The sequence below is a fragment of the Citricoccus parietis genome (assembly GCF_042433045.1).
In the GTDB taxonomy this organism is placed as follows: Bacteria; Actinomycetota; Actinomycetes; order Actinomycetales; family Micrococcaceae; genus Citricoccus; species Citricoccus parietis.
Genome location: NZ_JBHLWH010000009.1, coordinates 57,672 through 112,773, shown reverse-complemented (window position 1 = coordinate 112,773; position 55,102 = coordinate 57,672). Strand labels below are relative to the sequence as shown.

Annotated in this window: 63 protein-coding genes (2 of these 63 only partly in view); 50 read left to right on the top strand and 13 right to left on the bottom strand. The window is 67.2% G+C overall.

Annotated elements, in window-relative coordinates; translation table 11 throughout:
• The 32 genes from ACFFIO_RS02950 to rplQ form a co-directional block, all read left to right on the top strand.
• On the top strand, positions 1–1,024 hold the 3' portion of the coding sequence (locus tag ACFFIO_RS02950; RefSeq protein ID WP_378040111.1) for a hypothetical protein. The gene continues 968 nt to the left of window position 1, outside the view; only the last 1,024 of its 1,992 coding nucleotides appear in the window; the start codon falls outside the window, past its left edge; it ends in the stop codon at positions 1,022–1,024.
• A 104-nt stretch (positions 1,025–1,128) separates the two neighbouring features.
• Positions 1,129–1,251, top strand: a complete 123-nt coding sequence (locus ACFFIO_RS02945) for a hypothetical protein (protein ID WP_378040110.1) — start codon at positions 1,129–1,131, stop codon at positions 1,249–1,251.
• Between the two features lie 146 nt (positions 1,252–1,397).
• Positions 1,398–1,871 carry a DUF3817 domain-containing protein gene (locus ACFFIO_RS02940; RefSeq protein ID WP_378040164.1) on the top strand — a complete coding sequence of 158 codons (474 nt, stop codon included), beginning with the start codon at positions 1,398–1,400 and terminating at the stop codon, positions 1,869–1,871.
• A 467-nt stretch (positions 1,872–2,338) separates the two neighbouring features.
• Positions 2,339–2,647 carry a 30S ribosomal protein S10 gene (gene rpsJ, locus ACFFIO_RS02935; RefSeq protein WP_010145320.1) on the top strand — a complete coding sequence of 103 codons (309 nt, stop codon included), beginning with the start codon at positions 2,339–2,341 and terminating at the stop codon, positions 2,645–2,647.
• A 20-nt stretch (positions 2,648–2,667) separates the two neighbouring features.
• The gene (gene rplC, locus ACFFIO_RS02930; protein ID WP_366216865.1) at positions 2,668–3,318 is read left to right on the top strand and encodes a 50S ribosomal protein L3; all 651 of its coding nucleotides are present in this window, start codon (positions 2,668–2,670) and stop codon (positions 3,316–3,318) included.
• 4 nt (positions 3,319–3,322) lie between these two features.
• Entirely contained in the window at positions 3,323–3,967 is a 645-nt protein-coding gene (gene rplD / locus ACFFIO_RS02925; RefSeq protein ID WP_378040109.1) for a 50S ribosomal protein L4, read from the top strand.
• The gene (gene rplW, locus ACFFIO_RS02920) at positions 3,964–4,269 is read left to right on the top strand and encodes a 50S ribosomal protein L23 (protein WP_115931893.1); all 306 of its coding nucleotides are present in this window, start codon (positions 3,964–3,966) and stop codon (positions 4,267–4,269) included. The genes rplD and rplW overlap by 4 nt, the downstream gene beginning before the upstream one ends.
• Positions 4,270–4,305: 36 nt before the next feature.
• Complete coding sequence (rplB, locus tag ACFFIO_RS02915; RefSeq protein WP_115931892.1) at positions 4,306–5,145, top strand: 50S ribosomal protein L2; 840 nt, start codon at positions 4,306–4,308, stop codon at positions 5,143–5,145.
• Positions 5,146–5,157: 12 nt separating this feature from the next.
• Entirely contained in the window at positions 5,158–5,439 is a 282-nt protein-coding gene (gene rpsS / locus ACFFIO_RS02910; RefSeq protein WP_115931891.1) for a 30S ribosomal protein S19, read from the top strand.
• 42 nt (positions 5,440–5,481) lie between these two features.
• The gene (gene rplV, locus ACFFIO_RS02905) at positions 5,482–5,844 is read left to right on the top strand and encodes a 50S ribosomal protein L22 (RefSeq protein WP_159552332.1); all 363 of its coding nucleotides are present in this window, start codon (positions 5,482–5,484) and stop codon (positions 5,842–5,844) included.
• Between the two features lie 3 nt (positions 5,845–5,847).
• Positions 5,848–6,663 (top strand): 30S ribosomal protein S3, encoded by an 816-nt coding sequence (rpsC, locus tag ACFFIO_RS02900; RefSeq protein WP_378040108.1) that lies wholly within the window; start codon positions 5,848–5,850, stop codon positions 6,661–6,663.
• A complete protein-coding gene (gene rplP, locus ACFFIO_RS02895; RefSeq protein ID WP_115931888.1) occupies positions 6,663–7,079 on the top strand; it encodes a 50S ribosomal protein L16 in 417 nt (138 codons plus the stop codon). The genes rpsC and rplP overlap by 1 nt, the downstream gene beginning before the upstream one ends.
• Before the next feature lie 2 nt (positions 7,080–7,081).
• A complete protein-coding gene (rpmC, locus tag ACFFIO_RS02890) occupies positions 7,082–7,438 on the top strand; it encodes a 50S ribosomal protein L29 (protein WP_378040107.1) in 357 nt (118 codons plus the stop codon).
• On the top strand, positions 7,435–7,728 hold the full coding sequence (gene rpsQ, locus ACFFIO_RS02885) for a 30S ribosomal protein S17 (protein ID WP_378040106.1): 294 nt from the start codon (positions 7,435–7,437) through the stop codon (positions 7,726–7,728). The genes rpmC and rpsQ overlap by 4 nt, the downstream gene beginning before the upstream one ends.
• A 419-nt stretch (positions 7,729–8,147) precedes the next feature.
• Complete coding sequence (rplN, locus tag ACFFIO_RS02880) at positions 8,148–8,516, top strand: 50S ribosomal protein L14 (protein WP_115931886.1); 369 nt, start codon at positions 8,148–8,150, stop codon at positions 8,514–8,516.
• Between the two features lie 3 nt (positions 8,517–8,519).
• Positions 8,520–8,861: a 50S ribosomal protein L24 gene (gene rplX / locus ACFFIO_RS02875; protein ID WP_115931885.1), complete on the top strand. Its 342-nt coding sequence runs from the start codon at positions 8,520–8,522 to the stop codon at positions 8,859–8,861.
• Complete coding sequence (gene rplE / locus ACFFIO_RS02870) at positions 8,861–9,472, top strand: 50S ribosomal protein L5 (RefSeq protein ID WP_378040105.1); 612 nt, start codon at positions 8,861–8,863, stop codon at positions 9,470–9,472. The genes rplX and rplE overlap by 1 nt, the downstream gene beginning before the upstream one ends.
• A gap of 71 nt (positions 9,473–9,543) precedes the next feature.
• Positions 9,544–9,942, top strand: a complete 399-nt coding sequence (gene rpsH, locus ACFFIO_RS02865; protein ID WP_378040104.1) for a 30S ribosomal protein S8 — start codon at positions 9,544–9,546, stop codon at positions 9,940–9,942.
• A gap of 30 nt (positions 9,943–9,972) precedes the next feature.
• Positions 9,973–10,506 (top strand): 50S ribosomal protein L6, encoded by a 534-nt coding sequence (rplF, locus tag ACFFIO_RS02860; RefSeq protein WP_378040103.1) that lies wholly within the window; start codon positions 9,973–9,975, stop codon positions 10,504–10,506.
• A complete protein-coding gene (rplR, locus tag ACFFIO_RS02855; RefSeq protein ID WP_378040102.1) occupies positions 10,506–10,880 on the top strand; it encodes a 50S ribosomal protein L18 in 375 nt (124 codons plus the stop codon). Before rplF ends, rplR begins: the two co-directional genes overlap by 1 nt.
• A 38-nt stretch (positions 10,881–10,918) precedes the next feature.
• Positions 10,919–11,671, top strand: coding sequence for a 30S ribosomal protein S5 (gene rpsE, locus ACFFIO_RS02850; RefSeq protein ID WP_378040101.1), 753 nt, complete (start codon positions 10,919–10,921; stop codon positions 11,669–11,671).
• On the top strand, positions 11,664–11,891 hold the full coding sequence (gene rpmD, locus ACFFIO_RS02845; RefSeq protein WP_115931879.1) for a 50S ribosomal protein L30: 228 nt from the start codon (positions 11,664–11,666) through the stop codon (positions 11,889–11,891). Before rpsE ends, rpmD begins: the two co-directional genes overlap by 8 nt.
• On the top strand, positions 11,884–12,366 hold the full coding sequence (rplO, locus tag ACFFIO_RS02840) for a 50S ribosomal protein L15 (protein ID WP_378040100.1): 483 nt from the start codon (positions 11,884–11,886) through the stop codon (positions 12,364–12,366). The genes rpmD and rplO overlap by 8 nt, the downstream gene beginning before the upstream one ends.
• A gap of 251 nt (positions 12,367–12,617) precedes the next feature.
• Positions 12,618–13,925, top strand: coding sequence for a preprotein translocase subunit SecY (gene secY / locus ACFFIO_RS02835; RefSeq protein ID WP_378040099.1), 1,308 nt, complete (start codon positions 12,618–12,620; stop codon positions 13,923–13,925).
• A 64-nt stretch (positions 13,926–13,989) separates the two neighbouring features.
• A complete protein-coding gene (locus ACFFIO_RS02830) occupies positions 13,990–14,625 on the top strand; it encodes an adenylate kinase (protein ID WP_159552312.1) in 636 nt (211 codons plus the stop codon).
• Positions 14,626–14,665: 40 nt separating this feature from the next.
• Positions 14,666–15,505 carry a type I methionyl aminopeptidase gene (gene map, locus ACFFIO_RS02825; RefSeq protein ID WP_378040098.1) on the top strand — a complete coding sequence of 280 codons (840 nt, stop codon included), beginning with the start codon at positions 14,666–14,668 and terminating at the stop codon, positions 15,503–15,505.
• A gap of 391 nt (positions 15,506–15,896) precedes the next feature.
• Positions 15,897–16,118 carry a translation initiation factor IF-1 gene (gene infA, locus ACFFIO_RS02820; RefSeq protein ID WP_010080397.1) on the top strand — a complete coding sequence of 74 codons (222 nt, stop codon included), beginning with the start codon at positions 15,897–15,899 and terminating at the stop codon, positions 16,116–16,118.
• A 40-nt stretch (positions 16,119–16,158) separates the two neighbouring features.
• Positions 16,159–16,272, top strand: coding sequence for a 50S ribosomal protein L36 (gene rpmJ / locus ACFFIO_RS02815; RefSeq protein WP_010145295.1), 114 nt, complete (start codon positions 16,159–16,161; stop codon positions 16,270–16,272).
• Positions 16,273–16,602: 330 nt separating this feature from the next.
• A complete protein-coding gene (rpsM, locus tag ACFFIO_RS02810; RefSeq protein ID WP_115931873.1) occupies positions 16,603–16,971 on the top strand; it encodes a 30S ribosomal protein S13 in 369 nt (122 codons plus the stop codon).
• A gap of 112 nt (positions 16,972–17,083) precedes the next feature.
• Positions 17,084–17,488: a 30S ribosomal protein S11 gene (rpsK, locus tag ACFFIO_RS02805; protein ID WP_115931872.1), complete on the top strand. Its 405-nt coding sequence runs from the start codon at positions 17,084–17,086 to the stop codon at positions 17,486–17,488.
• A gap of 144 nt (positions 17,489–17,632) precedes the next feature.
• Complete coding sequence (locus tag ACFFIO_RS02800) at positions 17,633–18,628, top strand: DNA-directed RNA polymerase subunit alpha (RefSeq protein ID WP_378040097.1); 996 nt, start codon at positions 17,633–17,635, stop codon at positions 18,626–18,628.
• Between the two features lie 119 nt (positions 18,629–18,747).
• A complete protein-coding gene (gene rplQ / locus ACFFIO_RS02795; protein ID WP_378040096.1) occupies positions 18,748–19,314 on the top strand; it encodes a 50S ribosomal protein L17 in 567 nt (188 codons plus the stop codon).
• Between the two features lie 203 nt (positions 19,315–19,517).
• Here rplQ and ACFFIO_RS02790 read toward each other — a convergent pair whose 3' ends face one another.
• Positions 19,518–20,366, bottom strand: coding sequence for a CPBP family glutamic-type intramembrane protease (locus tag ACFFIO_RS02790; protein WP_378040095.1), 849 nt, complete (start codon positions 20,364–20,366; stop codon positions 19,518–19,520).
• Between the two features lie 27 nt (positions 20,367–20,393).
• Between ACFFIO_RS02790 and truA the strand changes: the two genes are divergently transcribed.
• Positions 20,394–21,284, top strand: a complete 891-nt coding sequence (gene truA / locus ACFFIO_RS02785; RefSeq protein ID WP_378040094.1) for a tRNA pseudouridine(38-40) synthase TruA — start codon at positions 20,394–20,396, stop codon at positions 21,282–21,284.
• 22 nt (positions 21,285–21,306) lie between these two features.
• Here the strand turns inward: truA and ACFFIO_RS02780 are convergent, their stop codons facing one another.
• On the bottom strand, positions 21,307–23,106 hold the full coding sequence (locus ACFFIO_RS02780) for an HNH endonuclease signature motif containing protein (RefSeq protein ID WP_378040093.1): 1,800 nt from the start codon (positions 23,104–23,106) through the stop codon (positions 21,307–21,309).
• A gap of 546 nt (positions 23,107–23,652) precedes the next feature.
• On the opposite strand from ACFFIO_RS02780, the gene rplM reads away from it, so the two are divergent.
• Positions 23,653–24,096 (top strand): 50S ribosomal protein L13, encoded by a 444-nt coding sequence (rplM, locus tag ACFFIO_RS02775; protein ID WP_115931866.1) that lies wholly within the window; start codon positions 23,653–23,655, stop codon positions 24,094–24,096.
• A 35-nt stretch (positions 24,097–24,131) separates the two neighbouring features.
• Positions 24,132–24,629, top strand: a complete 498-nt coding sequence (gene rpsI, locus ACFFIO_RS02770) for a 30S ribosomal protein S9 (protein ID WP_188806067.1) — start codon at positions 24,132–24,134, stop codon at positions 24,627–24,629.
• Positions 24,630–24,897: 268 nt separating this feature from the next.
• Here the strand turns inward: rpsI and ACFFIO_RS02765 are convergent, their stop codons facing one another.
• Entirely contained in the window at positions 24,898–26,130 is a 1,233-nt protein-coding gene (locus tag ACFFIO_RS02765) for a peptidoglycan recognition protein family protein (RefSeq protein WP_378040092.1), read from the bottom strand.
• A gap of 574 nt (positions 26,131–26,704) precedes the next feature.
• On the opposite strand from ACFFIO_RS02765, the gene ACFFIO_RS02760 reads away from it, so the two are divergent.
• Both ACFFIO_RS02760 and ACFFIO_RS02755 read left to right on the top strand, forming a co-directional pair.
• Positions 26,705–28,552 carry an ABC transporter transmembrane domain-containing protein gene (locus ACFFIO_RS02760; RefSeq protein ID WP_378040091.1) on the top strand — a complete coding sequence of 616 codons (1,848 nt, stop codon included), beginning with the start codon at positions 26,705–26,707 and terminating at the stop codon, positions 28,550–28,552.
• Positions 28,549–30,387 carry an ABC transporter ATP-binding protein gene (locus tag ACFFIO_RS02755; protein ID WP_378040090.1) on the top strand — a complete coding sequence of 613 codons (1,839 nt, stop codon included), beginning with the start codon at positions 28,549–28,551 and terminating at the stop codon, positions 30,385–30,387. Before ACFFIO_RS02760 ends, ACFFIO_RS02755 begins: the two co-directional genes overlap by 4 nt.
• Here the strand turns inward: ACFFIO_RS02755 and ACFFIO_RS02750 are convergent.
• Complete coding sequence (locus tag ACFFIO_RS02750) at positions 30,384–31,340, bottom strand: LysR family transcriptional regulator (RefSeq protein ID WP_378040089.1); 957 nt, start codon at positions 31,338–31,340, stop codon at positions 30,384–30,386. The genes ACFFIO_RS02755 and ACFFIO_RS02750 overlap by 4 nt on opposite strands.
• Positions 31,341–31,573: 233 nt before the next feature.
• Between ACFFIO_RS02750 and ACFFIO_RS02745 the strand changes: the two genes are divergently transcribed.
• The 13 genes from ACFFIO_RS02745 to ACFFIO_RS02685 all read left to right on the top strand — a co-directional run bounded on the left by ACFFIO_RS02745 (position 31,574) and on the right by ACFFIO_RS02685 (position 44,859).
• The gene (locus ACFFIO_RS02745; RefSeq protein ID WP_378040088.1) at positions 31,574–32,605 is read left to right on the top strand and encodes an ABC transporter substrate-binding protein; all 1,032 of its coding nucleotides are present in this window, start codon (positions 31,574–31,576) and stop codon (positions 32,603–32,605) included.
• A gap of 90 nt (positions 32,606–32,695) precedes the next feature.
• On the top strand, positions 32,696–33,991 hold the full coding sequence (locus ACFFIO_RS02740) for a glycine cleavage T C-terminal barrel domain-containing protein (protein ID WP_378040087.1): 1,296 nt from the start codon (positions 32,696–32,698) through the stop codon (positions 33,989–33,991).
• A gap of 241 nt (positions 33,992–34,232) precedes the next feature.
• The gene (locus ACFFIO_RS02735; RefSeq protein WP_378040086.1) at positions 34,233–35,216 is read left to right on the top strand and encodes an ABC transporter substrate-binding protein; all 984 of its coding nucleotides are present in this window, start codon (positions 34,233–34,235) and stop codon (positions 35,214–35,216) included.
• A gap of 87 nt (positions 35,217–35,303) precedes the next feature.
• A complete protein-coding gene (locus tag ACFFIO_RS02730) occupies positions 35,304–36,929 on the top strand; it encodes a dihydroxy-acid dehydratase domain-containing protein (RefSeq protein WP_378040085.1) in 1,626 nt (541 codons plus the stop codon).
• Positions 36,919–37,776 (top strand): ABC transporter permease, encoded by an 858-nt coding sequence (locus tag ACFFIO_RS02725; protein ID WP_378040084.1) that lies wholly within the window; start codon positions 36,919–36,921, stop codon positions 37,774–37,776. The genes ACFFIO_RS02730 and ACFFIO_RS02725 overlap by 11 nt, the downstream gene beginning before the upstream one ends.
• Before the next feature lie 3 nt (positions 37,777–37,779).
• Positions 37,780–38,550 carry an ABC transporter permease gene (locus ACFFIO_RS02720; RefSeq protein ID WP_378040083.1) on the top strand — a complete coding sequence of 257 codons (771 nt, stop codon included), beginning with the start codon at positions 37,780–37,782 and terminating at the stop codon, positions 38,548–38,550.
• Positions 38,551–38,556: 6 nt separating this feature from the next.
• Complete coding sequence (locus ACFFIO_RS02715; RefSeq protein WP_378040082.1) at positions 38,557–39,369, top strand: ABC transporter ATP-binding protein; 813 nt, start codon at positions 38,557–38,559, stop codon at positions 39,367–39,369.
• Positions 39,369–40,148: an alpha/beta fold hydrolase gene (locus ACFFIO_RS02710; RefSeq protein ID WP_378040081.1), complete on the top strand. Its 780-nt coding sequence runs from the start codon at positions 39,369–39,371 to the stop codon at positions 40,146–40,148. The genes ACFFIO_RS02715 and ACFFIO_RS02710 overlap by 1 nt, the downstream gene beginning before the upstream one ends.
• The gene (locus ACFFIO_RS02705; protein WP_378040080.1) at positions 40,145–41,512 is read left to right on the top strand and encodes an FAD-dependent oxidoreductase; all 1,368 of its coding nucleotides are present in this window, start codon (positions 40,145–40,147) and stop codon (positions 41,510–41,512) included. Before ACFFIO_RS02710 ends, ACFFIO_RS02705 begins: the two co-directional genes overlap by 4 nt.
• The gene (locus ACFFIO_RS02700; protein WP_378040079.1) at positions 41,509–42,783 is read left to right on the top strand and encodes an aconitase X; all 1,275 of its coding nucleotides are present in this window, start codon (positions 41,509–41,511) and stop codon (positions 42,781–42,783) included. The genes ACFFIO_RS02705 and ACFFIO_RS02700 overlap by 4 nt, the downstream gene beginning before the upstream one ends.
• Positions 42,780–43,202: an aconitase X swivel domain-containing protein gene (locus tag ACFFIO_RS02695; RefSeq protein WP_378040078.1), complete on the top strand. Its 423-nt coding sequence runs from the start codon at positions 42,780–42,782 to the stop codon at positions 43,200–43,202. The genes ACFFIO_RS02700 and ACFFIO_RS02695 overlap by 4 nt, the downstream gene beginning before the upstream one ends.
• Positions 43,199–43,999: an SDR family NAD(P)-dependent oxidoreductase gene (locus tag ACFFIO_RS02690; protein ID WP_378040077.1), complete on the top strand. Its 801-nt coding sequence runs from the start codon at positions 43,199–43,201 to the stop codon at positions 43,997–43,999. Before ACFFIO_RS02695 ends, ACFFIO_RS02690 begins: the two co-directional genes overlap by 4 nt.
• Positions 44,000–44,043: 44 nt before the next feature.
• Positions 44,044–44,859 (top strand): IclR family transcriptional regulator domain-containing protein, encoded by an 816-nt coding sequence (locus ACFFIO_RS02685; RefSeq protein ID WP_378040076.1) that lies wholly within the window; start codon positions 44,044–44,046, stop codon positions 44,857–44,859.
• 161 nt (positions 44,860–45,020) lie between these two features.
• Here ACFFIO_RS02685 and ACFFIO_RS02680 read toward each other — a convergent pair whose 3' ends face one another.
• From ACFFIO_RS02680 to ACFFIO_RS02640, 9 genes are all read right to left on the bottom strand, one after another.
• Positions 45,021–45,998, bottom strand: a complete 978-nt coding sequence (locus tag ACFFIO_RS02680; RefSeq protein WP_378040075.1) for a siderophore-interacting protein — start codon at positions 45,996–45,998, stop codon at positions 45,021–45,023.
• A 194-nt stretch (positions 45,999–46,192) separates the two neighbouring features.
• The gene (locus ACFFIO_RS02675; RefSeq protein ID WP_378040074.1) at positions 46,193–48,004 is read right to left on the bottom strand and encodes a glycoside hydrolase family 15 protein; all 1,812 of its coding nucleotides are present in this window, start codon (positions 48,002–48,004) and stop codon (positions 46,193–46,195) included.
• Positions 48,005–48,072: 68 nt separating this feature from the next.
• Positions 48,073–48,951 (bottom strand): SDR family oxidoreductase, encoded by an 879-nt coding sequence (locus tag ACFFIO_RS02670; RefSeq protein ID WP_378040073.1) that lies wholly within the window; start codon positions 48,949–48,951, stop codon positions 48,073–48,075.
• Positions 48,952–49,050: 99 nt separating this feature from the next.
• Positions 49,051–50,238: an acyltransferase family protein gene (locus ACFFIO_RS02665; RefSeq protein WP_378040072.1), complete on the bottom strand. Its 1,188-nt coding sequence runs from the start codon at positions 50,236–50,238 to the stop codon at positions 49,051–49,053.
• Between the two features lie 139 nt (positions 50,239–50,377).
• Positions 50,378–51,232, bottom strand: coding sequence for an ABC transporter ATP-binding protein (locus ACFFIO_RS02660; RefSeq protein WP_378040071.1), 855 nt, complete (start codon positions 51,230–51,232; stop codon positions 50,378–50,380).
• Positions 51,229–52,311, bottom strand: a complete 1,083-nt coding sequence (locus ACFFIO_RS02655) for a FecCD family ABC transporter permease (protein ID WP_378040070.1) — start codon at positions 52,309–52,311, stop codon at positions 51,229–51,231. Before ACFFIO_RS02655 ends, ACFFIO_RS02660 begins: the two co-directional genes overlap by 4 nt.
• Complete coding sequence (locus ACFFIO_RS02650; protein ID WP_378040069.1) at positions 52,308–53,363, bottom strand: FecCD family ABC transporter permease; 1,056 nt, start codon at positions 53,361–53,363, stop codon at positions 52,308–52,310. Before ACFFIO_RS02650 ends, ACFFIO_RS02655 begins: the two co-directional genes overlap by 4 nt.
• A 10-nt stretch (positions 53,364–53,373) precedes the next feature.
• Positions 53,374–54,465, bottom strand: a complete 1,092-nt coding sequence (locus ACFFIO_RS02645; protein WP_378040068.1) for an iron-siderophore ABC transporter substrate-binding protein — start codon at positions 54,463–54,465, stop codon at positions 53,374–53,376.
• Between the two features lie 200 nt (positions 54,466–54,665).
• On the bottom strand, positions 54,666–55,102 hold the 3' portion of the coding sequence (locus ACFFIO_RS02640) for an AraC family transcriptional regulator (protein WP_378040067.1). The gene runs 373 nt beyond the window's last position; the window shows 437 of its 810 coding nt (coding positions 374–810); the start codon falls outside the window, past its right edge; it ends in the stop codon at positions 54,666–54,668.

Here is a 55,102-nt window from a genome sequence, read left to right as displayed (position 1 = left end):
ATCGGTTGCATCGGTTGCATCGGCTGCAGCGGTGGCGGCCGCGGGGCCGGCGGAGTTCTCGGTGGCACTGGAGCCAAGTAGCCGTCAGCGGCCGGCGATCCTGTGGCAGGGCGGACTGGCTGTGATGCTCGTGCTGGCGCTGGGCACCGTGGTGGCCCTCGAACCGCGCGCCGGCCTGCCCGAGAACGCCGTCGTGTGGACCGCCTTGGCCGCGGCAGTGGCGGGGATCTGGCTCACCGTCGATGCCTGGGGGAGGACGCTGCTGTGGGCCGAAACCCTGGGCGGGAAGACTCAGTGGGTCCTCTGGGGAAGGGACGCGGCGGTCCTGCTGACGTTTGCGGCCGCGTCGCGCGCGTGGTGGCAGACCTCCGTCCCCGACGACCCGGGCCGCGCCGGCTGGTGGAACGTCCAGCTGTTGGTGCTCGTGCTGGTGGGGCTCGGATTCCGGCACGTGCTGCGGAACAGGACCCTACTGGGGCAAGAGCCGGGGATGGAATCGAAGCAGGAGCCGGGGCAGGAGTCGGGACAAGAGCCGGGGCAGCAACCGCGACAGGACCCGACGCAGGAGAGGGGCGGCTTGGAGGCGGGCGGCCTCGAGGTAGGCGGCTCGCAGGCGGGTGGCGCGGAGACAGGTGGCGCGGAGACAGGTGGCACGGAGGCAGGTCTCCGCCGTCCCGTGATCTACTTCGGCGCGGCGGCAGGCGTCTTCACGCTCGCGGCCCTCTATGTCCTGGCGAACGGCACCGCCCTCATGCAGCTGACCGTGCTGGGCGGCTTCGGCCTGCTCGTGGTGCTCGGCCTGATGCGGCGCGAACAACTCCTCACATGGTGGGGCGCCGCGGGGGTCGCGATGTCGGTGCTGTGGTACCTGCGCGGATACACCTACATCTACCTCGCGTTGCTGGGGCTGGTCCTGATCGTGCTGGCCGTGCGGCAATTGCGGCGTCACCAGGCCCGGCAGTCTGCCGGAGGCCCGGACCCGGCCCGGATCAGGCCTGGCAGTCCGCCAGAGACCCGGGCGTGACTCCGGACAGGGGCGTGGCCCCGGGACGGCACCTGGACTTTGGCCGGGGCGTGGACTCGGACGGAGACCAAGCTGACGGCACCAGAGGCCGGTAGGCTGGACCCATGGAATTCCTCATTGCCCTGGTGGTCATCGCCGCGGTGGTCTTCGCGATCGTTCGACTGCGCAAGACCTTCGGCCGCGAGATCGACCGCGCAAAGCGCATCAAGCGTGCGAACGACCAGTGAACCCGAACGCAGACTCCAGCACCGGCGGTGCACGCTCCCGGTCACTCTCCACCCCACCCTCCAGCGCATCCTCCGCCCCAACCTCCAGCGCACCCTCCGGCTCACCCTCCAGCTCAACCCGGGGCACGCCAACGGGGAAGGGCACTATCCTGCCGGGTCCCCGGGCCCTCTACCGGGTCTTCGCGACGGCGGAGATGTTCACCTGGGCCCTCCTGATCCTGGCCATGGTGCTGAAGTACTCCGGCGCCACCGAGGTCCTGATGCCAGCTGCCGGGGGAGCGCACGGTTTCGTGTTCCTCTGCTACTGCGTCGTGACCGTCGGCGTGTGGATCAACCAGCGGTGGAGCGCCGGTCGCGGAGCTACGGCCGTCCTGCTGGCGGTGGTGCCATTCGCCACCCTGCCGTTCGAACGGTCGCTGGCCCGGCGCGGGGAACCGGATGCCACCTGGCGACTGGTGGACGGGCGCACCGGGGACCGCGGCCCACGGGGCTTCTGGGAATCGCTCGAGGCCTGGGTCCTGCGGAACGTGATCCTGGCCGCGGTCGTGACGGCCGGCGTCGTGGTGGTGGTGTTCTCGCTGTTGCTGGTGGCGGGCCCGCCGGGCGAGTGGTTCGACTGACTGCTGGTTCGACTGACCGCTGATTCGAAAGACGGCTGGTTCGGCTGACGGTGCCTAGTCGACTGATGGCGTCTCTGCGGCTACCAGTGTTGACGTTCGGCTGAATTAGCGCCTGGGGCAGGGATCTGTCATACTGGATCAGTTGCTCAAGTGCTTGGGCGTGTGTGGAGTCGTGTCCGTGAGGTCCGGATTCCGCCGCCTGAGACCAAATCAACACACAATCCCCATCAGGATCTGGCGGTCCTGTGGTCAGCTGTGTCTCTGGCATGTTCACGCATGTCTGCGGAGCAGATCACGACACGCCCGACCGCGTGGGTCGAAGCCCCGGCAGGGCGAGGAACCCGGTTCTCCGGATTCGGTCTGCGCGGGTGGATATAGAAGCGCGGGGCCGGTTCGCCGGGCCCGTTGCACACAGGGACAGGTACGTGTCACGCGTACGAAGCACAGGACGAAAGAGGCATGACGCCATGGCGGGACAGAAAATCCGCATCCGGCTGAAGTCGTATGACCACGAGGTCATCGATACTTCGGCTCGGAAGATCGTCGACACGGTCACGCGCGCAGGCGCAACGGTGGTGGGCCCCGTGCCCCTGCCGACTGAAAAGAACGTGTACGTCGTGATCCGCTCTCCCCACAAGTACAAGGACAGTCGCGAGCATTTCGAGATGCGCACGCACAAGCGGCTGATCGACATCATCGACCCGACGCCGAAGGCTGTCGACTCGCTCATGCGCCTCGACCTTCCGGCCGACGTCAACATCGAAATCAAGCTCTGAGAGGGAGGTGCTGAGAAACTATGACCATCACGCGAAACGTTAAGGGCCTGCTGGGCACGAAGCTCGGCATGACCCAGGTCTGGGATGCAGACAACAAGCTCATCCCCGTCACTGTCGTCCAAGCTGAACCCAACGTTGTGACCCAGCTGCGCAATGCGGAGGCCGACGGCTACGCCGCCGTCCAGATCGCCTACGGGCAGATCGACCCGCGCAAGGTCACCAAGCCGCTTGCCGGCCACTTCGAGAAGGCCGGGGTCACCCCGCGCCGTCACGTGGTCGAGCTGCGCACCGGCGACACCGCCGACTACACCCTCGGCCAGGACGTCACCGTCGAGGTCTTCGAGGCCGGCCAGAAGGTCGACGTCGTCGGAACCACCAAGGGCAAGGGCTTCGCCGGTGTCATGAAGCGTCACGGCTTCTCCGGCGTCGGTGCCTCCCACGGTGCCCACAAGAACCACCGCAAGCCGGGTTCCGTCGGTGGCGCGTCCACCCCGGGCCGCGTCTTCAAGGGCCAGCGCCTTCCGGGCCGCATGGGCGCCGTTCGCCAGACCACCCAGAACCTCACCCTCCACGGCATCGACGTGGAGAAGAACCTGCTGCTGATCAAGGGCGCCGTCCCGGGTCCCCGCGGCCGGGTCGTCCTGGTTCGCACTGCAGTGAAGGGAGCATGAGCAGATGGCTACCAATGCAACTAACGCAGAAGCCAAGACCGTCAACGTCGACCTGCCCGCCGAGATCTTCGATGTCCAGGCCAACGTGCCGCTGATGCACCAGGTCGTGGTGGCCCAGCTGGCCGCCGCTCGCCAGGGCACACACAAGGTCAAGCGTCGGGGCGAGGTCTCCGGTGCCGGCCGCAAGCCGTTCAAGCAGAAGGGCACCGGCCGCGCCCGTCAGGGTTCGATCCGCGCCCCTCAGATGGTGGGTGGCGGTGTGGTCCACGGCCCCGAGCCGCGTGACTACTCGCAGCGCACCCCCAAGAAGATGAAGGCCGCCGCCCTGCGTGGCGCCCTCTCTGACCGCGCTCGTAACGGCCGCATCCACGTGATCGAGGAACTGGTCTCCACCGGTGCCCCGACCACCAAGGGTGCCAAGGCTGCCCTGTCCTCGCTGACCACGGGACGCAAGAACGTCCTGCTGGTCATCGAGCGTGCTGACGACACTGCGGCACTGAGTGCCCGCAACCTGCAGTCGGTGCACACCCTGTACTTCGATCAGCTGAACACGTACGACGTGCTGGTCAGCGATGACGTGGTCTTCACCCAGGCTGCCTACGAGGCGTTTGTGGCCAAGGCCGGCGCACAGAAGGAGGATGCCAAGTGAGCGGCTCCATCAACAAGAATCCCCGCGACGTGGTCATTGCCCCGGTCGTGTCGGAAAAGAGCTACGGCCTGATCGACGAGGGTAAGTACACCTTCCTGGTCGACCCGCGCTCCAACAAGACCGAGATCAAGCAGGCGGTTGAGGCTATCTTCTCCGTCAAGGTTGACTCGATCAACACCCTGAATCGTGCCGGCAAGCGTAAGCGCACCAAGTTCGGTTGGGGCTCCCGCAAGAGCACCAAGCGCGCGGTCGTGACGCTCAAAGAGGGCACGATTGACATCTTCGGAGGTCCGCTCGCCTGAGGCGTAGCGGAGACCACTTAATCGAGGAACTGACACATGGCTATCCGTAAATACAAGCCGACCACCCCGGGCCTTCGCGGCTCGTCCGTGGCCGACTTCGCAGAAATCACCCGGACCACCCCGGAGAAGTCGCTGCTTCGCCCGCTCACCAAGAGCGGCGGACGCAACAACTCCGGCAAGATCACCACCCGCCACAAGGGCGGCGGCCACAAGCGCCAGTACCGCGTCATCGACTTCCGTCGTCATGACAAGGACGGCGTGCCGGCGAAGGTCGCTCACATCGAGTACGACCCGAACCGCACCGCCCGCATCGCCCTGCTCCACTACGTGGACGGCACCAAGCGCTACATCCTGGCCCCGGCCAAGCTGAACCAGGGTGACACCATCGAGGCTGGCGCCACCGCGGATATCAAGCCCGGCAACAACCTGCCGCTGCGCAACATCCCGCTCGGCACCGTCATCCACGCGGTGGAACTGCGTCCGGGCGGCGGCGCCAAGCTGGCCCGCTCGGCCGGTTCGTCCATCCAGCTGGTCGCCCGTGAAGGCAAGTACGCCCAGTTGCGTCTGCCCTCCGGCGAGATCCGCAACGTGGACGTGCGCTGCCGCGCCAGCATCGGCGAGGTCGGCAACGCCGAGCAGTCGAACATCAACTGGGGCAAGGCCGGCCGCATGCGGTGGAAGGGTGTTCGCCCGACCGTCCGCGGTGTGGTCATGAACCCCGTCGACCACCCGCACGGCGGTGGCGAGGGCAAGACCTCCGGTGGTCGTCACCCGGTCAACCCCAATGGCAAGCCAGAGGGCCGCACCCGCCGCCCGAACAAGGAAAGCGACAAGCTCATCGTGCGCCGTCGCCGTACCGGCAAGAACAAGCGATAGGAGCCTGGAGACATGCCACGTAGCCTGAAGAAGGGCCCCTTCGTTGATCAGCACCTCTACCTCAAGGTGGACGCTGAGAACGAAAAGGGCACCAAGAACGTCATCAAGACCTGGTCCCGCCGGTCCATGATCATCCCCGACATGCTCGGGCACACGATCGCGGTGCACGACGGACGCAAGCACATCCCGGTGTTCATCACCGAGTCGATGGTCGGGCACAAGCTCGGCGAGTTTGCACTCACGCGGACTTTCCGCGGTCACGTGAAAGACGACCGGAAGGGCAAGCGCCGCTGACGCGGGGCTTGACCGTCCGAGACACTCGAAAGAAGGAAAGCAATGGAAGCCAAGGCAATTGCGCGCCACCTGCGTGTAACGCCGATGAAGGCCCGGCGCGTCGTCAACCTTGTCCGTGGCAAGCAGGCGAACGAAGCATTGGCCATTCTGAAGTTTGCCCAGCAGGGCGCTTCGGAGCCGGTGTACAAGCTGGTCGCCTCCGCGGTGGCCAACGCCCGGGTCAAGGCCGACCGCGAGGGCACGGCGTTCAACGAGGACGCCCTGTTCATCACCGAGGCCTTCGTCGACGAAGGACCGACCATGAAGCGTTTCCAGCCGCGTGCCCAGGGCCGCGCCGGACGCATCAACAAGCGCACCAGCCACGTCACCGTGGTCGTTGCGACCGAGGAAGAGGAGGGGAAGTAACCCATGGGTCAGAAGATCAACCCGAACGGTTTCCGCCTCGGCATCACCACCGACCACGTCTCGCACTGGTTCGCTGACTCCAGCAAGGAAGGCCAGCGGTACAAGGACTTCCTGAAGGAAGACATCAAGATCCGCGAGCTGATGACCATCGGCATGGAGCGCGCCGGCATCTCGAAGGTGGAGATCGAGCGGACCCGTGACCGTGTGCGTGTGGACATCCACACCGCTCGTCCCGGCATCGTCATCGGCCGCCGCGGCGCCGAGGCCGATCGCATCCGCACCGAGCTCGAGAAGCTCACCGGCAAGCAGATCCAGCTGAACATCCTCGAGGTCAAGAACCCCGAGATCGATGCCCAGCTGGTCGCCCAGGGTGTGGCCGAGCAGCTCGCTTCGCGCGTGGCGTTCCGCCGTGCGATGAAGAAGGCCATCCAGTCCGCCACTCGTGCAGGTGCCAAGGGCATCCGCATCCAGTGCGCCGGTCGCCTGGGTGGCGCCGAGATGTCGCGCTCAGAGTTCTACCGCGAAGGCCGTGTGCCGCTGCACACCCTGCGCGCGAACATCGATTTCGGCAAGTTCGAAGCCAAGACCACCTTCGGCCGCATCGGCGTGAAGGTCTGGATCTACAAGGGCGACCTGACGGCCAAGGAATTGGCCGCCAAGGAAGCTGCTGCACCGTCCGGCCGTGGGGCCCGCGGCGGCGACCGTCGCGGACCCGGTGGTCCCGGTGGTGGCGATCGCCGCCGTCGCAACGACCGCGCCCCGCGTCAGGACTCGGCTGCTGCAGGCTCCCCTGCGCCCGCTGAAGGAGGAAATGCCTGATGTTGATTCCGCGTCGAGTCAAGCACCGCAAGCAGCACCACCCGAAGCGCTCGGGCATGGCCAAGGGCGGCACCGCCGTCACGTTCGGCGAGTGGGGCATCCAGGCCCTGACCCCGGCCTACGTGACCAACCGTCAGATCGAGTCCGCTCGTATCGCCATGACGCGCTACATCAAGCGCGGCGGCACCGTGTGGATCAACATCTACCCGGACCGTCCGCTCACCAAGAAGCCGGCCGAAACCCGCATGGGTTCCGGTAAGGGTTCGCCCGAGTGGTGGGTCGCCAACATCAAGCCGGGTCGCGTGCTCTTCGAGCTCTCCGGCGTCAGCGAGGACGTGGCCCGCGAGGCGCTGCGACTGGCTATGCACAAGCTGCCTTTGAAGGCACGTATCGTCCGCCGAGAGGGTGGTGAGTGATCATGGCTACCGGTTCGAAGGAACTGAACGTCGAGGCCATGGACGGCCTGGACAACGCCCGTTTGGCCGAGGAGCTCAAGCGCTCCAAGGAGGAACTGTTCAACCTGCGTTTCCAGTCGGCCACCGGCCAGCTGGACAACCACGGCCGTCTGAAGACCGTCAAGCGCGACATCGCCCGGATCTACACGATCCTGCGTGAGCGCGAGCTGGGCATCCGTGAGGACGTCGAGGCTCCGGCCGAGGACGTCGCGGAGGCGAAGGCTGACAAGGCTTCCAAGAAGGCCGCCAAGAAGAGCACCCAGGCAACCAAGGCCACTCCGGCCGAGGAGACCGAGAAGACCGAGGAGGAGGCCAAGTGACCGAGAACGCGAACGCATCTGCAGCCAACGAGGCCTCGGAGCGTGGCCGCCGCAGGTCGCTCCGCGGCATCGTCGTGTCCGACAAGATGGACAAGACGATCGTCGTGCAGGTCCAGGACCTGAAGAAGCACGCCCTGTACGGCAAGGTGCTGCGCACCTCCAAGAAGCTGAAGGTCCACGACGAGGAGAACACCGCCGGCGTCGGCGACCGTGTCATCCTCACCGAGACCCGTCCGTACTCCGCCACCAAGCGGTGGCGCCTGGTCGAGGTCACCGAGCGCGCCAAGTAAGCGCGAGGTCACCACAACCTCAGGACAAGCCCAGCCCGACGCCGGCCGGCACCGCATACGTGCGGTGACGGCCGGCGTCGTGCGTTGGGGTGGTGGTGATGGTCCGCTACCACAGAGGGCAATTAGCCCGCCGGGCCCCCGGTGGGCTAAGATGGACCATCTGTGCGCCCTTGTTGGCGGGACTATCCACCCCGCGCGCCAAGGGTTTCGCAAAACTTCTCGATCAGCCGCCTCGGCCTTGCCCTGCGGATGGACGGTTGTTGCAGCGCTGGTGCCCGTCTGACAGGGGGACCGGAAGGCTCTGCAACCGGCCCATACGCCACTGGGGCAAGGGTAAGTGGCCCGAGAACATCAAAATATCCGTTCCGCAAGGCTCGCCCGGCTTCGGGGGAGAACCAGCGCGACGACAGGAGTAATGAGTGATTCAGCAGGAATCGCGGCTTAAGATCGCCGACAACACTGGTGCCAAGGAAATCTTGACCATCCGTGTTCTCGGTGGATCCGGACGCCGCTATGCAGGTATCGGCGACACCATCGTCGCCACCGTGAAGGACGCCATCCCGGGCGGCAACGTCAAGAAGGGCGACGTCGTCAAGGCAGTCATCGTTCGGACCAAGAAGGAACGCCGTCGTCCCGATGGCTCCTACATCAAGTTCGACGAGAACGCCGCCGTCATCCTCAAGACCGATGGCGAGCCCCGAGGCACGCGCATCTTCGGCCCCGTGGGCCGCGAGCTGCGTGACAAGAAGTTCATGAAGATCGTGTCGCTGGCACCGGAGGTGATCTGACACATGTCGAAGATCAAGAAGGACGACCTCGTCCAGATCATCGCCGGCAAGGACAAGGGCAAGCAGGGCAAGGTCCTGCGCGTCTTCCCGTCCCGTGACCGGGTGCTGGTGGAAGGCGTCAACCGCGTCACCAAGCACCTGCGTGCCGGCCAGAACAACAACGGTTCCACCGAAGGCGGCCTGCAGGTCGTCGAGGCCCCCGTTCACGTCTCGAACGTGGCCGTCGTGGATCCCGAGACCCAGAAGCCGACCCGCGTGGGTTACCGCTTCGAGACCGTGGAGAAGAACGGCGAGTCCAAGACCGTCAAGGTCCGCTTCGCCAAGGCCTCCGGAAAGGAGCTGTGATGACTGAGGTGCAGACTGCAGACACCACCGCCCCGAAGGTGGCCCCGCGCCTGAAGACCAAGTACCGCGAAGAGATCCGCGGGACCCTTCAGGAGGAGTTCGCCTACGCCAACCTCATGCAGATCCCCGGCCTCGTGAAGGTCGTCGTGAACATGGGTGTCGGCGAGGCCGCCAAGGACTCGAAGATCATCGACGGCGCCATCCGCGACCTGACCCAGATCACGGGCCAGAAGCCGCAGGTGACCAAGGCCCGCAAGTCCATCGCGCAGTTCAAGCTGCGTGAGGGCATGCCGATCGGCACCCACGCGACCCTGCGTGGCGACCGCATGTGGGAGTTCCTGGACCGCCTGGTCACCTTTGCGCTGCCGCGCATCCGTGACTTCCGCGGCCTGTCGCCGAAGCAGTTCGACGGCAACGGCAACTACACCTTCGGTCTGGCCGAGCAGTCGGTCTTCCACGAGATCGACCAGGACAAGATCGACCGCGTGCGCGGCATGGACATCACTGTGGTGACCACCGCCAAGACGGACGATGAGGGACGCGCGCTGCTCAAGGCGCTCGGCTTCCCGTTCCAGCCGTTCGACAAGCCCACGAAGTCCACTCAGAAGTAATTATCTACGTTGCAGGTCCCCACCGGTGTACCGGGAAGGGAAACCGCAACGAGGAAGGGCACGAAGCCCACATGACCATGACAGATCCTGTCGCAGACATGCTGACGCGTCTGCGCAACGCCAACTCGGCCTTCCACGATTCCGTGGAAATGCCGTCGTCCAAGCTGAAGATTCGCGTGGCCGACATCCTCAAGTCCGAGGGCTACATCGCTGACTACAAGGAAGAGGACGCCCGGGTGGGCAAGAAGCTCGTCATCGAGCTGAAGTTCAGTCCTCAGCGCGAGCGGGCCATCGCCGGCCTGCGCCGCATCTCCAAGCCCGGTCTGCGCGTGTACGCCAAGTCCACCAACCTGCCGCACGTGCTGGGCGGCCTGGGTATCGCCATCCTGTCCACCTCCTCCGGTCTGCTCACCGACCGCCAGGCAGCCAAGAAGGGCGTAGGTGGGGAAATCCTCGCTTACGTCTGGTAACGGCTAAGACGGAAGAAAGGTAGAACAGACATGTCACGTATTGGACGTCTTCCGATTACCGTGCCGTCCGGCGTCGAGATCAAGATCGACGGACCGAACGTCGCCGTCAAGGGCCCCAAGGGCGAGCTGAGCCACGCAGTGGCCAGCCCGATCGAGGTCTCGATCGAGGAGGGCACCGTCACGGTGACCCGCCCGAACGACGAGCGCGAATCGCGTTCGCTGCACGGCCTGACCCGTACCCTCATCTCGAACATGATCGTCGGTGTCACCGACGGTTACGAGAAGCAGCTCGAGGTCATCGGCACCGGTTACCGCGTGCTGGCCAAGGGCTCGGACCTCGAGTTCGCACTCGGCTACTCGCACCCCGTTCCCGTCAAGGCCCCGGAGGGAATCTCCTTCAAGGTCGAGGGCAACAAGGTGACCGTGGTCGGCATCGACAAGCAGCGCGTCGGCGAGACCGCTGCGAACATCCGCAAGCTGCGCCGTCCTGACCCGTACAAGGGTAAGGGTGTGCGTTACGCAGGCGAGGTTATTCGCCGCAAGGCCGGAAAGGCAGGTAAGTAATGTCCACGCTGAAAGTGAAGGGCAAGGGGAAGATCGTTTCCCGCACCCGCCGCCACTTGCGCGTCCGCAAGCGGATCTCCGGCACTGCCGTCCGTCCCCGTCTGGTGGTCAACCGCTCTGCACGTCACATCTTCGTGCAGGTCGTGGACGACACCCGCGGTGTCACCCTGGCCTCGGCCTCCACCATGGAAGCCGACCTGCGCGCCCTCGAGGGCGACAAGTCCGCCAAGGCGAAGAAGGTCGGCGAGTTGGTGGCCGAGCGTTCCAAGGCCGCCGGCATTGAGGCCGTGGTCTTCGACCGCGGCGGCAACAAGTACCACGGTCGTGTGGCCGCCGTCGCTGACGGTGCCCGGGAAGGTGGGCTGCAGCTGTGAGCGAGTCGAACACCGAGAGCAACAAGAAGGACACTCAGGTGACCGAAAACACCGAGAACACTGCCGCTGGCGGCGCGTCTGAGACCGCTGCCGGTTCGGCCAGCCAGTCCACTGAAGGCCAGGGCAACCGTGGCGGCCGTGGCGGCAACGACCGCGGCCGCGGCAACGCCGGCGGCAACGATCGCGGTGGCCGTGGCGGTCGCCGCGATGACCGTGGTGGCCGTGGCGGTCGCGACGACGACAAGGACAAGTTCCTGGAGCGCGTCGTGGCCATCAACCGTGTGTCCAAGGTCGTCAAGGGTGGTCGTCGGTTCTCCTTCACCGCCCTGGTGATCGTGGGCGACGGCGACGGCCTGGTGGGCGTCGGCTACGGCAAGGCCAAGGAAGTTCCGGCCGCCATCCAGAAGGGCGTGGAAGAGGCCAAGAAGTCCTTCTTCCGCGTTCCGCGCGTCGGCTCCACCATCCCGCACCTCGTGCAGGGTGAGGACGCCGCCGGTGTGGTTCTCCTGCGTCCGGCTTCCCCGGGTACCGGCGTGATCGCCGGTGGTCCGGTCCGCGCCGTGCTGGAGTGCGCAGGTATTCACGACGTGCTGTCGAAGTCGATGGGGTCCGCCAACGTGATCAACATCGTGCGTGGCACCGTGGATGCTCTCAAGCAGCTGGAGGAGCCCCAGTCCGTGGCTGCCCGTCGTGGCAAGACCCTGGACGAGGTCGCTCCTCACGCGATGCTCCGCACCATGGAGCAGGATCGCGCGAAGAAGAGCGAGAAGGCAGGTGCCGCCAATGGCTAATTTCAGCACGCGTAAGAACGTCGCCGTGAGCGATGCCACGCTGGAAATCACCCAGATCAAGTCCGCCATCGGCGGTAAGCAGAACCAGCGCGACACCCTGCGGTCCCTCGGGCTCAAGCGGATCGGCCACACGGTCAACCGCAAGGCCGATGAGGTCACCGTGGGCATGGTCAACACCGTGCCGCACCTGGTGAAGGTTGAGGAGGTCAACAATGGCTGATGAACGCTCAGTTGACAGCACTGTCGAAGGCTCGAACGCGATCAAGGTCCACGACCTGCGTCCGGCCCCCGGCTCCAAGAAGGCCAAGACCCGCGTGGGTCGTGGCGAGGCGTCCAAGGGCAAGACCGCTGGTCGCGGTACCAAGGGCACCAAGGCGCGCTACCAGGTGAAGGCCGGCTTCGAAGGCGGCCAGGTGCCGCTGCAGATGCGTCTGCCGAAGCTGCGTGGCTTCAAGAACCCGTTCAAGGTCGAGTTCCAGGTCGTGAACCTGGACAAGCTGTCGGAGCACTTCCCGGCCGGCGGCGACGTGACCGTGGACGATCTGATCGCCAAGGGCCTGGTCCGCAAGAACCAGCCGGTGAAGGTCCTCGGGACCGGCGAGATCACCGTGGCGGTGAACGTGAAGGCGAACGCCTTCTCGTCCTCCGCAGCGGAGAAGATCTCCGCAGCCGGTGGGTCCACCGAGACCCTCTGAACTGGAACTCTCTGAACTGGATGAGTCCGGTTCTGACCCGGTTCGGCGCGAGCTCAGCGTAGCCTCGCGTTAATCGAAAGTTGGCCCCCGGGCCGCCGTCCATGTGCGTTTTGCGTGGATGGCGGCACGGGGGCCTTCTTCTTTCCGTTAGACTCGGTCAGTGGTTCCGGCAACGGTTCTGCCGAAGGCAACCCTTCGCCAGTTCTTCTTTCCGCGTCCAACCACAGCACCATCCACCTCCAGGAGGACGCTTGTTCAGCGCGATTGCCCGGGTTTTCCGGACGCCCGACCTGAGGCGAAAGATCTGGTTCACCCTAGGGATCGTCGTCATCTACCGGCTCGGGGCGTTCGTTCCTGCCCCCGGTGTCGACTACGGGACCGTGCAGGTCTGCCTGGACCAGGGCAACACCACGGGCGGCCTGTATTCGTTCGTGAACATGTTCTCCGGCGGCGCGATGCTGCAGGTCTCCGTCTTCGCCCTCGGCATCATGCCGTACATCACGGCGGCCATCATCGTGCAGCTGCTGCGGGTGGTCATTCCCCGCTTCGAGGAACTGCAGAAGGAAGGCGCCCAGGGCCAGTCCAAGCTGACCCAGTACACGCGCTACCTCACCGTGGCCCTGGCACTGCTGAACGCCACCACGATCGTCTCGCTGGCACGCACCGGGGCGTTGCTCGGCTGCAACCTGCCGATCGTTCCGGATGACAGCCTCCCGGTGATCCTGCTGATGATCCTCACGCTGACCTCCGGCACCATCCTGATCATGTGGCTCGGCGAGCTCATCACCGAGCGGGGCGTCGGCAACGGCATGTCCCTGCTGATCTTCCTGTCCATCGCCGCCGGCTTCCCGGCCGGCCTGGGGCAGATCTGGTCCACGCAGGGCTGGCGGGTGTTCGGCATCGTGCTGATCGTGGGCCTGCTGACCATCATGGCCGTGGTGTTCGTGGAGGAGTCCCAGCGCCGCATCCCCGTGCAGTACGCCAAGCGCCAGATCGGCCGCCGCACCGTGGGTGGGACGTCCACGTACATCCCGATCAAGGTGAATATGGCCGGCGTGATCCCCGTGATCTTCGCGTCCTCGATCATGATGCTCCCGGGCATCCTCATCCAGTTCAACACCCCGCAGGACGGCACCACCCCGCCGCAGTGGGTCATCTTCCTCTCCGAGTACTTCGGCACCGGCTCGCATCCGGTCTACATGATCCTGTTCTTCCTGTTGACGATCGGCTTCACATACTTCTACGTGACGATCACGTTCAACCCGGTCGAGATCAGCGACAACATGAAGAAATACGGCGGCTTCATCCCCGGTGTCCGTGCTGGCCGCCCGACCGAGAAGTACCTCGAGTACGTCATCAGCAGGATCACCTTCCCGGGCGCGATGTACCTTGGTGTCCTGGCGATGATCCCGATGATCGCCTTCGTGCTGATCAACGCCGACCAGAACTTCCCGTTCGGCGGTATCTCGATCCTCATCATGGTTGGCGTTGCGCTCCAGACCATCAAGCAGATCAATGCGCAGATGGAACAGCACAACTACGAGGGCCTGCTGCGGTAGCGGTAAACCCCAGTCGTACTCCTGAAAACCAAATATTCACGCTGATCGACAGTAAGGAATACCTATGACCCGCATGCTGATGATGGGCCCTCCCGGGTCCGGCAAGGGCACCCAGGCTTCCCGTATTGCGGACAAGCTCGGCATCGTGGCCATTTCCACGGGCGACATCTTCCGGTACAACGTCAAGGAAATGACGGAGCTCGGCAAGGAAGCCAAGAAGTACATGGACAATGGCGACTTCGTCCCGGACGAGGTCACCAACCGCATGGTCGCCGACCGCATCCGCCAGTCCGACGCCGAACACGGCTTCCTGCTGGACGGTTACCCGCGTACTGCCGGTCAGGTGGAGGCCCTTGACGGCTTCCTGACGGAGGATGGGCAGGCCCTGACCGTCGTCATCGAGCTGACGGTTCCGGACGAGGAACTCGTCGCACGACTGCTGAACCGTGCGGAGACCGACGGGCGTGCTGACGACACCGCCGAGGTCATCCAGCACCGCCTGGACCTCTACCACGAGCAGACACAGGCCGTGATCGAGTCCTATGTGTCCCGCGGCATCGTGGCCCGCGTGGACGGCACCGGCCAGATCGACGACATCACCGAGCGCCTGCTCCAGGCCGTGTACTCCGTCCGTGAGCGCACCGGTAACCTCCCCGTGGTCCAGCCGATCGGCCAGGGCGACGCCGAGAACCCCGAGTAATTCAGTACCCGCGTAACGAAGGATCCGAGAAGCCGCTGTGATGAACCGCCGTCAGGTCGAACTGAAGTCCGTCCCGCAGATGCAGACCATGCATCGTGCCGGACTGGTCCTTCACCGCGCCCTGGATGCAGCCGTCGCGGCGGCTGTCCCGGGAACGACGACGGCCGCCGTCGACGCCGTGTTCGCTGCGGTTCTCGAGGAGGCCGGCGCCACGCCGAACTTCCTGGGGTACTACGGCTACCCGGCCACCATCTGCGCCTCGGTGAACGAGGAAGTGGTGCACGGGATCCCGGGGGAGCGGGTCCTCCAGGCCGGGGACGTGCTGAAGATCGACGGTGGGTGCATCATCGACGGCTGGCACTCCGACTCGGCCCGCACCGTGGTTCTCGGGTCTTCGGCAGCCGGCACGGCCGATCCCGAGGACGAGCGGTTGTCCGAGATCACTCGCCAGGCCCTGTGGCACGGCATCGCTGCGTTCGCCACGGCCAAGTACATCGGCGACATCGGCGACGCCATCGATGATTTCGTCTCCTCACAGCCAGGCGCCCCGCTGGGCATCCTGCAGGACTATGTGGGTCACGGCATCGGCACGGCCATGCATCAGGCGCCGGACGTGCTGAACTACCGGTCCCGACACCGTGGCCCCAAGGTCAAGCCGGGGCTGTGCCTGGCGATCGAGCCCATGCTCGTGCGCGGCGGCCTGGCCACGGACGTCCTCGCCGACGACTGGACCGTGGTCACCCGTGACGGGGCCCGCGCCAGCCAGTGGGAGCACTCGGTCGCGCGGCATCGCGGCGGCATCTGGGTGCTCTCCATGCCCGACGGCGGCGCGGCCGACCTCGCACCGCTCGGCGTGGTGCCCGTTCCCATCGGCGAGTAGGGCGCAAGCGTAGAACGCAGCCGTAGGGCTCATCTGAACCGCGCTCGTCACGCTTCGGTCCGACGATGAGGCGATACCCCTCTCCGAGGCGCTACCTCTTTCCCCGAGGCGCTACCTCTTCACCCAAGATGGGTCAACTCTGACGCGGGTGAATTTCACTTCTGTGCTCGAAACCAGTAGTATTGATTGCTGGTTGTCTCTGCGGTGCGCCGTGTCCTGGGGAGTTCCGTCGGAATTCCCGAGGTACCCCCGGATTGCGCCCTGGTGGACAGCCGGAAACATCCCCGCCTGGTTTCATCCGTCCAACGGACGTGGGGTATTCGAGTCGCCTGCGACGCGGATGCACCGCCCGCGCCGACGCCTGGAGTCTGGCACAACGTAAGTGGAGGACATGGCTAAGAAGGAAGGTGTCATCGAGGTCGAGGGCACGGTCAGTGAAGCATTGCCGAACGCAATGTTCCGCGTCCGTCTGCAGAACGAGCATGTTGTTCTGGCCACGATCTCGGGAAAGATGCGTCAGCACTACATCCGAATCCTCCCCGAGGACCGGGTCGTCGTGGAACTTAGCCCGTACGACCTCAACCGGGGCCGTATCGTGTACCGCTACAAGTAAACCCATCCACCACTAAACAGCAAGCGCTGGAGGAGGAACCATGAAGGTTCAGCCGAGCGTGAAGCGGATCTGTGACAAGTGCCAGGTGGTGCGCCGTAAGGGCCGCGTCCTGGTGATCTGCGAGAACCCACGCCACAAGCAGCGCCAGGGCTGACCTCGTCTTTCGACGGGGTTGTCCACGCGCAGCACCCATCAGGTCGGCCGGAGCACAACCGGATGACCAGGTCCATCCGGACCAAACAGCAGCACAGCCGGAATCCACGGATTCCTGCCTGAGTCCCTCCGGGGTCCAGCAGGGGACCGAGGCAGACGGCAACCCCTGGACGCAAGGGCCGGGGACCCGAACCGCGGCAACGCCGGTCGGCGGAATGAAACTCCGGAACTTCGCCGGAACCGTCACCAAGGTACCGCAGGGAAGAGATTCCCAGGCGAGGGGACGTGCTGGTGCAGACCTTTGCTTCAGAAGAACAAGGAGGACGGCCATATGGCACGTCTAGCAGGCGTCGACATCCCGCGCGAAAAGCGCGTCGTCATCGCTCTCACGTACATCTTCGGTGTGGGCCAGACCCGCTCCGAGCAGGCCATCGAGGCGACGGGCATCGACCCGAACACTCGCGTCAAGGACCTGGCAGACGAACAGCTGGTTGCACTGCGCGACTACATCGAGGCCAACTTCAAGGTGGAGGGTGACCTGCGCCGCGAGGTAGCAGCCGACATCCGACGCAAGGTCGAGATCGGCTCCTACCAGGGCATCCGCCACCGCCGCGGCATGCCCGTCCACGGCCAGCGCACGAAGACCAACGCCCGTACCCGCAAGGGCCCGAAGAAGACTGTCGCCGGCAAGAAGAAGTAGTCACCCGGAACGGGGCGGCCTCCGCGCCGCATTCCCGATTCACGGTTGCCTCCGGCTTCTCCCCAGCAAGACAGTCACTTCCGCACAACACCAGCTTTCGTAGGAGAGACATATGCCCCCCAAGACACGTGCTGCGGTCACCCGCAAGCCTCGTCGCAAGGACAAGAAGAACATCACCGTGGGCCAGGCCCACATCAAGAGCACCTTCAACAACACCATTGTGTCCATCACGGACACCACCGGTGCTGTCATCTCGTGGGCCTCGGCCGGCGATGTGGGATTCAAGGGCTCCCGCAAGTCCACCCCCTATGCCGCACAGATGGCTGCCGAGAAGGCGGCCAAGGCTGCTCAGGAGCACGGACTGCGCAAGGTTGACGTCTTCGTGAAGGGTCCCGGCTCCGGCCGCGAGACCGCGATCCGCTCGCTCCAGGCCGCAGGCCTCGAGGTCGGCTCCATCTCGGACGTCACCCCCTCTGCCCACAACGGTTGCCGCCCGGCCAAGCGCCGCCGCGTCTGACCTCGTACCGAGCGCACGCCCCTCGGCTGGTTCCGGTCCTTTCCGGCCAGCCGGGGCGTGCGTATCGGTGCACTCCCGCCCACCCCATTCGTTTCCACCCATCGTGTGCGTCATATGGCGGACGCTCGCCGAAAGGAAATGTCAGTGCTCATTGCACAGCGCCCCACGCTGACTGAAGAAGTCGTTGCCGACAACCGTTCCCGATTCATCATCGAACCGCTGGAACCGGGTTTCGGCTACACCCTCGGAAACTCCCTTCGCCGGACCCTGTTGTCCTCCATCCCGGGCGCTGCTGTTACCAGCATCCGCGTGGATGGGGTGCTGCACGAGTTCAGCACCGTCGCCGGAGTGAAGGAAGACGTCACCGAGGTCATCCTGAACATCAAGAAGCTCTCGGTCTCCTCCGAGCACGATGAGCCCGTGGTCGCCTACCTGCGCAAGCAGGGTCCCGGCGTCGTCACCGCTGCGGACATCACGTCCCCGGCCGGTGTCGAGGTCCACAACCCGGACCTGCACATTGCCACCCTGAACGGCAAGGGCAAGTTCGACATGGAGCTCATCGTCGAGCGTGGCCGCGGCTACGTCACGGCGGCCCAGAACAAGACCGGTGACGCGGAGATCGGCCGGATCCCGGTCGACTCCATCTACTCGCCGGTCCTGAAGGTCACCTTCAAGGTCGAGGCCACCCGCGTGGAGCAGCGCACCGACTTCGATCGCCTCATCCTCGACGTCGAGACCAAGGAGTCCATGCTTCCGCGTGACGCCGTGGCCTCTTCCGGCACTACCTTGGTGGAGCTCTTCGGCCTGGCCCGTGAGCTGAACCTGGAAGCCGAAGGCATCGAGATCGGCCCGAGTCCGACGGACACCACGGTGGCCGCCGATATGGCCCTGCCGATCGAGGACCTGGAAATGACCGTGCGCTCCTACAACTGCCTGAAGCGCGAGGGCATCCACACCGTTGGCGAGCTCGTTGCTCGCTCCGAGGCCGATCTCATGGACATCCGGAACTTCGGTGCCAAGTCCATCGACGAGGTCAAGGAAAAGCTGACCGAACTGGGTCTGTCCCTGAAGGACTCCCCGGCTGGCTATGACCCCTCGCTGCACTCCCAGGAGTCCGAGGAGTCCTACGGCGAGTACTGAGCCGTGAACCGGGATCGGGCTTCGGCCGGGTCTTGAGTCACTCTCTTCACTCGCTGTACCACCACCAATAGTGTCCTGATGGCCGGCAGCCGTCAGGGTCCATCTGAGGAGAAACACCAATGCCTACCCCCACTAAGGGACCGCGCCTGGGCGGCGGCCCTGCCCACGAGCGGCTCATGCTGGCCAACCTGTCGGCCAACCTGTTCGAGCACAAGAAGATCACCACGACGGTGACCAAGGCCAAGCGCCTGCGTCCCTTCGCCGAGCGTCTGATCACCTTCGCCAAGAAGGGTGATCTGGCTTCGCGTCGCAAGGTCCAGGGCATCATCTCGGCCAAGAACCGTACCAACAAGACCATCGTGCACGAGCTGTTCACGGTGATCGGCCCGGCCATGGCCGAGCGCGAGGGTGGCTACACCCGGATCACCAAGATCGGCAACCGTCATGGCGACAACGCCCCGATGGCAGTCATCGAGCTCGTCATGGAGCCGGTGTCCCCGAAGCAGGCCGTGGTCAAGGAGGCCGAGAAGGCTGCTGAGACCGCCGCTCCGGTTGAGGCCCCCGTGGCCGAGGCTGCCGACGCTCCGGCCGCCGAGGCTACTGAAGCTCCGGCTGCTGAGGCTCCGGCTGCTGAAGCCGAAGCCGCTGAGGCTCCTGCCGCAGAGGAGAAGACCGAAGAGAAGTGATCTTCTCGGTCTGAACCGGCTGTCTGCAGAGTCTTCTCCAGACACCATCTGGACGACCCGTTCCGACGCACATCACGTGCGGAGGGGGCGGGTCGTTGGGTTTAACGGTCGCGTCGTTGGAGCGTGGGCTGCCCATCGGGCTCTGCGGTGGGGGCACGGCCCGCTCTAGGCAGGCATGACTGGTTATGGCGGGTCAGAAGAAGTCAGAGGAGCCCGGACGTCAGCAGGAAGATGGCGCCCCCGTGCGCCACGGTCGCCCCGAGGACTCCGTGGCGCATCGCGATGACGGCACAGACGAGTCCCTCGAACAGGGTGAAGGCGATCAGCGGCCAACCCACGCCGGTGAGGTTGTAGGCGAGGAACAGGTGCCCGGCGGCAAAGATCAGGGCTGAGAGCAGTGCTGCGCGCCAGCGTCCCGACCGTCCTGGCAGATTGTCCTCCAGGTGGGCTTGGAGGAAGCCGCGGAACAGGACCTCCTCCACCAGGTTCCCGCACAGGGCGAAGGCAGCCAGCAGGACCACCACGCCGGCGGCCACCGTCCCGCCGCGCTCCTCAACCGGAATCAAGGGACGGGCCAAGGGGGTGCCGTCCAGGATGGGGAACCACTCGACCAAGGTGCCGTGAAGGTACAGGAAGGGCAGCGCGATCACCACGACGCCCGCCAGGCCCACGAGTGCTGAGGTCCACCATCGTGGCCCCGTCCACAGCACGATCCACCGCAGGTCCCGGCACGCGAAGACGATCGCTGCTGCGAGTGCCAGCGAGGCCACGGTCATCACCAGGAGGGCGACGGGATCGTCAGTGAAGCGCAACCACAGGACGGGCAGCTCGAACGAGTCGGCTGACGTCGAGGTGCCGGACGGACCTGCCGTGCCGAACGTCCACAGTCCGTGGGGACTCATAGCATCGCGGACGAAGATGAACCCGAGGACCAGCATGAGGATTCGCGCCCCGTGCGCCTGCCGCGGCAACAGGGCCACGATGATGCCGACCAGCACCACTCCGGGCAGCACGGTCAACAGATAGGCCACCCACGGCGCAAGGTTCTCCATTCTGTCCATTCTGGCCCGGGATTTAGAATGGTCCCCATGCCCACGCCGTCTGATCCCGCCCTTGTCCGTGTCCGGATGGACCTGGCCTATGACGGCACCGACTACAAGGGGTGGGCCACCCAACCGGGGCTGCCGACCGTCCAGGGTGCCCTCGAGGACGGGCTGGCCACGATCATCCGCCGCCCCGTTCGCACCGTGGTCGCCGGTCGCACCGATGCCGGGGTGCACGCCCGTGGTCAGGTGGTGCACTTTGACCTGACCGAGGCCGAATGGAATGCGGTGACGCGGGATCCGGACGAGGCCGGGCCGGCGTCGACCCTGGTGCGGCGTCTCAGCGGCGCTCTGAGCCGCGAACGGGGTGCACTGGTGGTGACTGGAGCTTCCTTGGCACCCGAGGGGTTTGATGCGCGGTTCTCGGCGTTGTGGCGCTCGTACCGGTACGCCATCAGCGACTCCGCTGAGACGCGAGACCCGCTGAACCGTCGATCCACGTACTGGCACCGGGAATCGTTGGACGCCGAACTGATGGACGCCGAAGCGAAGGCCGTGCTCGGTCTCCACGACTTCTTGACCTTCTGCAAGCCACGGGAGGGCGCCACGACCATCCGTGAACTGCAGGACTTCGGTTTCACCCGCGACGGGAAAACCGGACTGATCACCGCGCAACTGCAGGCCGACGCGTTCTGTCACAACATGGTCCGTGCCCTCGTGGCGGCCGTCGTTCAGGTGGGGGAGGGGCGCCATCCTGCCGGCTGGGTCAGCGAACGGCTGGAGGCCATGGTCCGTGACTCGCAGACGCGGCTCGCACCGCCGCACGCCCTGGTACTGGAGCACGTCGAATACCCAGACGTCGGCTCCGATCCCCGTGCTTTGGCCTCCCGCGCCGCTGGGACACGGGCGCGTCGGACCGTTGTGTAACTGCTGGCCGAGATCCATGGGTCTATCTCCGCCAGAATCGATTGCGCTGTGGTTGTCGACGTGGATCCAGATAAGGGGCCGGTATGAACCAGGGCCGGCCGGAGTCCATGTCGATGTCCCACGCGCCGGCGTGGACGGCGTGATGATGGTGGTTGCAGAGTAGGACCCCGTTGTCGACGGAGGTGGGTCCGCCGTGTTCCCAGTGTTCGACATGGTGCACGTCGCACCATGGCGCCGGGATCCAGCAACCGGGTGCGGCGCACCCTCCATCGCGGGCAGCGACCGCCTGCCGGAGCCGGGCGGGGAAGAGGCGCTGCGCTCGGCCGACGTCGAGGACCTCGCCGCTCGATCCGAGCACCACCGGGAGGATGTCCGCATCACAGGCCATGGCCCGGATCCTGGTGGGATGCATCGGACCGGTGAAGGTTGCTGAGGACTCGAACTGAAGGAGGTCTTCAGCGGTGACCGTGCCGGCCTTCTGCAGATCGCCCAGCAATGTGTGGAAGTCGATCAGGACCGAGACCTGGGGGCGGGTGCCACCCGTCGAGGGGAGCTGATCCGACTCGACCATGGCCAGGCCGCCGGCGATGCACGCCATCAGCCCGTCGAGTTGTTTCTGCTGGGTTGATCGCGGATCGACGGCAGCGACCGCCGTCAAGGAGCCGTCCTCCTCGGACTGGACCTCCGCCGTCAACAGCTGATCCATGCCCTCACCCCCAGGGACGCCACCTTCCGCACCCTCCATCGACTGGCCGCGGTAGGACGCACGGGGATTGGTGGCGGCGTTCGCCACCGTCAGCAGGTACTCGTTCTGCTCATCGTTGACCGCGAGCAGCCACTGGTGCAGTCCATTGCGTACCCCCTTGCGGATCAGGCCCTGCAACTGGGGCAGTGTGGCGTCGTTCGGCTCGGCGCCGTCGGGATCCAGGGCCGCTTCGGCCCACTTCAGCCAATGGGCCGCGACTTTGCGAAGCGTGCCCGGATCCACGGCCTCGGCCTGCGCCACCAGGCGTTCCTCGCCGTCATCCAGGAGGTCGGAGACGCCCTGTGGATCGGCCTCCACGCGTCGGGCCATCTGCCGGACGTTGTCTAAGGCCGTGGTGATGATGTCCACGGCGGCACGGTCCAATTTCCCTTCGTGGACGACGGCGGACAGCCGGGGGAGGGCAGGAGGCAGGGACTCACCGGTCAGCGTGCGGGTCGGCCGCAGGGTGGCCGCCCAACGCGTCCGGCGCCGGGCTTCGGTACCGTCGATCCGCAGGGCGATCTTGAGGTAATCGGTTGCATCTCGGAAGGCGGTCTTCCCCTGAGGGAGTCCGAGAAGGCGACGGCGTTCTGGTGGATTGTCGAAGGCCTCCACCGTGTGGCCCGTCAAAGTCATCTGGGCCGTCGCAACGGATCGCCCGACGGTCTCCAGGACCTGGTGCAGCACCGGGAGGGTGACAGCGGCAGGATGAGTGGAGGCTTCCCCCTTCAGGACAGGGGTCGGGTCAGGGACAGAGGCACCTGCCGGCCCCGGTGCCGCGTCCGACTCGTCGGGAAGGGAAGGCAGCATGGCTCCCCAGTCCCGACCGCCGCTGTCGTCGGGGACGGTCATGGCGGTGAACTCGCGCAAGGCCTCGGGGCCGGACAGGCGATGCACGACGGCTCGGGTGGCCTCCTGCAACAATGCCGTCAGGTGACCGAGCGGGAGCTCGTCCAGAGAAGGGAGTGGGGCGGTCCTTGAGCCGTGGTTGTCCACATCTTGGTGCTCATTCCTGTGTTCGTTCTTTTGTTCGTCCTGGCGCTCAAGTCCGTCTTGGTACTCGTGTTCGTCAGTCATGCCGCCCTCCTTTCCCTACTTGATTTCCCCTGAGTCTTGCTTTCCCCTACGCGCTTTCCCGTACCTGTTCCCCGCCGCCGGTGGAGGTGGCTTCTGCTGATTCTCTGCCCCGCAACATGGGAACATGTGTTCGAATGAGTCCATTCGATCACACCCTGCGGACGCCGAAAAGGGCTTCTGAGAATCTGTGGATGACAGGCCGCGATCGGCCATCTGTGGAGTAGCCCGCCACACTTCTTTCCCTGATTCCCCCTGATTCCCCCCGATCGATTTCCCCTGATTTCCAGCTGCTTTGCCCCTACTGCGCGGACACGGTAGTATTGACCTTCGTTGTGCGTGTCCTTTCCCGGATTCGCTGTACCCTCGGGTGGCCTGGTTGCATGGTCGCGATAGCCCAGGGCGCCGCCGGGAAGCTTTCGGACCCGGCCTCACTCCAGTCCTCACCTGGCGTACCGGCTGCGCACCGATGAACTCAGTGACTGGCCCACGGACTCACCGCCGCGGGCCGGGAATCTGTAACCGACACCGAACACGAAGGCAAACAACGTGCGTACGTACACCCCGAAGCCCGGCGATGCCGACCGCCAGTGGCACGTCATTGACGCCACTGATGTCGTGCTGGGTCGTCTTGCCAGCCAGACCGCAACACTGCTGCGCGGAAAGCACAAGCCGACCTTCGCCCCCCACATGGACATGGGCGATTTCGTCATCATCATCAACGCCGAGAAGGTGGCCCTGACCGGCGCCAAGCTCGAGAAGAAGCGCGCCTACCGCCACTCCGGTTTCCCGGGTGGTCTCTCCTCTGTCTCCTACGCGGAGCTGCTGGAGAAGAACCCGGTGCGCGCCGTGGAGAAGGCCGTCCGCGGCATGCTCCCGAAGAACTCCCTCGCCGCTGAGCAGCTGCACAAGCTCAAGGTGTACCGCGGTGCCGAGCACCCCCACACCGCCCAGCAGCCCAAGACGTACGAAATCGGCCAGGTCGCCCAGTAACGGGTCAGCACCACCACAATCTTTCAAGGAGAACCATGACTCTCAACGAGAATGAGTCCACCGAGGAAGTGGAGCTGACCAGCTACACCTCCGAGTCCACCAATGCCCCCGAGACCGTTGCTGTCGCTGAGCGCCCCGCGCTGACCGTCGGCGGCGGCGCCGTGGGTCGACGCAAGCAGGCCATCGCCCGCGTGCGCCTGGTCCCGGGCTCCGGCGCCTGGACCATCAACGGCCGCAGCCTCGAGAACTACTTCCCGAACAAGCTGCACCAGCAGGAAGTCAATGATCCGTTCAAGCTCCTCGAGCTCGAGGGTGCCTACGACGTCATCGTGCGCATCACCGGTGGCGGCCCCTCCGGTCAGTCCGGTGCCGTGCGCCTCGGTGTCGCCCGCGCCCTGAACGAGATCGACCGCGAGAACAACCGCGCCGCTCTCAAGAAGGCCGGCTTCCTGACCCGTGACGCTCGCGTCGTCGAGCGCAAGAAGGCCGGCCTCAAGAAGGCCCGCAAGGCCTCGCAGTTCTCGAAGCGCTGATCTTCACACTGCCCCTGGTGGGCGGGACCGCTGCGGCGGTCTCGCCCGGCATGCAGTAGCGCAGGAGCAATCCCGCGCACGACGCCGGCCGGTCACCCGGCGTGCGTCGGCCCACGGAACCCCGTGGTCCCGTTCCCTTCGTGGAACCGGGACCACGGGGTTTTGTCTTGCCCATGAGGCGCCCGCCGCTGAGGAATGGCCTGCAGTCAGCATGGCGCCCGCTGGCCGCAGGAGGCCCGCAGTCGGCGAGACCCCTGCCGCCGGCGGCCTACTGCCCGTGCTTCAGGGCGGCCCACGTCTCGGCACCGGCCACCCCGTCCACGGCCAGCCCGCGGGCCTTCTGGTAGGCGGACACGGCGGCCTCAGTCTGGTCCCCGAAGTGGCCATCGGTAGCCAGGTCGACGCCGCTGGAGGCCTTCAGGCCCCGCTGCAGGTACTCGACCTCGGTGCCGCTGTCCCCGGAACTCACCGTCGAGCCGGCGGCGTGGTGCGTCGCGAGGGCGCCCCAGGTACGAGGACCGGCGATGCCGTCCACTCCGGTGCCGAGCGAGGACTGGTACGCGCGCAGGGCCTTCTCGGTCGCGGGGCCGAACACGCCGTCGGCCGCGCCGGGATCATGGCCGATGGCAGCGAGGGTGACCTGGACCCGGCGCACGGCATCGCCTTCGTCACCGAGACGCACGGTGGGGTAGTCGCCGGAGGGACCCGAGCCGCCGTCGACCCCGTTGGCCAGCGCCGAGGCCACCTCGTCACGCAGGGCGGAGAGTTTGCCGTAGAAGGCGTCCCCGCAGCACAGGGTCTGGGCGCCGGGCACGTCCCGGTGGGCGATGATCCGGTCCACGCCGATCCCGTACCGCTGGCAGATGAAGGCGCTGAGGTGCACGAGGGAACTCCACTGCGCGTCCGTGGGGACGTCGTTGGTGTACATCCCGTCGACCTCGATGCCCACCGACTGGTCATTGAAGCCGTAGGCATGTGCGCCCTCGATGAAGCGGTTCCCGTCCACCACGGCGTCCAGCGAGCCGTGCCGGCCCTCGAGCATCTGGCCGCCGCGTGCGATGGTGAACTGCTGCCCCGTGTCCGCCCAGCCGTTGGTCATGTGGTTCCGCTGGATCAGCCGGGCCACCTCTTTGGCGGCGGCATCGGAGAAGTCGTCCGAGTTCACGTGGGTGGTGTGGTGGATGACCAGGTGCGTCGGCCGGCGCGTGAGGGTCGGGAGCGACCCTTTGGCGGCTGAGGCACCCCAGTCGCTCGTGGAGATGACGTCCGGCCGGCTCACGGTGGCGGCGAACGCCGGGGTGGTGGAGGCGGAGACGGCGGTCCCGAACGCGATGACACCGCCTAGGGCGGCGGTGCCCTGCAGCAGGCTGCGGCGGGACAAGCGGGCTGGTCGGTCCGGTCGGGAGGACACGGGCGCTGATGCGGCTGCGGTTGCAGCTGTGGGTGCGGGGGCGAACGCCGGTGCAGGCGCGGGGGCGGGTGCGGTGATGTGGTCTGTCACGTCAGGCTCCATTCAGAACGGCTCGCCATCTCGCGGGGGACTGCCGGGGAAGCACACGAGGGACGGACTGCTGGTGGTGGTCGACTTGAGACGGTGCCCCCACCGTACGCACGTGACGTGCGTCAATGCCGGTAGAAACGCCGGGGAACCAACGACGCCGGCCCGGTCCCGCCGGTCATCGGCTCGGCACGTTGCCTGCTCTGACCAGCCCTGCCCGCACGTGCACCCATGACGGCGGAGTCCACCGATGTCACCTCCCGGGCGACTCCATACGACAATGGACAGATTGGCCACCACCCCGAGGAGTCCGAGCATGCCGACATCGCCTGATCCGCCGGCTTCTCAGGCTCCCCAGGGTCAAGAGGCCCCGGAGATTCCGCGGGCGTCACGAACCACCGCACACTCCCCGTCGCACCCGGCAGCACCGAACGCGCGTCGCTCCGCCACCAAGCCGCCTGCCACCAAGCCGCCCGCCACCAAGCCGCCTGCCACCCATCCACCGGCGACCGCCGGCCACCTGCTGTGGCGCGCGATCCGCCGTCGCCGGGGCCGCGTGGCAGGGAGCCTGGCGCTGATGACGCTGTGGCAGGTGTGCGAGGCCTTCGTGCCGATCGCCATCGGGATCATCGTGGACGTGGCGATCGTCCCCCTGGACGGGCGGGCGATGCTCCTGTCCCTGCTCGGGATCGCGGCGCTGTTCACCGTGCTCTCCCTGGGCTACCGCTTCGGCGCCCGGCTCGCCAACACCGCGCTGCATCAGGAGGCCCACGCGCTGCGGGTGGAGGTCGCCGAGGTGCCGCTGGCATCCGGCGCCGTGGCCGCCCGGTCAAACGCGGGCGAGATTCTGTCCCTGTCCTCGGCGGACGCAGACGTCACCGCCCAGGTGTTCCGGCAGATCGCCGGTGGCGGCTCCGCGATCATCGGCCTCGTGGCGGTCTCGGTGTACCTGCTGGCCACGGACGTGATGGTGGGCCTCGTGGTGCTGGTGGGCGTGCCGCTCAGCCTGCTGTTGGTGGCCCTGGCCTCCCGCTCCATCTCACGGCACTCCACCGCGCAGCAGGAGGCGATCGGCCTGGCCAGCCGCCGGGCCGGTGACATCCTGGCTGGCCTGCGGGTCCTCAGCGCCGGAGGCGGTGAACGCTGGGCGAGCGCGCACTACCGGGAGGCGTCGCAGCGGGCCGGCCGGGCCGGCGTCGTGACGGCCGAGCGCAGCGGGCGGTTGGAGGCGATCGGCGCCCTCGGTACCGCCCTCGTGCTGGCACTGGTCCTGGTGGTGGCCGGCCAGCGCGTGCTGTCCGGCGACCTGGCGATCGGCACCCTGGTCTCGGTGGTCGGGGTCGCGGTGTTCTTCCAGGAGCCGGTGCGCACCATCACGGACATGATCGGCGCGTTCGTCCGCTCGCACGGCGCGGCCCGGCGGATCGCCGACTTCCTCACCGCGGTCCCGGCCGAGGCCACCGGTGACGAGGTCCCGGAGACGGCTGGACTGCGCATCACCGGTCTGGCGCTGGTCACGCCTCCCGGGCACGACGCCGGCGCCCCGGCCGAGCGCGACGGTCAGGTCCCGCTGGAGGCAGGTGTCCGGCACGGTGGCGAAGCCCGGCCGGACCGGTCAGCCCGGTTGGACCGGCCAGCTCGGCTGGACCCGTCACCCCGGCTGAATCTGGAGGTGCCGCCGGGCCGGTTCCTGGGTCTGGTGGTGGATGACCCTGCACAGGCCGAGACCATCCTCCAAGCCGTGGACGGACTGGGGGATCAAGCCGGAACGGTGCTGATCGGTGGGCATCCGCGCAGCCGCCTGGTGCCACGGCTGGCCGACCACCTGGTGGTGGCACCGCATCGGGTGGACCTGTTCGCCGGCACGGTGCGTTCGAACATCACCCTGCACCACGAGGGTCCGGGGCGCTCACACCAGACCACGCACCGTGCCCAGGCCACCATCGGGACCCCGGACCGTGGACGCGTCCAGATTGATCCGGCGGTGCTGGCCGCGGCGGGCGTCACCGAGATCATCAGCCATTTCGCGGACGGATTGGAGCACCGGGTGGACGAGGGCGGCCGCAACCTCTCCGGCGGCCAGCGTCAGCGCCTGGCCCTGGCCCGCGCCCTGCACGCCGATCCGGAGGTGCTCGTCCTGCACGAGCCGACCAGTGCGGTGGATGCCGTCACCGAGTTCCAGATCGCCCAGGACGTGAAGTCGCTGCGTTCCGGGGCCGCCGCCGGGTATCGCGCTGAGAACGGCTCCGGGTCCGCCACCACACGCACCGGCCCGCGCACCACCGTGGTGGTGACCTCCTCGCCGGCCTTCCTGGCCGCCGCGGACACCGTGGTGCAGGTGCACCGGGACGGCACCACCTCCACCGGAACGCACCACTCCCTGTTGGAGTCCTCGGATGACTACCGGATGGCGGTGGCCCGATGACTGTTCAGAGTGTGGACACCGCCCGGCCGCTGGCCCTTCCTTTGGCCCGGCCGAGAGAGTCCTTCCGCCTGCTCTGGCGGCACACCCGCGGCCAACGCGGATTCGTGTGGCTGGTGGGGATCGCGGGCCTGCTGGCCGCCGTCGCCGGCCTGGTAGCGCCGTGGATGATCGGCTGGCTCGTGGACGTCCTGCTGGCCGTCGGAGTCGGCGGCGGCGACCAAGCCCCGGCTGCCGCTGACGCTGCCGCTGCCGCAGGTACTGCCGGGGGCCCCGGTGCAAACGCCCCTGCCGCTGCCGTGTGGTGGGCCGCTGCAGCGGTGGCCGGAGCAGGACTGATCGCAGCCGCCTGCGCCTGGGCCGGCCAGGCGTGGCTGGCCCGCGCCGCCGAACCCACGGTGGCCAGGCTGCGCGAGGCCGTGATGGACCGGGCCCTGCGGATCGGTTCGGCGCGGCTGGACGGCACCGAGACCGGCGATCTGGTGTCCCGGGTGGCCGAGGACGCCCGCGAGGTCAGCCAGGCGGCCACCACGGTGGTGCCCCTGGTGGTGCAGTCCCTGTTCACGGTGGTGGTCTCGGCCGCGGGCCTGGTCGCGGTCGACTGGCGGCTGGGGCTCGTGGGACTGCTGGCCGTCCCGATGTACTGGACCACCCTGCGCTGGTACCTGCCCCGTTCCGGGCCGATCTACCGGGACGAACGGGCCGCCTTCGGCACCCGCGCCTCCCGGCTGCTGGGCGGGATCACCGGGGCCCGGACCCTGCGCGCCTATGACGCCCAGGGCCCGGAACTCGAGCGCATCCACGCCGCCTCCGCCCAGGCCCGCAATCTGTCCATCGGGGTGTTCGGCTTCCTCACCCGCGCGTTCAGCCGGAACAACCGGGCCGAGGCCGTGGTGCTCGGGGCCATCCTGGGTGCAGGGTTCCTGCTCGTGTCCGCCGGATACATCACCGCCGGCGCCGTGACCACGGCGGCCCTGCTGTTCCACCGGCTGTTCAACCCGATCGGGGCGCTCGTCGGCATGTTCGACCAGGTCCAGTCCGCCGGGGCCTCGCTGGCCCGGATGGCCGGCGTCGTCTCCCTGCCGGTGCCCGAGCGCACCGCGCGGCTGCACGGTGGCGCGCTGGAACTGGCCGGCGTCTCCCACACCTACGACGACGGCACCCCCGCCCTGCACGACGTCCACCTGAGGATCGGGCCGGGGGAGGTGGTGGCCGTCGTCGGGACCACCGGGGCGGGCAAGTCCACGCTGGCGCAGATCGCGGCAGGACTGGCGGCACCGACGTCCGGGACGGCGCGACTGGGCGGGATCGAGCTGGTCGAGGCCGATCCGGGCAGTCTGCGTGAGCAAATCACCATGGTCTCCCAGGAGGTGCACGGCTTCGCCACCACGGTGGCCGAGAACCTGCGTGTGGCCCGGCCGGAGGCCGACCGCTCGGCCCTGGTGGCGGCCCTCGAGTCCGTGGGGGCCGGTTGGGTGGGGCACCTGCCGCAGGGCCTGGACACCGAGGTCGGGCAGGGCGGCTACCGGCTGGATCCCATGCAGCTGCAGATGCTGGCCCTGGCCCGGGTGGCGCTCGCGGACCCGCAACTGGTGGTGCTGGACGAGGCGACGGCGGAGGCCAGCTCGGCCGGAGCGCGCCGGCTGGACGACGCTGCGGCCCGGGTGCTTCAAGGCCGAAGCGGACTGGTGGTGGCCCACCGGCTCAGCCAGGCCGTGGCCGCGGACAGGATCCTGGTGATGTCAGCCGGGCGGATCGTGGAGTCCGGGACCCACGATGAGTTGCGGGCGGCCGGCGGGGCCTATGCGGAGCTCAGTCGGGCGTGGTTTGGTGGCTAGTTCGTGAACCAGCTGTCGTCATAATCGCCGATGTGCTGGGGATAGGGATAGGCGACCAGGGCCTCGGCAACGACATGGCGCAGCCACTCGACCGGGGGAGAGGGGGCCACCCGGCGCAGGGTGTGGAGGCCGACATGGCCGGGTTCCAGGGTAAACGGGAGGATGAATTTCCGCACCGGGCTGCGCTTGACGAACATGTCCCCGAGGAACAGCGGCACGACGCAGTACGACTCGGTGGCGGCGAGGGTTTCGTCGACCACGGAGTAGTTGGGCAGGGCGATCGGAGGTTGCTGATGTCCGTGCAGATCGCTGAGCGTCCGCTCCACGTGCTGGTGACCCAGTGCTCCCGAGACCTCGATGCGCTGTTCGGCGACAAGGTCCTCCACTGTCGGTTCCGGGGAGAGCCGCGGATGCGATGCAGCGCAGACGCCGACGTAGGGCATGTCCATCAGGTGGTCGCGGACCACGATGTCCTCGGAGAACGTCGGCACGGCAATGGCCCCGTCGATCTCGCTGCGGCGCAGCTTGTCCTCCAGTTGGGCCACGTCGAGCAGGGTCACCTCGATGCGCGCCCGGGGTGCCTTGGCCTGGATGGCTTGGACCACGAAGGAGAACAGGGCCATGAGGGCCAAGTCGGTCATCATCAGCCGGAAAGTGCGCGTGGTCTCCGCGGCCTTGAAGTCTGTGGCGTTCTGGACCACGGAGTCCATCAGCCAGATGGCCTGGACCATTTGCGGGTACAGCGATTCGGCCACCGGGGTTGGCTCAAGTCCGGTTCGATTCCTGAGGAACAGGGGGTCGGAGAAGAATTTCCTCAACTTGGAGAGGGCGTAGCTCACGGACGGCTGGCTGACGAAGAGGGCCTTGGATGCCTCCGTCACGCTGCGCGTCTCGTAGACAACCACGAAAGTGCGCATGAGATTCATGTCGTAGCCGGATCCCGCGATCACCATGCTCGTCCCCTCGGCCAATATAGATGAGTTTGATAGACCCATCATGCCTTTTGATTGGCTTGATAGGTAGTTCGCACCTAACCTCGATATCAGAGTGCTCTGCATCACATCCAAGAAGTTCCTGGACCTCCTGACGGGACATGTCACACCCTCGACACACCGGTGGAACCGTCCCGTCCTCGAGCCCGCGCAGCGGATCCCGTCCCGGAACTCGGCACAGTAGAGGTGGAATCATGGGTACTTTCAATCGTGCACGCGTCCAAGCGGCGTTGGCGGCCACGGCCGTCCTCACGCTCGCCCTGACGGCGTGCGGAGGGAACACCGGCGGAAACACGGCGACCTCTGGGGCCACGGAAACGTCGGGCGGCAACGGCGCCGCCGACAATACGGAACTGCAGGAGATCACCGTGGGCGTCATGCCCTTGGTCGACGTTGCACCCCTGTACCTGGGCATCGAACAGGGGATCTTCGAGGATCACGGGTTGACCGTGAACCTGGAGACCGCGCAGGGCGGCGCTGCCATCATCCCGGCGGTGACCAGCGGGCAGTTCGATTTCGGCTTCAGCAACCCGACCAGCGTCCTCGTCGCGGCCTCCCGCGGATTGGACGTCATGGTCATTGCCCCCGGTGGGTCAAGCACGGGCGATGAGGACACCGACTACGGCGCCACCATGGTCCTACCGGATGCAGACATCTCCTCCGCCGCGGATCTCGAGGGGCGCACCGTGGCAGTCAACACCCTCAACAACATCTCTGACTCGACAGTCAAGGAAGCCGTTCGTCAGGATGGCGGTGACCCCTCCAAGGTCGAGTTCGTGGAGATGCCCTTCCCGAACATGGTGGCTGCCGTCGAGCAAGGAACCGTGGATGCGGCGTTCCTGGTGGAGCCGTTCCTGTCGAGCGGCCTTGATGAGTCGATGCGCCCGGTGTTCTGGAACTGGATGGAGGTCTCGCCTGATCTGATGGCCTCCACCTACTTCTCCACAGGCGCCCTGGCGGAGGAGGACCCCGATCTGGTCGCCGCGTTCCAAGACGCCATGGCCGAATCGGCCACCTATGCGGAGAGCAATCCCGACGAGACCCGCGCCATCCTGGAGACCTACACCTCCATACCACCCGAGGTGACCCAGGTCCTGCGCCTGCCCCGATGGATCGACGCCGTCAATGTCGACTCCCTGGAACGGCTGATCGAGATCAGTACCGAGGACGGGCTGCTCGAAGGCGATCTCAGCGTCGACGACGTGGTCCTGGCCGACGCGGGATAGCCAGGCCGCTGCTCCACGCCCATCACCACCACGCCCACCACGCCCACCACGGCCACCACGCCCACCACGACCGAATCGAGAGATCACAGTATGAGCATCACCGTCCAGGACATGCGCAAAGGCCCCGAGGGGTACGCCTGGAGCCGCTTCGGACTACCCGAGTACACCGATTGGATGGACGAGAGCCTCTCGTGGAAACAGACCTGCTACATCGGCGACTGGTCCTTCCTGTGGCAGCACCGGTTCACCGGCCCGGACGCCCTACAGCTGATTTCGGACTACACGGTCAACAACTTCGAGACCTTTGAAATCGGCCAGTCCAAGCATGCCATCCACACGAACAAGGACGGCAAGGTCATCCACGAGGGCGTGCTGACGAAGTTCGGCGAAGAGGACTACATGGTCCACGGCCGCGGCGGCTACTGGCTGTCCTTCAACCTGGACCGCGGCAACTACAACGCCAAGGTCAGCCAGGAAGACTGGTTCATGTTCCAGGTGTCCGGCCCCAACGCCATCAAGGTGCTGCAGGCGCTGACGGACTCCGAGAAACTGCTGGAGGCCAAGTACATGCACGCCGTCCCCGTGACGATCGCCGGCCACGACGTGTACGCCTTGCGCCAGGGCATGTCCGGCGAAGTGGGATTCGAGCTGCAGGGACCCAAGGAGTTCAGCGAGGAGGTCTACCAGGCCGTGCTCGATGCCGGTAAGCCACACGGGATCCGCAAGATGGGTGGGCGGATCGCCATGATCAACCACCTGGAGGCGTCCTACCCCACGATCGCCACCGACTACATCCCGGCCATCTTCGATGCGGACATGGCCGATTACATGGACTTCTTCCTCTCCTCCATGCCCTCGTTCGCCCAGCCCGCCTACATCGCGGGCAGTTTCGACGGCCAGGAGCCCTCCGACTACTACCGGAGCCCGATCGAATTGGGGTGGGCCAAGGTTGTCACCACCCAGCGCAGGGGCTACCTGGGTGCCGACGCGCTCGCGGCGGAAAAGGCCCGGCCGCACCGGGTGCTGCGGACCCTGGTGTGGCATGCCGACGACGTCGCCGACATCCAGAACTCCCTTCTGCGCGAGGGCGAGCACTACGACTTCATGGAGATGCCCCGTGACCAGCGCGGATACATGTGGGCGGACCGGGTGGAGATCAACGGCCAACTGGTCGGGACCACCACCTCGCGCGGCTACAGCTACTTCTTCCGCAAGATGCTGTCCCTGGCGACCGTCGACGTCGACCACGCCGAGATCGGCACCGAGGTGACCGTGGTGTGGGGTGCGCCGGGGCACCGGCAGAAGTCCGTGAGGGCCATGGTGCAGTCGGCACCCTACAAACAGGACCGGTCGCGGGGAGACCTCCACCAATCCACAGCCCCATAGTTCGGCAATCTACCCCGAGTGCACCGTGTGGGCGGAGATCAACTGAGATCTCCGCCCACACTGCTGTGTCCGGAGTGCACTGATGCGAAGACGAGCACCGCGCCGGGGCCGGCATCCGTTGAACATCATGCCGGTAGAGACCCTGGCCACAATTTGTGCATGTGACGTACGGCATCTATTGTTGTCGCCATCACGCATTGCGATTATCTGAACGCACAGCGTACATCGCGAAAGGATGCACATGCATAAGAGATCTACTATCCGCGCCGCCGCCATGCTGGGCGCGGGTGCCTTGGCCGTCGGCCTCTCCGGTTGTTCTGCCGATGCAGGCACCGGCTCGCCCGATGAGCCCATGACCGTCAACGCGGGCTTCATCCCGGTGGTGGATGTCGCGGCGCTCTACCTCGGCGAGGAGCAGGGGTTCTTCGACGAGAACGGCATCGACCTCAACATCAACGTCGGGGCCAGCGGTGCGGCCCTCCTGCCCTCGGTCATGAGCGGCGAGTACACCTTCGCCTTCAGCAACATGCCCTCGATCCTCCAAGCCAAGGACAAGGGCCTGCCGGTCAAGATCATCGGCTCCGGCTCGAGCTCCACCGGGGTCGAAGGCGAAGACGTCACGATGATCCATGCCCCCGAGGACAGCGGAATCACCGGGGCCAAGGACCTTGAGGGAAAAACGGTCAGCGTAAACGCACTCGGCAGCCTGCTAGAGATGCTTGGAAAGATCGGCGTCGATGCCGACGGGGGCGACTCGTCCAAGGTCGAGTTCATCGAGCTTCCCTTCGCCGAAAGCCTGACGGCCCTGGAGAACGGGACGATCGATGCCATGGTCGGTGCGGAGCCCTTCGGCACTGCTGCCATCGAGGCCGGCTTCCCCGCCATCTCCTCGCCGTACCAGGCCATGTCGACCGAGAGCATCATGACGAGTGCCTACTACACGTCGGAAGACCAGCTCAACGAGAACCCGGAGCTGTTCGCCGACCTCCAGGTCGCGATCAACGAGTCCCTCGCCTACGCGCAGGAGCACCCCGACGAGGTCCGCGAGCAGCTCCTGAAGTTCACCGAGCTCGACGAAGACGTCGCCGCAAAGATGATCCTGCCGACCTACGACGCAGAGATATCGGCCGAAGCCGTCGACCTCTTCAACGAATACGCGCTGGAATACGACCTCATCGAAACCGCTGTGGATCCGGCCGAACTCATCGCAACACCGGAAGGCTGACCCTTGAGGAGTGATCTGACACCGGGATCCCCGCGCTGGGCTGTACGCCGCGCGGAATGGAGATCCCTGGGGCACACGGACGAGGACATGTCCCGTCCAAAGGTTGCCATCATCAATTCGTCATCCGACATGGCGGCCTGCTTCAGCCATCTGGATGACATCGTGCCCGTGCTCAAGCAACATCTCCGGGACGAAGGTCTGCTGCCGTTCGAGGTGAGCACCATCGCCCCGTCGGATTTCATCACCAGCGCCGGCCGCGGCGGGCGCTACGTGCTGCCCAGCCGTGACCTGATCGTCAACTCGATCGAAGCCATCGTCGAAGGCGCCCAGCTGGACGGGATGATCTGCCTCAGTTCCTGTGACAAGACCGCACCGGCACACATGATGGCGGCCGGACGCCTGGACATCCCCACCGTCATCGTCTCGTGCGGCTACCAACGCAACGCGCTCAACGAGGACGGTGGCGCCGATATCGAAGAGGTCTTCCTCCGGGCCTCGCACGGCACCCAGGGCAACGGCGGAATCGACGACCTGATGGAGCTGTCCGAGGACGCGATCCGCGGCCCGGGCGTCTGTGCCGGCCTCGGAACCGCAAACTCGATGCACATCGCGGCCGAGGCGCTTGGCATGGCCGTCTCGGGATCCACCCCCGTCCGGGCCAACAGCGCGAAGATGTGGCAGTCGGTGGCCAGCTCCGCTGCGGCGCTGGCTCGTCTGGTGAAGACGAACACCACACCGCGGCAGGTCATCACGCCGGAATCCGTGGAGAATGCCGTGCGCGTGATGCTGTCGATCGGCGCGTCCATCAACTCCGTGAAGCACCTGCAGGCCATCGCCCGCGAGGCCGGCCTGACGGTGGACGTATGGCGGCTGTTCCGCGAACTCGGCCCCAAGGTCCCGGTACTGACGGCCGTTCGTCCGAACGGACCCAGCCGTGTCGAGGAATTCGAAGACGTCGGCGGGGCAGCCGTGGTGCTCCGCGAACTGGCACCCCAACTTCACCTGGACGCCCTGACCGTTGACGGGGGGACACTGGCGGACTGCGTGAAGGCCGCCCCCGCCGCCGACGGCTCCGTCATTGCCCCGTACGGTTCGCCCATGTCGGACCAGCCGTCGATCCGCATCGTGCGGGGAAACCTGGCAGCCGACGGCGCGATCGTCAAGCTCCCCGTCCTGGAAGAACGGGCCCGTTCCTTCAGCGGCCCCGCCCGCATCTTCCACTCACGCGAAGAGGGAATCGAGGCGCTCGCCAACGGGATCGTCAACGCCGGTGACGTCGTGGTCCTCCGGGGAATCGGACTCGTCGGCGGACCGGGCATGGGCATGGCGTCGGCGCTCGTCTTCGCGCTCGACGGATCCGGGCTCGGTGACCAGGTAGCCGTTGTCACGGACGGACAGCTGAGCGGGCTCGTCAACAAGGGCATCGTGGTGGGAGAGGTCTCACCCGAAGCGGCCACGGGAGGCCTGATCGGCCTCCTGCAGGACGGCGACCTCATTGACATCGACCTGGACCGGGGAACCGTCGATGCACGTCTCACCGCAGACCAGATCATGGCCCGTCCGGCCTTCGAACCGGTCGATGCGGTTCGCACCGACGGGCTTCTCGATACCTACCGCGAAGTTGTGACCCCCTTGGCCTGTGGAGCCGTGATGTGCGGCGTCGCGGCCGCGAACGGTTGCTCGACGGGAAGGGGAATCCACCATGGCGATTGATCAGAGCGAGGCGGCCACCTCTGCCGCGCCCCCGACGACGACCGCCCAGGCCCCGGCACGATCTGCTCGGAACGGTGCCGGCTGGGGTAAGAGGATGTGGTCGCTGCCCGGCGTGCTGCTCCTCATCCTCGCCTGGGAACTCGTCCCCCGGCTCAGCGGCAGTGGCAGCTTTCCGCCGTTGAGCGCGGTCCTGTCCGAACTCGGCGAGCAGATGACGACCGGCCGCTTCTGGACGTACGTGGTCAGCACCATGCGCACGTGGGCGATCGGGCTCGTCGTCGCCACGGTTGTGGGCGTCGGACTGGGCTTCCTCCTGGGGACGTTCCCTCGGGTGGAAAGGTACACGCGTTCGATGGTCGAGTTCCTGCGGCCGATCCCGTCAGTCGCGCTCATCCCCGCCGTGATCCTCCTGTTCGGCACCAAGTTCGAGTCGGGAGTCGTGCTGATCACCTATGCCGCGGTCTGGCCGATGCTGCTGCAGACGCTCTTCGGCCTGAACGACCTCGATTCGGTGGCCAAGGACACCGCGAGCTCGTATCGCTTCTCCCGATGGGGCTACATGAGGCACGTCCAGTGGCCGAGCCTCATGCCGCCTCTCTTCACCGGGGTCCGTCTTGCGGCCTCCATCGCGCTCGTGCTGGCCATTACCGGCGAGATGGTGATCGGCACCGTCGGCCTCGGCCAGGGCATCACCGTCGCGCAGACGTCCGGTGCCACCTCCACCGTGTACGCCCTCGTGCTGGTCTCCGGCCTGATGGGGCTCGCCGTGAACCAGCTCGCCCGGGTCGCCGAAAAGCGTCTGCTGTGGTGGCATCCGATGATTCGCAACGCCGCAAAGGAGAACTGACTGATGCGTATCGCAAAGTCCGCATATGAGATGTTGGCGGTGCCTGTCGTCGTGCTCTTGGTATGGCTCGTCGGCAGTTCGTTCTCGTCGAGCTTCTACTTTCCGCCGCTCGCGGAGATCCTCACCCAGTTCGGCGAACTGTGGTTCTCCGAACGGCTCTTCACCGATGTGCTGCCCAGCGTCGGCAGGCTACTGGCCGGCTACGGCCTGTCCTGCGTCGTCGGGATTCTGATTGGTCTGGCCCTGGGGATGTCCTGGCGGGCCCGGTCAGCTGCCGAACCGGTGCTCGAGTTCTTCCGGGCGATTCCCCCGCCGGCGTTGGTTCCCGTGCTGATCCTGCTGCTCGGCTTCGGTGACCAGATGAAGATCTGGGTCATCGTGGTGGGCTCGATCTGGCCGATCCTGCTGAACACCGTGGATGGCGTGCGCGGCCACGACGAGGTGTTGGACGAGACCTGTCAGAGCTACCAGTTTCGCTGGCACTCCCGTCTGCGGCACATGGTGTTGCCCGGGGCCATGCCACGCATCTTCGCGGGTGCCCGCCAGGGCCTCTCCATCGCCATCATCCTCATGGTGATCAGCGAGATGTTCGCTGCAACCGACGGACTCGGTGCCGCCATCATTCTCTTCCAACGCAGCTTTGCCATGCCGGAGATGTGGAGCGGTGTGCTCCTGCTCGGCTTGATCGGCTTCGGTTTGTCGATGCTGTTCGAATTCGTGGAACGACGCTCACTCGGGTGGTACCACGAGTCGCGTCAACTCAAAGAAGGATAATCTGTCATGACCGACAACAACGGTTCGATGGTCGCCGTCGACCATCTCAGCAAGACCTACTTCTCCAAAACCCGCACCGTACAAGCCATCGGTGACTTGCACTTCGACGTTGCCGCCGGTGACTTCGCCTGCGTCGTCGGCCCGTCGGGAGCGGGCAAGACCACGTTCATCAAATGCCTGTCCGGCCTGCTGGAACCGACATCGGGCTCGGTGTCGATCAACGGCAAGAAGGTGACGTCACCTCCCGCGGATATGGCGGTCGTCCTCCAGGAATACGGCCGGAGTCTCTTTCCGTGGAAGACCGTGGGGCGCAACGTCGAACTGCCGCTGAGCGAGAACAAGACGCCGAAGGCGGAACGGGAACGGCGTGTCAGGGAAGCCCTGGAAGCCGTCGGGCTCGCCGATGCGGCGGATCTCTATCCCTGGCAGTTGTCCGGCGGGATGCAGCAGCGTGTGGCCATCGCCCGCGCAGTGGCGTACCGGCCGAAGGTGCTGGTGATGGATGAGCCCTTCGCTGCTGTGGACGCCCAGACGCGCGCCGACCTCGAGGACCTGGTGCTACGCCTCTGGAAGGAACTTTCCCTCACAGTGCTGTTCGTGACCCACGACATCGACGAGGCGGTGTACCTGGGAACACGCGTCATCGTCCTTTCCTCGTCACCGACCTTCGTCCTCGACGATGTCAGGGTCGACCTCGGCGCGGAGCGATCCCAGGTCGAGACCCGCTCGGAAAAGCGATTCGCCGACTTGCGTGCACGGGTCTATGGAGGAATCCAGCGCGCCAAGGCCAAGGCCAATGCCGTGACGGCGGCCAAGTGATGGGCGATCGCGTCATGCGAGCGGGTGCCACCGGCGGCCACGAGCCGGGGCGACCCGTGGTGGCCTACGGAAACTCGCTGGGCACTACCGCCAGCATGTGGAATCCTCTGTTGAAGGCCGCCGGCGAGGACTTCGGCGCCATCACCTACGAACTCCCCGGCCATGGAATCGACACAGAACACGGTGCGCCGGAGTCGTTCGATGACCTGGTCCGCGCATCCGAGGAACTGCTTCTCCGGGAGGCACAGGAACCCGTCGTGTATTGCGGCGTGTCACTCGGCGGCGCGATCGGCGTACGGCTTGCCGCCGATCACCCGGAACTCATTCGTGCGCTGGTGGTGGTCAACGCCCCCATGGCACAGCCCTCCCCTGCGTTCTGGCATGACCGGGCCGAAGCCGTCGGGGCATCCGGACTGGATCCGCTGGCCACGGTGCTCCACGAACGGTGGTTCAGCGAGTCCGCTGATACCTACGTCGTCGAGGCCGTGCGCCGGGACTTTCGGTCTCTCCCCGTCGCCGGGTACGCAGCCGCCTGTCGTGCGATCGCCGATCTGGATGTGCGGGAGGCTGCTGGTCGAGTACGAGTGCCCGCTGTCGTCCTCTCCGCCGACGGCGACCTGGCAGTCGACCCGAGCAATTCCGCGGCACTTGCAGAAGCCATGCCGCAAGCCGCGCTGCGGCGTGTCAGCGGAGCACATCTGCTCCCGGCCGAGAACCCGGCAGAGGTCCTCGCCGCCATTCATCTCGCCATCGATCTCTCCGAGGAGCCACAATCATGAGTTTTGTCACCGAAACCGCCCGGCGGATACCGGTTTTCAGGGAAGTCGACGTGCTCGTGGTCGGTGGGGGGCCCACCGGGATCATGGCCGCAGCAGCTGCGGCGCGTCAGGGTTTGTCGTCGTTGCTGATCGAACGCAGCGGATTCCTCGGTGGTGCCGGTACCGCCGGCGGGCTGAGCACCTTCTGCGGCCTGCATTCGAACGTCCACGGGGAACACGTCCGGACCGTCGGCGGCATGGTCCCGGAACTGCTCGACCGCATCGACAAGTTGGGTGGCCTGCGCCGCCCCCATCTCTCCTTCGCCGACCGGATCATGGCCCAGGCCTACGATATTCCGGCCTACCGGCTCGCTGCCGACCAACTCGTTCTTGCCTCCGGTGCGGAGATCCTCTTCCACACGTTCGCCGTCGGGCTTCTGATGAAGGACGACGCGCATATCGACGCCGTCATCGTGGAGACGAAGGAAGGGCGATTCGCGCTCCGGGCCCGTTTCGTGATCGATGCCTCGGGCGATGCGGACGTGGCCTACTGGTCCGGCGCCGAGTTCGAGAAGTCTCCGCCGAACGAGATGCTCTACCCGTCGACGATGTTCCGCATCAACAACGTGGACGGCGCCAGGGCGGGCGCGGCGTGGAAGACGCTGCCCCAGATGATGGACGCGGCAGTGGCGGCCGGACGGGAGCCGTTCCCCCGTCGTGGGGCCATCGTGAGGCCGCAACGCGATGACATCGAGTGGCGCGCCAACGCGACCCAGCTACGCACGCCGGAGGGGCTGGCCCTGGACGGCACGAGGATCGAGGACCTCAGTGCGGGGGAGATCCAGGGACGCCAGCAGGCCCAGGAGGTCTTTGAGTTCATCCGGGACAACCACGCCGGCTTCGAACGGTCCTACATCGTCGACATCGGACCCGAAATCGGGATCCGCGAAACCCGGCGGATCGTGGGCGCCTATCAGCTCACGGAGGAGGACGTCCTAGGCGGCGTGGACTTCGACGACGCCATCGGCATCAACGGATGGCCCGTCGAGGCACATGTCGACGGGAACGTCGAGATCCGCTGGCCTCATGGGGACGCCCCGCGAGGATACAGCCAACTGCCCTACCGGATCATGGTGGCACCGGCGGTCTCGAACCTTCTCGTCGGCGGCCGCGGCGCCTCGATGACGCATGGTGGCCATTCGGCCGCACGTGTCTCGGGGCCGTGCTTCGCCATGGGGCATGCCGCCGGCGTCGCGGCAGCCATCGCACTGGAAGACGGTGTCAGCGCCGCCTCGGTGGACATCGCGAAGCTCCAATCGCGTCTGGCCGAGCAGGAGGCGATCCTTGAGGTCAAGGAAGACATGAAGGAATCGGTGGACAAATGATGATTCTGACGGATGAAGAGAAGGCCATGGCAGCCGGTGACTCCGGTGAGGCGGTCGCGGCCGCGATGGAGACGCTGATGGAGTACGGACGAATCCTCGGCGCGGAGCGTCTCGTCCTTACCGATAACGTCGCAGGGGCGAACATCTTCGGCAAGCGGCACAGCAAAGTGCTGGGCAGCACCGATCCGAAGAGCTTGTTCTCCCGCTTTTCGCTGAACTCCGACAAGCCGCTGGACGTGCCGATGGCACGCGCCCATAGCTGCCAACTCATCGGCCCGCGGGATTCGAAACACTACCGGTTACAGGGACTGAGCGACGCCGACCACGCCGAGGCCAGCGCGAGCGAGCAGTACCTGGCCTCCCTCGGCGTGAGCATCCTCAACACGTGCACCCCGTATCAGGTCGGGAACAACCCGCGCTTGGGCGAGCATTGCGCGTGGATGGAGTCCTCCGCAGTCGTCTACATCAACTCCGTCCTCGGGGCGCGCACGAACACGGAGGGACGGGAGTCCTCGGCGGCGGCCATGCTCACCGGCCGCATCCCCTACGCCGGACTGCACATCACCGAGAACCGGCGGGCAACGGACCTGCTGGTCGTGGACAGGCCAATCGAGACGACATCCGATTGGAACGTGCTGGGGTATTACCTCGGCGGAGTGCTGGGGGACTCGGTCCCGGCGCTCTCCTCGTCGTTCCCGCTGTCGCCCGACCCGGTCTCGCTCAAGCAGTTCGGTGCGGCGGCGGCGTCGTCTGGAGATGTCGAGTTGTACCACATTCCCGGAATCACGGCAGAGGCGCACACCCTTGAAGAGGCCTTCGGGGGACGGCAGCCGCGCCAAACGGTGCACTTCGGAGAGAAGGAATACACCGAGACGGTGGATGCGCTCAACGCCACTGCGACGGGGACCGACATCGACTTCGTGATGATCGGCTGCCCGCACGCATCGCTGAACCAGCTGCGCGACGTCGCCGCTTTGCTGGAGGGTAGAACGATCTCCCCCGACGTCGCACTGTGGGTGTTCACCGCCAGCGCCCTCCGAGATGTGGCCGAGCGCAGCGGTTGGCTCGAGACCATCGAGCGGTCCGGCGCGAAGGTGCTCTCCGACACCTGCCCGGCCATCGGCCAGTTTCTGCCGCCTGGCACCAGGCGGTTCGCCACGGACTCCGCGAAACAGGCGCACTACCTGCCGGCGATCGCCGGAGTGGAGGGCCGCTTCGGTTCGACGGCAATGTGTATCGAAGCGGCCGTCAAGGGCCGGTGGTCCGCATGACGGCGGCGGTCAGGGGGACGGGCAGGGTGCTGGTGGACGGCGTCGCCGAGGGCGAGCTCCTCGTCTGCACCCGGGCCATCTCCGGTTGGGGCGGCATCGACCCAGGCACGGGGGCCATCGTGGAGACCAGTCATCCGCAACGGGGCGCCATCCTGGCAGGCAAGGTGGTGGTCATGCCGGGGGCCAAGGGGTCGTCCGGATGGTCGGGGCAGTTCCATATTGCGAAGCTGCAGGGCACTGCGCCCGCGGCCATCATGACGGAGACCATCAACAGCAAGCTGGCGCTGGGACTCGCCGTACTGGGAGTACCGGCACTGATCGATATCGACCCGTCCGTCAGGGAGCATCTGTTGGACGGGCGCTGGGCCAGAATCGAGCACGAGACACTAACGGTGTGGAGCGAAGGGGAACAGATATGACGGACCATCTCATCGGCCGGACCGTGGTTGTCACGGGAGCGGCCAGCGGAATCGGCACGGCATATGCCCGCGCTTGCGCGGGGGCAGGAGCTGCCCTGCATCTGATCGATCGCGACGAGGCGCATCTGGTCGAGGTCGCGGAGGAACTGCGGGGCGAGGGTGTCGAGGTCACCACCCACGTTGCGGATATCCACGATGCGGACGCGATCGACTCAGTGTTTGGCGAGTTGGATGGAACAGTCCGAATCGACGCCGCGTTCCTCAACGCCGGCATCAACGCCGGGGCGAGCCTTCGAACGGCTGACGGCGAGATCGACGCCCTGGATCGGGAGACCTGGCGGAAGGTGCTGGACATCAATCTGTCCGGGTTCTTCTTCTGTCTGCAGAGGACGGCCGCCCATATGAAGCGAAACCATGCCGGCTCGATCATCGTCACCGGATCGACCGCGGGCCTGAGGGCCGAACCGCTGGTCAGCTATGCGTATGCGGCCTCGAAGGCTGCCGTTCATGCGGTGGCGACGCAGGCGGCCCTGGAACTCGCCAAGTATGGAGTGCGGATCAACATCATCGCGCCGGGCCCGTTCAACACGAACATCGGGGGGCGTGTCGAGCGCCCTGCCGCGAAGACCCGGTTGTGGGAACGCTCGATCCCGCTTGGCCGATGGGGGGATACCCGTGAACTGCACGGCCTCGCGGTACTCCTGGCCTCGGACGACTCGTCCTTCATGAACGGCTCGGTGGTGCGGGTCGATGGCGGGGCCACCGTCTTGTCACAGGTGAGGGCAGACGAGCTGTGACGAGCGCCCCGCCGATGGGACACAGCGCCAAGTATCCTATGGCGATGGATGACCAATCAGACAACGGCCACCGTGACCGCGACATCATCCAGAGCCTGGAACGCGGGATCACCGTACTGCGTGCCTTCGCGGAGGTGCGAACACGCCCCACGATCGCTGATCTGGCCTCTGCCGTGGGGTTGTCCCGCCCGGTGGTCCGCCGGATCATGCTGACATTCGAACGGCTGGGGTACGCCCACCAGTACCGTGGTGAATGGGTGCTGACGCCGCGGGTCCTCGAGATGGGACAGGGCTATTTCAGCGGCGAGTCCCTGCCCGAGATCGCCCAGCCGCATCTTCAAATGGTGGCGGACCGGACCGAGGAGAGCACCTCGGTGTCGGTGCTCGACGGCGCAGATGTCGTACACGTGGCCCGCGTCGAGGTGAAGCGGATCATGCCCTACGCAGTGAGGGTCGGCTCGCGGCTGCCTGCTCACGCCACGGCCATGGGCCACGTGTTGCTCGGCGCCCTGTCTGCCGATGGACTCGAGCATTATTTCGAGGTCGCGGAGCTGGTGGACTTCACTCCGGCCACGATGAGCGGCAAAGCGGCGCTCCAGGACTGCGTCGCCGAGGCCCGCGAGCAGGGCTATTCGTTGTCGGTGGAAGAGCTGGAGCCGGGAATGCTCGCGGTGGCGGTGCCCATCACCGTGCGCGGACGGGTGATCGCCACCCTGTCATCGACGTCGACTACGGCGCGCACAAGTGCCGAGGCACTTCTCCGAGACGTCGTCCCGTTGTTGAAGGCGACGGCAGGTGAGATCGCGCAGGACTACTACCTCAGCAATCGAGAGAACGGCGTCTTCCCACGTAGTGAGTGATGCGGCCGTCGGACGGACCACCCACCGTCTGGGTGCCGTGCCTCATGCTGCGTGCCGTGATCGGGACACTCCCGCACGTTTTCAGTCGACTCGGGGTGGGTGTTTGGCGAAAACACCCACCCCGAGTCGACTGAAAGCGAGGAGGGGAAGTGATTGGCTCCTCAGCTGCCCTCGGCGCGGCCCATCTTCCAGTAGCCCATGAAGGAGACGCACTTCCGGTCGATGCCCAGGCCCTTGACCAGATGACGGCGCAGCCCGGTGATGGTGCCGGCCTCGCCCGCCAGCCAGGCGTACCAGTGGCCGTGGGGGCTCTCCGGGGGAACCTCCCACAGGGTCGCCTCCGCCTCGGTCGCCTCTGCATCGGTCTCGCCCAGGACGCCGGCCGCGCAAGCAGCGCCGTCGGCTCCGGTCCCGGCCACCTCCGAGCCGAACTCGCGGCCCCAGGCCTGCACGGCCTCGGTCAGGACTTCGCCGTGCGGGCGGTCACCGCGGGCCAGCCAGTTCAGCTGCACCCCGGCGGGGGTGGCGACGGGGAGGATGTCCCCGGCCTCCGGCACCTCGATGAACACGTGCCCGCTGAAGGTCTCGTCGAGGGTCTCCAGGATGGCGCAGATCGCGGGGGCGGCGGTCTCGTCGCCCACCATCAGCACCGTGCGTGCCGAGCCCGGGTCCCACTCGATGCCCCCGCTGCGGCCGCGGCCGCGCGTCTCGGAGCGCTCATCGGGTCCCAGGATCACCATCTCGTCCCCGACGGCGGCCCCCAGCGCCCAGGCGGACGCGGGCCCGGCGGTGCCGTGCAGCACGAAGTCCACGTCGATCTCGCGGACCTCCGGGCGGACCGCGCGCACGGTGTAGGTGCGCATCGCGTTGCGTTCGGCGTCCGGCAGCTCACGCCAGCGGGTGTACCACTCCATCATCGCGGGGGCGGGGTCGGCGAACAGTCCCACGTCCGGCAGCGTTCCGTCCACACGGGGCAGCATGAGTTTGATGCGCTGATCGAGGCCGCCGGTGCCGAAGAACCGCAGGTCGTCGTCGGCGAAGGTGAACCGGACGAAGTGCTCGCCGAGCCGGCTGATCCGTGCCACCCGGGTCCGGTAGGCGCGGGTCGAGGGGTACGTCTGGGTCGCGGTCGCGGTCATGGTCTGCTTTCCGTAGGGATCGAGGCGGGAGCCTCCGCGTGCCGGAACAGAGTAGGTTAGGCACGCCTAATTAATCTACGGAATCATGCCGTATTGTGCAACGACGTGATGCGACGAGGTGGTGCGATCAGCGCCCCGGCTGCCGGCCCGCATGGCCCGTTGCCGCACCGGCCGTTCAATCACCGCCCGTTCAATCACTGCCCGTTCAGCGTCAGGGCGGCCACCAGCAGGGCCAGATGGCTCAGGGCCTGCGGCATGTTGCCCAGGAACGAGTCGTCCGCCGGGTCGATCATCTCGGTGTACAGGCCGACGTCGTTGGCCAGGGCCAGCATCGCGTCCATCTGCTCCCGGGCCTCGGCCCGCCGGCCGACCAGGGCGAGGGCCGCCGCGCACCAGAAGCCGCACGCCGTGAAGGTCCCCTCCTCCGCGTCCATCCCGCTGTACCGGAACAGCAGCGGCCCACGGCCCAGTTCCTCGCGCAGGGCATCGATGGTGGAGGACATCCGCGGGCCGGTGTCGAACCCGCTGATCGTGTGCAGCAGCACGGAGGCGTCCAGTTCCTCGCTCCCGCGGTACATGACGTAGGCGCCGCGCTCCTCGGACCAGCCGTGCTCGTCGATCCACGCCCGGATCCGGTCCCGCTCGTCCCGCCACCGGTCGTCCGTGCCCGGCAGGTGCCCGCCGTCGGCCAGGGTGATGGCCCGGTCCAGGGCCACCCAGCAGCCCATCTTCGAGCTGGTGTAGTGCCGGTGCTCGGGCAGTTCCCACATCCCGGCATCCGGCCGGATCCAGAGGTCGCACACGGCGTCCGCCAGTCCGGACAGCATCCGGGCCGTCTCGGCGTCCAGCACGTTGCCGCCGCCCACGTACAGGGTCGCCATGTCGAAGATGTCCCCGTAGACGCCGAGCTGCAACTGGTCGGCGGCGTCATTGCCGGCCACCACGGGGCCGATGCCGCGCCAGCCGGGCACCTCCAGTTCCGTGGTGTCCGCCTCCGGGACATGCCCGTTGAGCCGGTTCAGCACGTGCAGCCGGGGCTGCTGCTGCCGCGCCAGCCGCAGCAGCCAGGACACGGCGGCGTGCACGTCCTCCTGCTCGTCCAGCCGCAGGAGCGCGTGCAGCGAGTAGGTGGCGTCACGGATCCAGGCGAAGCGGTAGTCGTAGTTCTTGGTGCCCTCCCGGTTCTCCGGCAGGGAGGTGGTGGCCGCCGCCGCGATGGATCCGGACGGGCTGTGGCCGAGCAGCTTCAGCACCAGTGCGCTGCGGCGCACCTCGTCCTCGTAGGGACCGTCGTACTCCAGCAGGGCGGTCCAGCGCCGCCATAGGTCCACGCTCAGGTCCACGTTGCGCCGGATCGCGTGCGGCTGCGGCAGGCGCAGCGGCTCCGCCGCGGTCCCGACGACGGCCAGCAGGTGTTCGGTCCCCTCACCCGAGGTGAACCGGCCGGAGAGGGTCTGCGGGCCGGCGTCGTGCGCTCCGATGTCCGCGCCGCGCACGGCGAGGGAGACCTCACCGACGCGGATGACCGGGCCCTGGTCCGTCTGCTGCACCCACGGGGATGCGGTGTTCAGCATGGTCCCCGGGACCACGCGCCACCGCATCGGCACCTGGCCGTCGAGGCCCTCCACGCAGCGCGCGAGTTCCGTCCAGGGAAGGGCGCCGGTGGAGCCCATGTTCACGGAATCGGTGACCCGCACGGTGCCCACCGGGGTGCTGTACGTGGTGCGCAGGACATTCGTCCCAGACACGTACTCGCGGTGGACCCCGAGATCGGCAGCCACCTCCACGCCCGCGGCGCTCAGGGCCTCCTCGTCCGGACCCAACTCGATGCAGCCGCCGTGGTCCGCGTCCAGCAGCCGGGCGAACACCGGGGCGGAGTCCAGGTCCGGCACGGGGAACCAGTCCACAGAACCGTCATGTGCCACCAGGGCCACGGTCCGGCCGTTGCCGATCGCGGCATAGGAGCGCAGGTCCACGTAGCCGTCGCGTCTCTCATCCAGTGTCACGCGCCCGCTCACAGCCTCCCCGCTCACAGCCTCCCCGCTCACAGCCTCCCCGCTCACAGCCTCCCCGTTCACAGCATCGGCGATCCGCCCGTGACGGCCACCCGCGCCCCGGAGACGTAGCTGCCGTCGTCGCTGGCCAGCATCACGTAGACCGGGGCGAGCTCGGCCGGCTGGCCCGTGCGGCCGAGCGGCACCTGCTGGCCGAAGTCCTCCACCTGGTCCTCCGGCAGGGTGGACGGGATCAGCGGGGTCCAGATCGGTCCGGGGGCCACCGAGTTCACGCGGATCCCCTTCGGGCCGAGCAGCTGCGCCAGGGACGCGGAGAAGTTGGCGATGGCCGATTTCGTCGCGGCGTAGGGCGCGAGGGTCGGGCTGGGGGAGTCCGCGTTCACCGAGGAGGTGCCGATGATGGAGGCACCGGGCTTCAGGTGCGGCAGGGCGGCCTTGGCCAGGTAGAAGTAGTGGCCGATGTTGAGCCGGAACGTGTGGTCGAACTCCTCGTCCGAGATGTCCTCGAGGTTCTCGTGGGACATCTGATAGGCGGCGTTGGCCACCAGCACGTCCAGCCGGCCGAACTCGTCGACGGCCCGTTGCACCACGGCGCGGCAGTGGGCCGGATCCGAGAGGTCGCCGGGGACCAGCACGGCTCGGCGTCCGGCCTCCTCGACGTACCGCGCGGTGTCCTGCGCGTCCTCGTCCTCATTGAGGTAGGCGATCAGGACGTCCGCGCCCTCGCGGGCGAAGGCGATGGCCACGGCCCGGCCGATCCCGCTGTCCCCGCCGGTGATGATGGCGGCCCGGCCCTCCAGCTTGCCGGAACCCCGGTAGGTGGTCTCGCCGCAGTCCGGCACAGGCGTCATCTGGGACTGCACGCCCGGCGGCTGCTGTTGCTGGGCGGGGATGTGCTCCGGGAAGCGGTCGGTGTTCGTCTCGGGTGCTGGAGTCATGCTCGTCTCCTGTCGTCGATCACGTGCCGCCCACTGTAGCGAGCAGCCCGGACGTGAACCACCGGTGGCGGTCACGGCCGTATTTCCGACGTACTATCGTCACCGCCGAGCGGTGGTGGTCCGAGGGGTGGGGGAACGGGTATCGACTGACGAGACGGGGGAGTGTGAGGAGGCCGATGTAGCCGTGGAGGCCGGGGAGTCAGAGGCTTGGCGCAGCGATCCCGGCCATCGCCCCAGGGCCGCGGGCGCCTCCAGCAGCCAGGTGCCCCGGGCAGCCCGGCCCAACAGCATCCCCAGACCGATCGCGGCGAGGGCCACGGCCACCACCGTCCACGCCGCCCACGGTGCCGCGAGCAGGGGGGACCCGGTCAGGTAGAGCAGGCAGGTCAGGGCCACCACGATCGTGGTGTGGGAGAGGTACACCTCCAGCGTGTGCCGGCCCAGGAACGCCAGCGCGCGGGCCGCCGGGCGAATCCGCTGCAGGGACACCGCGAGGGCGATCCCGCCGACCACGCCGCAGACCTGGCACAGGAACACGACGCCCGGCTGGTCCCGTTGGTCCTCGAGCAGCCCGAGCCCGGCGAAGGCCACGAGCCAGCCGACCGCGACGGCGGCCCACACGGTCTGAGGGACCCGGGCGACGCCGTCGCGCACCCGGGAGCTGCCGCGCGCGGCGGCGATGAAGAAGAGGAAATAGGCTGGCGCCTGAAACAGACCGGTGCCCACCAGGTGCCGCAGTTCGCCGCCCTCCAGCCCGGTGGCACCCGGCCACACCAGGCCGGACCACACCACGGACAGCGCCGCGGCCGAGCCGATCACCCACCCCGTGGGGACTCGCTGCAGCAGACGACCGGCGAGGAAGAACAGCACCAGAGCCCACAGGAACCACAGTTCGGCGTTGGCCCGCAGGGGTGACCACGCCCAGGTCTCCAGCTGCGTCCCCAGGTCCGTGTGCACCATGCCCGGCAGCAGGTGTCCGCCGATGATCCGGTAGGCGATCACGGGGATCTGCCACAGCAGGAACACCCAGACCAGCAGCGAGGCCTTGGTGCGGAGGAAGTCGCCCCAGCCCGCGGCCAGCCACTTCGCGGCGAACAACCCGGACATGGCGAAGAACAGCGGCATGCGCAGGTCCTCGAACGCGGTGTTCAGGGCGCTGAACGCGGGGATCCGGTCCATGTCCGCCTGGCGCAGCCACAGGCTGGTGTGCAGCAGGACCACCAGCAGGATCGAGATCCCCTTGGCGGTGTCCACCCACGGGGCGCGGGGGCGGGAGGGCGGACGCACACCGGGGTGTGCGTGAGGCCGGGGCAGGGACATGAGGACTTTTCGGCTGGGGATGACAAGCTGGGCATAGCAACAGCTGCCGGACGGGCAACAGTCCACGGTACCCCGGGCCAAGTCCTTTTAGCCTGCTGAGGCTCCGTCAGCCGGCAGCAACGTGGTGCCGGCCCACCGGGACCACCAGGGGACCGCCGGACACCGGGTCGTCGATGATCCGGCTCCGCAGCCCGAACACGTCCTGCACGCACTGCTCGGTGAGGACCTCGGAGGCCGGCCCGGCCGCGTAGACCCTGCCACCTTCCAGCGCCACGAGCCGGTCGGAGTAGCGGGCGGCGAGGTTGAGGTCGTGCAGCACCATGACGATGGTGGTGCCGCGGTCCCGGTTGAGGTCTGCGAGCAGGTCCAGCACCTCGATCTGGTGGCTGACGTCGAGGAAGGTGGTGGGCTCGTCGAGCAGCAGCAGGTCCGTCTGCTGCGCCAGCACCATGGCGATCCACACCCGCTGGCGTTGGCCGCCGGAGAGCTCGTCCACCGGACGGTCGGCCAGGTCCGCGGTGGCGGTGGCGTCGAGGGCGTGGGCCACGGCGGCGTCGTCAGCGGCACTCCAGGCCCGGAACATCCGCTGGTGCGGGTGCCGGCCGCGGCCCACCAGGTCCGCCACGGTGATCCCGTCCGGGGAGACCGGGGACTGGGGCAGCAGGCCGAGCACCCGGGCGAGTTCCTTCGAGGGCATCGAGTGGACCGAGCGGCCGTCCAGCAGCACCTGGCCGCCGGCGGGGGAGAGCAGCCGGGACAGGGTCCGCAGCAGCGTGGACTTGCCGGAGGCGTTGGCCCCCACGATCGAGGTCACGGTGCCCGGCTCGATCTCCAGGTCGAGGCCGGAGAGCACGTGCCGCTCGCCGTAGCCGACGACCAACCCCTCGGCCCGCAACTCGTGCCGCCCGGCCTGGGTTGGTGCGGTGGCCGGCGTGGCCGTGAGGTTCAGCTGGGACGTCATGAGGTGGCTCCGGAGCGGTGTTGGCGGACGATCAGGTACAGCAGGAAGGGCGCGCCGAGCACGCCGGTCACCACGCCCACGGGGTAGCGGGTGCCGATGGCGAACTGGCCCACCAGGTCGGCCACGAGCACCAGCAGGGCCCCCACCAGGGCGGATGGCACCAGCAGGGAGCCGTTCGGGCCGAGCAGCCGGGCCGCGATGGGACCGGACAGGAAGGCGACGAACGCGATCGGGCCGCAGGCCGCCGTCGCGAAGGCCACGAGACCCACGGCGGCGATCACCGCCACCAACCGCGTGCGGTTGACCCGGACGCCGAGCCCTGCCGCGGTGTCATCGCCCAGGGTGAGGGACTCCAGGTTCGCGGACTGGCCCAGCAGTACGGGGGCGAGGACCAGCAGGGCCATCAGCGTGGGCAGCACCTGCTCCCAGCCCACCCCGTTGAGCGAGCCCGTCAGCCACCGCAGCGCCTCCTGCAGGTCCCAGGATCCGGCGCGGGAGAGCAGGTAGTTGGTGAGGGCGGTGAGGATCGCCGCGATCCCGATGCCCACGAGGATCAGCCGGGTGCCGGCCACCCCGCCCTTCGAGGAGAGCAGGTAGATCAGCAGGGCCACGCCCAGGCCGGCCACGATGGCGAAGGCGGAGCGGGCCGGGCCGTCGATGCCGAGCACGATGATCGCGAACGCCGCCGCGGCCGAGGCACCCGAGGAGATGCCGATGATGTCCGGGCTGGCGAGCGGGTTGCGCAGCATGGTCTGGAACGTCACGCCGCCCAGCCCGAAGCAGGCGCCGGCCACCACGGCGAGCACCGCGCGCGGCAGCCGCAGCGTGCCCACGGTGAACGTGGCCCCGTCCACGTCCTGCCCGAACACCACCCCGAGCACCTCGGCGGGCCCGTAGAAGGTCCGCCCGACCATCAGGGACGCGGCGAAGACCACCACCACGAGCACGGTCAGGATGCCGATCACCAGCGCACGACGCCGGCGCCGCCCCAGCCGCGCGCCCGACACCTTCGCGTGGGTACCGGCGGGGGCGCCCGCGGGTGAGCCGGTGGATTCGGTGTGGGTGAGGGTCGCGGTCACAGTTCGCGGACCTTCCGCTGGCGGACGATGTGGATGAAGAACGGGGCGCCGATCAGGGCGGTGAGGATGCCGACGTCGATCTCGGAGGGACGGGCGATGATGCGGCCGAGCACGTCCGAGGCGAGCAGCAGGCCCGCGCCGGCAACGGCGGAGTAGGGCAGGAGCCAGCGGTGGTCCGGCCCGGCGAGCAGGCGGCAGGCGTGCGGGACCACGAGGCCGACGAAGCCGATGGGCCCGGCCACGGCGGTGGCGGCGCCGGCCAGCAGCACGGAGGACAGGGCGGCCAGCCCGCGCGCGAGCATGACGCGTTCGCCCAACCCGGCGGCGAGGTCGTCTCCCAGGGCCAGCGAGTTCAGGCTGCGGGCGCTCACCAGCGCCAGCAGCAGTCCGACTCCCAGGAAGGGGGCCACGAGGGCGATCGCATCCCAGGCCGCGCCGCCGACCCCGCCGATCTGCCAGGACCGGATGTTCGCGGAGATGTCCCCGCGGGGCAGGGCCACAGCGGTGATGAAGGAGGTCGCCACCGCGGTCAGGGCCGCCCCGGCGAGCGCCAGTTTGAGTGGGGAGGCCCCGCTGCGGCCCGCCGAGGCGATGGCGTAGACCAGCACGGCGGTCACGGCGGCGCCGAGGATGGCCATCCAGATCATCTGGTGGGCGGCGAACATCCCGAACCACGCCATGCCGACCACCACGGCCAGCGAGGCGCCCATGTTGATGCCGAGGATGCCCGGATCGGCCAGCGGGTTGCGGGTCACGCCCTGCATCACGGCGCCGGCCACGCCCAGCGCGGCGCCCACGGCCAGGGCCAGCACGGTGCGCGGGATGCGCTTCACGACGGCGGCCTGGTCCAGTCCTGCGATCGGCTCGCCGAGCGAGCCCAGCGCCTCGACGATCGCGGGAACGCCCACGGTGCGGGAGCCGATGGCGACGGAGGCCGCGCAGAGCAGGACCAGCACCACGAGCCCGGCCCCGAGCCAGGCCAGGCGGTGCCGCTGCCCCCTGCGCAGGGCAGGGGGCAGTCCGGCGGGTGCGGAGGTGGCGGTGAGGGTCACTCGGACAGCGTCACTCGGACGCGGCGGCGGCCTCGGCCAGCAGGTCCGCGTAGTCCTCGAGGACGTAGGGCAGGGCCAGCGGCGTCGGGTTGGCGGCGGTGCCGAGCGGGCCGGTGCCGTCCATGGCCACGATGGCCCCGTTCTCGACGGCCGGCATCTGGGACAGCAGCGGGTCCGCCTCAAGGGTGTCCACCAGGGACTGGTCGCCGTAGGTCACGATCACCTCGACGTCGTCGAACTGGTCCACCTGCTCGGCGGAGACGGTTCCGGAGAATTGGTCTGTCTCATCGGTGACCTGCTGGACGGACTTGGCCACGGTCATGCCGAGGTCCTCGAAGAACATGGTCCGCGTGTCATGACCGGTGTAGAAGTTCACCGTGGACAGGTCGGCGGTGTCCACGTGGGTGAGGAACATGGCTGAGGTGCCCTCGAGCTCGGGGTGCTCGGCGGCGGTCTCGGCGATCTGGCCCTCGAGGTCCTCGATCAGCGCGTCCCCCTCGGCCTCCATGCCCATGCCCTGCGAGTTCAGGCGGATCATGTCCCGCCAGTCGGTGCCCCAGGCGGTCTCCGGGAAGGCGACGACGGGGGCGATCTCGGACAGGGTGTCATAGTCCTGCTGCGTCAGGCCCGAGTAGGCAGCCAGGATGACGTCCGGGTCGGTGTCCGCGACGGCCTCGAAGTCGATGCTGTCCGTCTCGTCGAAGAGGACCGGGGTCTCGGCGCCGAGCTCGGCGAGCTCGTCCTCGACCCAGGGCAGCACGCCGTTGCCGTCATCGTCACCGAAGTTGGCGGCGGCCATGCCGACCGGGACCACGCCGAGGGCCAGCGGCACCTCGTGGTTGGCCCAGTTCACGGTGGCCACCCGCTCGGGCTTCGACTCGATGGTGGTGGTGCCGAAGGCGTGCTCCACCTCGATCGGGAACTGCTGGCCGGAGTCGGCGGCCGCGGACGAACCGGAAGAACCGGAGGAGCCGGCCGAGGCCGAGGAGTCCGCAGCGGGGTCCGCTGTTCCGGATCCGCAGGCGGACAGGGCGAGGACGAGGCCGACGGCGGCGACCGAGGCGGCGAAGGGGCGGGCTGCGACGGGACGGGAGGTGCGCACGATGATGACTCCACTCTGATGACACGGGATGAGACTGGCTGAGGCTGGCTGAAGCTGAGACGGTGGCGCCGCAGTCGGGCCACTGTCAGGTAAGGCTTGCCTAAATAATGTAGACAGACATGCGCTAATGAGCAATCGCGACAAACTGCAGGGTTCTGTCGCAGTTCGGACAGTACGGCAGGTCGAGTCGTCTCTCGGGATCAGTTTCGGAGCGAGCTCGGCGTGGTGCCCGTCAGCTTGCGGAACGCCGCTCCGAAGGCACTGGGGCTGCGGTAGCCCATGGCCTCGGCGATGTCCTCGAGCGGTTCGCCGTCCGCCAGCAGGGTGGTGGCCCGCTGGACCCGCACCGAGCCGACCCAGCGGGCGAAGCCCAAGCCGGTCTCCGCCCGGAACGCCCGCGTGATGGTGCGCTCACTGACCTTGAGCTGCCGCGACCAGTCACGGAGGGTCCGGGCGTCGGAAGGGTCGGACAGTACTGCGGCCACGATCGGCTGCAGGAGTCCGGCGGTGGGCTCGTGGACGAGGAACTGGTGCGGGGCCGGGGCCAGGACGTCCAGCACCATGGTCTCGGTCAGCCGGCGTGAGTGCTCGTTCAGACTCTCGTCGCCGAGCCGCAGCAGCAGTTCCCGCAGCAGCC

Coding starts and splice junctions, on each gene's coding strand:
- ACFFIO_RS02945 (WP_378040110.1), top strand. CDS start 1,129: ATGGAATTCCTCATTGCCCTGGTGGTCATCGCCGCGGTGGTCTTCGCG.
- rpsJ (WP_010145320.1), top strand. CDS start 2,339: ATGGCGGGACAGAAAATCCGCATCCGGCTGAAGTCGTATGACCACGAG.
- rplC (WP_366216865.1), top strand. CDS start 2,668: ATGACCATCACGCGAAACGTTAAGGGCCTGCTGGGCACGAAGCTCGGC.
- rplD (WP_378040109.1), top strand. CDS start 3,323: ATGGCTACCAATGCAACTAACGCAGAAGCCAAGACCGTCAACGTCGAC.
- rplB (WP_115931892.1), top strand. CDS start 4,306: ATGGCTATCCGTAAATACAAGCCGACCACCCCGGGCCTTCGCGGCTCG.
- rpsS (WP_115931891.1), top strand. CDS start 5,158: ATGCCACGTAGCCTGAAGAAGGGCCCCTTCGTTGATCAGCACCTCTAC.
- rplV (WP_159552332.1), top strand. CDS start 5,482: ATGGAAGCCAAGGCAATTGCGCGCCACCTGCGTGTAACGCCGATGAAG.
- rpsC (WP_378040108.1), top strand. CDS start 5,848: ATGGGTCAGAAGATCAACCCGAACGGTTTCCGCCTCGGCATCACCACC.
- rplP (WP_115931888.1), top strand. CDS start 6,663: ATGTTGATTCCGCGTCGAGTCAAGCACCGCAAGCAGCACCACCCGAAG.
- rpmC (WP_378040107.1), top strand. CDS start 7,082: ATGGCTACCGGTTCGAAGGAACTGAACGTCGAGGCCATGGACGGCCTG.
- rplX (WP_115931885.1), top strand. CDS start 8,520: ATGTCGAAGATCAAGAAGGACGACCTCGTCCAGATCATCGCCGGCAAG.
- rplE (WP_378040105.1), top strand. CDS start 8,861: ATGACTGAGGTGCAGACTGCAGACACCACCGCCCCGAAGGTGGCCCCG.
- rpsH (WP_378040104.1), top strand. CDS start 9,544: ATGACCATGACAGATCCTGTCGCAGACATGCTGACGCGTCTGCGCAAC.
- rplF (WP_378040103.1), top strand. CDS start 9,973: ATGTCACGTATTGGACGTCTTCCGATTACCGTGCCGTCCGGCGTCGAG.
- rplR (WP_378040102.1), top strand. CDS start 10,506: ATGTCCACGCTGAAAGTGAAGGGCAAGGGGAAGATCGTTTCCCGCACC.
- rpmD (WP_115931879.1), top strand. CDS start 11,664: ATGGCTAATTTCAGCACGCGTAAGAACGTCGCCGTGAGCGATGCCACG.
- rplO (WP_378040100.1), top strand. CDS start 11,884: ATGGCTGATGAACGCTCAGTTGACAGCACTGTCGAAGGCTCGAACGCG.
- ACFFIO_RS02830 (WP_159552312.1), top strand. CDS start 13,990: ATGACCCGCATGCTGATGATGGGCCCTCCCGGGTCCGGCAAGGGCACC.
- map (WP_378040098.1), top strand. CDS start 14,666: ATGAACCGCCGTCAGGTCGAACTGAAGTCCGTCCCGCAGATGCAGACC.
- infA (WP_010080397.1), top strand. CDS start 15,897: ATGGCTAAGAAGGAAGGTGTCATCGAGGTCGAGGGCACGGTCAGTGAA.
- rpmJ (WP_010145295.1), top strand. CDS start 16,159: ATGAAGGTTCAGCCGAGCGTGAAGCGGATCTGTGACAAGTGCCAGGTG.
- rpsM (WP_115931873.1), top strand. CDS start 16,603: ATGGCACGTCTAGCAGGCGTCGACATCCCGCGCGAAAAGCGCGTCGTC.
- rpsK (WP_115931872.1), top strand. CDS start 17,084: ATGCCCCCCAAGACACGTGCTGCGGTCACCCGCAAGCCTCGTCGCAAG.
- rplQ (WP_378040096.1), top strand. CDS start 18,748: ATGCCTACCCCCACTAAGGGACCGCGCCTGGGCGGCGGCCCTGCCCAC.
- ACFFIO_RS02790 (WP_378040095.1), bottom strand. CDS start 20,366: ATGGAGAACCTTGCGCCGTGGGTGGCCTATCTGTTGACCGTGCTGCCC.
- truA (WP_378040094.1), top strand. CDS start 20,394: ATGGTCCCCATGCCCACGCCGTCTGATCCCGCCCTTGTCCGTGTCCGG.
- ACFFIO_RS02780 (WP_378040093.1), bottom strand. CDS start 23,106: ATGACTGACGAACACGAGTACCAAGACGGACTTGAGCGCCAGGACGAA.
- rpsI (WP_188806067.1), top strand. CDS start 24,132: ATGACTCTCAACGAGAATGAGTCCACCGAGGAAGTGGAGCTGACCAGC.
- ACFFIO_RS02760 (WP_378040091.1), top strand. CDS start 26,705: ATGACGCTGTGGCAGGTGTGCGAGGCCTTCGTGCCGATCGCCATCGGG.
- ACFFIO_RS02755 (WP_378040090.1), top strand. CDS start 28,549: ATGACTGTTCAGAGTGTGGACACCGCCCGGCCGCTGGCCCTTCCTTTG.
- ACFFIO_RS02750 (WP_378040089.1), bottom strand. CDS start 31,340: ATGGTGATCGCGGGATCCGGCTACGACATGAATCTCATGCGCACTTTC.
- ACFFIO_RS02745 (WP_378040088.1), top strand. CDS start 31,574: ATGGGTACTTTCAATCGTGCACGCGTCCAAGCGGCGTTGGCGGCCACG.
- ACFFIO_RS02740 (WP_378040087.1), top strand. CDS start 32,696: ATGAGCATCACCGTCCAGGACATGCGCAAAGGCCCCGAGGGGTACGCC.
- ACFFIO_RS02735 (WP_378040086.1), top strand. CDS start 34,233: ATGCATAAGAGATCTACTATCCGCGCCGCCGCCATGCTGGGCGCGGGT.
- ACFFIO_RS02730 (WP_378040085.1), top strand. CDS start 35,304: ATGTCCCGTCCAAAGGTTGCCATCATCAATTCGTCATCCGACATGGCG.
- ACFFIO_RS02725 (WP_378040084.1), top strand. CDS start 36,919: ATGGCGATTGATCAGAGCGAGGCGGCCACCTCTGCCGCGCCCCCGACG.
- ACFFIO_RS02720 (WP_378040083.1), top strand. CDS start 37,780: ATGCGTATCGCAAAGTCCGCATATGAGATGTTGGCGGTGCCTGTCGTC.
- ACFFIO_RS02715 (WP_378040082.1), top strand. CDS start 38,557: ATGACCGACAACAACGGTTCGATGGTCGCCGTCGACCATCTCAGCAAG.
- ACFFIO_RS02710 (WP_378040081.1), top strand. CDS start 39,369: ATGGGCGATCGCGTCATGCGAGCGGGTGCCACCGGCGGCCACGAGCCG.
- ACFFIO_RS02705 (WP_378040080.1), top strand. CDS start 40,145: ATGAGTTTTGTCACCGAAACCGCCCGGCGGATACCGGTTTTCAGGGAA.
- ACFFIO_RS02700 (WP_378040079.1), top strand. CDS start 41,509: ATGATGATTCTGACGGATGAAGAGAAGGCCATGGCAGCCGGTGACTCC.
- ACFFIO_RS02695 (WP_378040078.1), top strand. CDS start 42,780: ATGACGGCGGCGGTCAGGGGGACGGGCAGGGTGCTGGTGGACGGCGTC.
- ACFFIO_RS02690 (WP_378040077.1), top strand. CDS start 43,199: ATGACGGACCATCTCATCGGCCGGACCGTGGTTGTCACGGGAGCGGCC.
- ACFFIO_RS02685 (WP_378040076.1), top strand. CDS start 44,044: ATGGATGACCAATCAGACAACGGCCACCGTGACCGCGACATCATCCAG.
- ACFFIO_RS02680 (WP_378040075.1), bottom strand. CDS start 45,998: ATGACCGCGACCGCGACCCAGACGTACCCCTCGACCCGCGCCTACCGG.
- ACFFIO_RS02670 (WP_378040073.1), bottom strand. CDS start 48,951: ATGACTCCAGCACCCGAGACGAACACCGACCGCTTCCCGGAGCACATC.
- ACFFIO_RS02660 (WP_378040071.1), bottom strand. CDS start 51,232: ATGACGTCCCAGCTGAACCTCACGGCCACGCCGGCCACCGCACCAACC.